Source organism: Burkholderia sp. HI2500 (assembly GCF_002223055.1).
Lineage (GTDB): Bacteria > Pseudomonadota > Gammaproteobacteria > Burkholderiales > Burkholderiaceae > Burkholderia.
In genome coordinates this window covers 560,753-616,434 of sequence record NZ_NKFL01000005.1, presented here as the reverse complement: position 1 = coordinate 616,434, position 55,682 = coordinate 560,753, and the positions used below count along the sequence as shown (strand labels likewise).

The 55,682-nt window shown below is 68.4% G+C and carries 54 protein-coding genes and 1 pseudogene (2 of these 55 running past the window's edge); 27 read left to right on the top strand and 28 right to left on the bottom strand.

What is annotated here, in order from left to right:
• On the top strand, positions 1-1,095 hold the 3' portion of the coding sequence (gene mutY, locus CFB45_RS15755; protein ID WP_089426353.1) for an A/G-specific adenine glycosylase. 9 nt of this gene lie to the left of the window's left edge; only the last 1,095 of its 1,104 coding nucleotides appear in the window; the start codon falls outside the window, past its left edge; it ends in the stop codon at positions 1,093-1,095.
• Positions 1,096-1,309: 214 nt separating this feature from the next.
• On the opposite strand, the gene CFB45_RS15750 is transcribed toward mutY, so the two are convergent.
• The 11 genes from CFB45_RS15750 to kdsD form a co-directional block, all read right to left on the bottom strand.
• Positions 1,310-1,945 (bottom strand): LON peptidase substrate-binding domain-containing protein, encoded by a 636-nt coding sequence (locus CFB45_RS15750; protein WP_089426352.1) that lies wholly within the window; start codon positions 1,943-1,945, stop codon positions 1,310-1,312.
• 27 nt (positions 1,946-1,972) lie between these two features.
• Positions 1,973-2,881 carry an RNase adapter RapZ gene (gene rapZ / locus CFB45_RS15745; protein WP_089426351.1) on the bottom strand — a complete coding sequence of 303 codons (909 nt, stop codon included), beginning with the start codon at positions 2,879-2,881 and terminating at the stop codon, positions 1,973-1,975.
• Positions 2,882-2,955: 74 nt separating this feature from the next.
• Positions 2,956-3,924 (bottom strand): HPr(Ser) kinase/phosphatase, encoded by a 969-nt coding sequence (gene hprK / locus CFB45_RS15740; protein WP_011353227.1) that lies wholly within the window; start codon positions 3,922-3,924, stop codon positions 2,956-2,958.
• Positions 3,925-4,053: 129 nt separating this feature from the next.
• Positions 4,054-4,593, bottom strand: a complete 540-nt coding sequence (locus CFB45_RS15735) for a PTS sugar transporter subunit IIA (protein WP_089426657.1) — start codon at positions 4,591-4,593, stop codon at positions 4,054-4,056.
• A gap of 168 nt (positions 4,594-4,761) precedes the next feature.
• Positions 4,762-5,121, bottom strand: coding sequence for a ribosome hibernation-promoting factor, HPF/YfiA family (hpf, locus tag CFB45_RS15730; RefSeq protein WP_006477786.1), 360 nt, complete (start codon positions 5,119-5,121; stop codon positions 4,762-4,764).
• Between the two features lie 159 nt (positions 5,122-5,280).
• Positions 5,281-6,786: an RNA polymerase factor sigma-54 gene (locus CFB45_RS15725; protein WP_089426350.1), complete on the bottom strand. Its 1,506-nt coding sequence runs from the start codon at positions 6,784-6,786 to the stop codon at positions 5,281-5,283.
• A 159-nt stretch (positions 6,787-6,945) separates the two neighbouring features.
• Entirely contained in the window at positions 6,946-7,722 is a 777-nt protein-coding gene (lptB, locus tag CFB45_RS15720) for an LPS export ABC transporter ATP-binding protein (protein ID WP_011353224.1), read from the bottom strand.
• A complete protein-coding gene (lptA, locus tag CFB45_RS15715; protein ID WP_089426349.1) occupies positions 7,719-8,384 on the bottom strand; it encodes a lipopolysaccharide transport periplasmic protein LptA in 666 nt (221 codons plus the stop codon). Before lptA ends, lptB begins: the two co-directional genes overlap by 4 nt.
• 20 nt (positions 8,385-8,404) lie before the next feature.
• Entirely contained in the window at positions 8,405-9,019 is a 615-nt protein-coding gene (gene lptC, locus CFB45_RS15710) for an LPS export ABC transporter periplasmic protein LptC (RefSeq protein ID WP_089426348.1), read from the bottom strand.
• A 3-nt stretch (positions 9,020-9,022) separates the two neighbouring features.
• Positions 9,023-9,559, bottom strand: a complete 537-nt coding sequence (locus CFB45_RS15705; protein ID WP_089426347.1) for a KdsC family phosphatase — start codon at positions 9,557-9,559, stop codon at positions 9,023-9,025.
• Complete coding sequence (gene kdsD / locus CFB45_RS15700) at positions 9,559-10,542, bottom strand: arabinose 5-phosphate isomerase KdsD (RefSeq protein ID WP_039345999.1); 984 nt, start codon at positions 10,540-10,542, stop codon at positions 9,559-9,561. Before kdsD ends, CFB45_RS15705 begins: the two co-directional genes overlap by 1 nt.
• Positions 10,543-10,667: 125 nt before the next feature.
• Here kdsD and CFB45_RS15695 point away from each other — a divergent pair, with 125 nt between their 5' ends.
• The 5 genes from CFB45_RS15695 to purU all read left to right on the top strand — a co-directional run bounded on the left by CFB45_RS15695 (position 10,668) and on the right by purU (position 15,812).
• Entirely contained in the window at positions 10,668-12,674 is a 2,007-nt protein-coding gene (locus tag CFB45_RS15695; RefSeq protein WP_089426656.1) for a monovalent cation:proton antiporter family protein, read from the top strand.
• Positions 12,675-12,756: 82 nt separating this feature from the next.
• A complete protein-coding gene (locus CFB45_RS15690) occupies positions 12,757-13,323 on the top strand; it encodes an adenine phosphoribosyltransferase (protein ID WP_089426346.1) in 567 nt (188 codons plus the stop codon).
• Between the two features lie 43 nt (positions 13,324-13,366).
• Positions 13,367-13,981 (top strand): LysE family translocator, encoded by a 615-nt coding sequence (locus tag CFB45_RS15685; RefSeq protein WP_059233178.1) that lies wholly within the window; start codon positions 13,367-13,369, stop codon positions 13,979-13,981.
• 6 nt (positions 13,982-13,987) lie between these two features.
• Positions 13,988-14,854 carry an NUDIX hydrolase gene (locus CFB45_RS15680; protein WP_089426345.1) on the top strand — a complete coding sequence of 289 codons (867 nt, stop codon included), beginning with the start codon at positions 13,988-13,990 and terminating at the stop codon, positions 14,852-14,854.
• A gap of 73 nt (positions 14,855-14,927) precedes the next feature.
• Positions 14,928-15,812, top strand: a complete 885-nt coding sequence (purU, locus tag CFB45_RS15675) for a formyltetrahydrofolate deformylase (protein WP_089426344.1) — start codon at positions 14,928-14,930, stop codon at positions 15,810-15,812.
• A 110-nt stretch (positions 15,813-15,922) separates the two neighbouring features.
• Here purU and CFB45_RS15670 read toward each other — a convergent pair whose 3' ends face one another.
• Positions 15,923-17,008, bottom strand: a complete 1,086-nt coding sequence (locus CFB45_RS15670) for an AI-2E family transporter (protein ID WP_174973068.1) — start codon at positions 17,006-17,008, stop codon at positions 15,923-15,925.
• A 246-nt stretch (positions 17,009-17,254) separates the two neighbouring features.
• Positions 17,255-20,140 (bottom strand): excinuclease ABC subunit UvrA, encoded by a 2,886-nt coding sequence (gene uvrA, locus CFB45_RS15665; RefSeq protein WP_089426343.1) that lies wholly within the window; start codon positions 20,138-20,140, stop codon positions 17,255-17,257.
• A gap of 274 nt (positions 20,141-20,414) precedes the next feature.
• Between uvrA and CFB45_RS15655 the strand changes: the two genes are divergently transcribed.
• From CFB45_RS15655 to CFB45_RS15615, 9 genes are all read left to right on the top strand, one after another.
• Complete coding sequence (locus CFB45_RS15655) at positions 20,415-21,602, top strand: MFS transporter (RefSeq protein WP_089426342.1); 1,188 nt, start codon at positions 20,415-20,417, stop codon at positions 21,600-21,602.
• 101 nt (positions 21,603-21,703) lie between these two features.
• Positions 21,704-22,261, top strand: coding sequence for a single-stranded DNA-binding protein (locus CFB45_RS15650; protein WP_059233184.1), 558 nt, complete (start codon positions 21,704-21,706; stop codon positions 22,259-22,261).
• A 120-nt stretch (positions 22,262-22,381) separates the two neighbouring features.
• Positions 22,382-22,930, top strand: a complete 549-nt coding sequence (gene mug / locus CFB45_RS15645; protein ID WP_089426341.1) for a G/U mismatch-specific DNA glycosylase — start codon at positions 22,382-22,384, stop codon at positions 22,928-22,930.
• Positions 22,917-23,540 (top strand): DNA-3-methyladenine glycosylase, encoded by a 624-nt coding sequence (locus CFB45_RS15640; RefSeq protein WP_089426340.1) that lies wholly within the window; start codon positions 22,917-22,919, stop codon positions 23,538-23,540. Before mug ends, CFB45_RS15640 begins: the two co-directional genes overlap by 14 nt.
• Positions 23,541-23,642: 102 nt before the next feature.
• The gene (locus CFB45_RS15635; protein WP_039345972.1) at positions 23,643-24,407 is read left to right on the top strand and encodes a ParA family protein; all 765 of its coding nucleotides are present in this window, start codon (positions 23,643-23,645) and stop codon (positions 24,405-24,407) included.
• A gap of 502 nt (positions 24,408-24,909) precedes the next feature.
• Complete coding sequence (gene phaP / locus CFB45_RS15630) at positions 24,910-25,494, top strand: TIGR01841 family phasin (RefSeq protein ID WP_089426339.1); 585 nt, start codon at positions 24,910-24,912, stop codon at positions 25,492-25,494.
• A 293-nt stretch (positions 25,495-25,787) separates the two neighbouring features.
• Complete coding sequence (locus CFB45_RS15625) at positions 25,788-26,969, top strand: acetyl-CoA C-acetyltransferase (protein WP_089426654.1); 1,182 nt, start codon at positions 25,788-25,790, stop codon at positions 26,967-26,969.
• Between the two features lie 217 nt (positions 26,970-27,186).
• On the top strand, positions 27,187-27,930 hold the full coding sequence (gene phbB / locus CFB45_RS15620; RefSeq protein ID WP_041492959.1) for an acetoacetyl-CoA reductase: 744 nt from the start codon (positions 27,187-27,189) through the stop codon (positions 27,928-27,930).
• A 108-nt stretch (positions 27,931-28,038) separates the two neighbouring features.
• Positions 28,039-28,245 carry a hypothetical protein gene (locus CFB45_RS15615; RefSeq protein WP_089426338.1) on the top strand — a complete coding sequence of 69 codons (207 nt, stop codon included), beginning with the start codon at positions 28,039-28,041 and terminating at the stop codon, positions 28,243-28,245.
• Positions 28,246-28,332: 87 nt separating this feature from the next.
• Here CFB45_RS15615 and CFB45_RS15610 read toward each other — a convergent pair whose 3' ends face one another.
• The 10 genes from CFB45_RS15610 to CFB45_RS15565 all read right to left on the bottom strand — a co-directional run bounded on the left by CFB45_RS15610 (position 28,333) and on the right by CFB45_RS15565 (position 38,703).
• Positions 28,333-28,680, bottom strand: a complete 348-nt coding sequence (locus CFB45_RS15610) for a hypothetical protein (protein WP_089426337.1) — start codon at positions 28,678-28,680, stop codon at positions 28,333-28,335.
• The gene (locus tag CFB45_RS15605; protein ID WP_089426336.1) at positions 28,664-29,143 is read right to left on the bottom strand and encodes a hotdog family protein; all 480 of its coding nucleotides are present in this window, start codon (positions 29,141-29,143) and stop codon (positions 28,664-28,666) included. The genes CFB45_RS15610 and CFB45_RS15605 overlap by 17 nt, the downstream gene beginning before the upstream one ends.
• Complete coding sequence (locus CFB45_RS15600) at positions 29,143-29,958, bottom strand: beta-ketoacyl synthase chain length factor (RefSeq protein WP_089426335.1); 816 nt, start codon at positions 29,956-29,958, stop codon at positions 29,143-29,145. The genes CFB45_RS15605 and CFB45_RS15600 overlap by 1 nt, the downstream gene beginning before the upstream one ends.
• A gap of 8 nt (positions 29,959-29,966) precedes the next feature.
• On the bottom strand, positions 29,967-31,178 hold the full coding sequence (locus CFB45_RS15595) for a beta-ketoacyl-[acyl-carrier-protein] synthase family protein (RefSeq protein ID WP_089426334.1): 1,212 nt from the start codon (positions 31,176-31,178) through the stop codon (positions 29,967-29,969).
• A gap of 63 nt (positions 31,179-31,241) precedes the next feature.
• Positions 31,242-32,135: a polysaccharide deacetylase family protein gene (locus CFB45_RS15590; RefSeq protein WP_089426333.1), complete on the bottom strand. Its 894-nt coding sequence runs from the start codon at positions 32,133-32,135 to the stop codon at positions 31,242-31,244.
• Complete coding sequence (locus tag CFB45_RS15585; protein WP_089426332.1) at positions 32,132-34,609, bottom strand: MMPL family transporter; 2,478 nt, start codon at positions 34,607-34,609, stop codon at positions 32,132-32,134. The genes CFB45_RS15590 and CFB45_RS15585 overlap by 4 nt, the downstream gene beginning before the upstream one ends.
• Positions 34,609-35,265: an outer membrane lipoprotein carrier protein LolA gene (locus tag CFB45_RS15580; protein ID WP_089426331.1), complete on the bottom strand. Its 657-nt coding sequence runs from the start codon at positions 35,263-35,265 to the stop codon at positions 34,609-34,611. The genes CFB45_RS15585 and CFB45_RS15580 overlap by 1 nt, the downstream gene beginning before the upstream one ends.
• Complete coding sequence (locus CFB45_RS15575; RefSeq protein ID WP_089426330.1) at positions 35,262-36,245, bottom strand: LpxL/LpxP family acyltransferase; 984 nt, start codon at positions 36,243-36,245, stop codon at positions 35,262-35,264. The genes CFB45_RS15580 and CFB45_RS15575 overlap by 4 nt, the downstream gene beginning before the upstream one ends.
• Positions 36,242-37,990 carry an acyl-CoA synthetase family protein gene (locus tag CFB45_RS15570; protein ID WP_089426329.1) on the bottom strand — a complete coding sequence of 583 codons (1,749 nt, stop codon included), beginning with the start codon at positions 37,988-37,990 and terminating at the stop codon, positions 36,242-36,244. The genes CFB45_RS15575 and CFB45_RS15570 overlap by 4 nt, the downstream gene beginning before the upstream one ends.
• Positions 37,991-38,040: 50 nt before the next feature.
• Positions 38,041-38,703, bottom strand: coding sequence for a hypothetical protein (locus tag CFB45_RS15565; protein WP_089426653.1), 663 nt, complete (start codon positions 38,701-38,703; stop codon positions 38,041-38,043).
• Between the two features lie 572 nt (positions 38,704-39,275).
• Between CFB45_RS15565 and CFB45_RS15560 the strand changes: the two genes are divergently transcribed.
• The 5 genes from CFB45_RS15560 to CFB45_RS15540 all read left to right on the top strand — a co-directional run bounded on the left by CFB45_RS15560 (position 39,276) and on the right by CFB45_RS15540 (position 43,616).
• Positions 39,276-39,536: a phosphopantetheine-binding protein gene (locus CFB45_RS15560; protein WP_039360173.1), complete on the top strand. Its 261-nt coding sequence runs from the start codon at positions 39,276-39,278 to the stop codon at positions 39,534-39,536.
• 111 nt (positions 39,537-39,647) lie between these two features.
• A complete protein-coding gene (gene fabG / locus CFB45_RS15555; protein ID WP_089426328.1) occupies positions 39,648-40,364 on the top strand; it encodes a 3-oxoacyl-ACP reductase FabG in 717 nt (238 codons plus the stop codon).
• Positions 40,365-40,451: 87 nt separating this feature from the next.
• A complete protein-coding gene (locus tag CFB45_RS15550; protein ID WP_089426327.1) occupies positions 40,452-41,750 on the top strand; it encodes a chorismate transformation enzyme, FkbO/Hyg5 family in 1,299 nt (432 codons plus the stop codon).
• A 125-nt stretch (positions 41,751-41,875) separates the two neighbouring features.
• The gene (locus CFB45_RS15545; RefSeq protein ID WP_069248854.1) at positions 41,876-42,658 is read left to right on the top strand and encodes a glycosyltransferase family 2 protein; all 783 of its coding nucleotides are present in this window, start codon (positions 41,876-41,878) and stop codon (positions 42,656-42,658) included.
• A gap of 196 nt (positions 42,659-42,854) precedes the next feature.
• Positions 42,855-43,616, top strand: coding sequence for a M48 family metallopeptidase (locus tag CFB45_RS15540; protein ID WP_089426326.1), 762 nt, complete (start codon positions 42,855-42,857; stop codon positions 43,614-43,616).
• Positions 43,617-43,716: 100 nt separating this feature from the next.
• Here the strand turns inward: CFB45_RS15540 and CFB45_RS15535 are convergent, their stop codons facing one another.
• The 4 genes from CFB45_RS15535 to CFB45_RS15520 are packed head-to-tail and all read right to left on the bottom strand — an operon-like array spanning position 43,717 to position 48,450.
• Positions 43,717-45,429 carry a lactate permease LctP family transporter gene (locus CFB45_RS15535; protein WP_089426325.1) on the bottom strand — a complete coding sequence of 571 codons (1,713 nt, stop codon included), beginning with the start codon at positions 45,427-45,429 and terminating at the stop codon, positions 43,717-43,719.
• A gap of 50 nt (positions 45,430-45,479) precedes the next feature.
• Positions 45,480-46,925, bottom strand: a complete 1,446-nt coding sequence (locus CFB45_RS15530) for a LutB/LldF family L-lactate oxidation iron-sulfur protein (RefSeq protein WP_089426324.1) — start codon at positions 46,923-46,925, stop codon at positions 45,480-45,482.
• Entirely contained in the window at positions 46,922-47,656 is a 735-nt protein-coding gene (locus CFB45_RS15525; RefSeq protein ID WP_089426323.1) for a LutC/YkgG family protein, read from the bottom strand. The genes CFB45_RS15530 and CFB45_RS15525 overlap by 4 nt, the downstream gene beginning before the upstream one ends.
• Positions 47,653-48,450 (bottom strand): (Fe-S)-binding protein, encoded by a 798-nt coding sequence (locus CFB45_RS15520; RefSeq protein ID WP_089426322.1) that lies wholly within the window; start codon positions 48,448-48,450, stop codon positions 47,653-47,655. The genes CFB45_RS15525 and CFB45_RS15520 overlap by 4 nt, the downstream gene beginning before the upstream one ends.
• Before the next feature lie 134 nt (positions 48,451-48,584).
• Between CFB45_RS15520 and CFB45_RS15515 the strand changes: the two genes are divergently transcribed.
• The 6 genes and pseudogenes from CFB45_RS15515 (at position 48,585) to CFB45_RS15490 (ending at position 54,223) form a co-directional block, all read left to right on the top strand.
• Positions 48,585-49,301, top strand: coding sequence for a FadR/GntR family transcriptional regulator (locus CFB45_RS15515; RefSeq protein WP_069248848.1), 717 nt, complete (start codon positions 48,585-48,587; stop codon positions 49,299-49,301).
• Positions 49,302-49,526: 225 nt separating this feature from the next.
• On the top strand, positions 49,527-51,152 hold the full coding sequence (locus CFB45_RS15510) for a phospholipase D family protein (protein ID WP_089426321.1): 1,626 nt from the start codon (positions 49,527-49,529) through the stop codon (positions 51,150-51,152).
• A gap of 198 nt (positions 51,153-51,350) precedes the next feature.
• The gene (locus CFB45_RS15505) at positions 51,351-52,124 is read left to right on the top strand and encodes a class II aldolase/adducin family protein (protein WP_089426320.1); all 774 of its coding nucleotides are present in this window, start codon (positions 51,351-51,353) and stop codon (positions 52,122-52,124) included.
• A gap of 367 nt (positions 52,125-52,491) precedes the next feature.
• Positions 52,492-52,926 carry a CHRD domain-containing protein gene (locus CFB45_RS15500; RefSeq protein WP_046544429.1) on the top strand — a complete coding sequence of 145 codons (435 nt, stop codon included), beginning with the start codon at positions 52,492-52,494 and terminating at the stop codon, positions 52,924-52,926.
• A gap of 17 nt (positions 52,927-52,943) precedes the next feature.
• Positions 52,944-53,123 (top strand): annotated as a pseudogene (locus CFB45_RS15495) (zinc ribbon domain-containing protein); the annotation flags it as partial.
• Positions 53,124-53,260: 137 nt separating this feature from the next.
• On the top strand, positions 53,261-54,223 hold the full coding sequence (locus tag CFB45_RS15490) for an alpha/beta hydrolase (RefSeq protein WP_089426319.1): 963 nt from the start codon (positions 53,261-53,263) through the stop codon (positions 54,221-54,223).
• Here CFB45_RS15490 and CFB45_RS15485 read toward each other — a convergent pair.
• Positions 54,193-55,035, bottom strand: a complete 843-nt coding sequence (locus CFB45_RS15485) for an EcsC family protein (RefSeq protein ID WP_089426318.1) — start codon at positions 55,033-55,035, stop codon at positions 54,193-54,195. The genes CFB45_RS15490 and CFB45_RS15485 overlap by 31 nt on opposite strands.
• 107 nt (positions 55,036-55,142) lie before the next feature.
• On the opposite strand from CFB45_RS15485, the gene CFB45_RS15480 reads away from it, so the two are divergent.
• Positions 55,143-55,682, top strand: partial view of an MDR family MFS transporter gene (locus CFB45_RS15480; RefSeq protein WP_089426317.1) — the 5' end (the start) only. 1,056 nt of this gene lie beyond the right edge of the window; 540 of the gene's 1,596 nt are visible here — the first part of the coding sequence; it begins with the start codon at positions 55,143-55,145; its stop codon lies beyond the right edge, outside the window.

Here is a 55,682-nt window from a genome sequence, read left to right as displayed (position 1 = left end):
CCCCGCATCGCCCCCGCTCCGTTCCCCGTCACGCCGCTGCATCGCACGTTCGCCACGCGCCTGGTCGCCTGGCAGCGCGAGCATGGCCGCCACGACCTGCCGTGGCAGAACACCCGTGATCCGTACCGGATCTGGCTGTCGGAAATCATGCTGCAGCAGACGCAGGTATCGACCGTCATCCCGTATTACACGCGCTTTCTCGAACGCTACCCCGACGTCGCCGCGCTCGCGGCCGCGCCGACCGACGACGTGATGGCGCTCTGGGCGGGGCTCGGCTACTACTCGCGCGCGCGCAACCTGCATCGCTGCGCGCAGGTCGTCGTCGCCGAGCACGGTGGTGCGTTCCCGGCGACGCCCGACGCGCTGGCCGAATTGCCGGGCATCGGCCGTTCGACGGCCGCGGCGATCGCGTCGTTCGCGTACGGCGCGCGCGCGACGATCCTCGACGGCAACGTGAAGCGCGTGCTTGCGCGGGTGTTCGGCGTCGAGGGCTTCCCGGGCGAGAAGCGTGTCGAGAACGACATGTGGGCGCTCGCCGAATCGCTGTTGCCCGACGCCGCGAACGCGGCCGACGTCAGCGCGTACACGCAGGGGCTGATGGATCTCGGCGCGACGCTGTGCGTGCGCGGCAAGCCCGATTGCGCGCGCTGCCCGTTCGCGGGCGACTGCGTCGCGCAATCGACGGGCCGCCAGCGCGAACTGCCGGCCGCCCGGCCGAAGAAGGCCGTGCCGACCCGCAAGACCTGGATGCTCGTGCTGCGCGACGGTGACGCCGTGCTGCTCGAGCGGCGGCCGCCGACCGGCATCTGGGGCGGGCTGTGGAGCCTGCCGCAGGCGGACGGCGACGCCGCGCTCGCGGAACTCGCACGCGGCTTCGGCGGCGGCGGCACGGTGCCGCTCGCGCCGCTCACGCACACGTTCACGCATTTCCGGCTCGAGATCGAGCCGCGGCTGAGCGACATGGCCGACGGCGGCCTGCCTGCCGGCGCGCGGGACGCGGACACCGCCTGGGTGCCGCTGAGCCGGCTCGACGCGTACGGCGTGCCGGCGCCCGTGCGCAAGCTGCTCGATGCGCTGAGCGGGCCGCTGCTGTAACGAAGGGGAGAGGCGCGGCGCATGCCGCGTTTTCAGGGAGACGTCGGACGCTCGTGGTTTTTCGTGCCGACGGAAGTCGCCTTGGGTTGGCTGGCGCGAAATGGCTGTCTGGGGTGATTCGGGAAACGCCGGCCCGGCTTTTCGCCCGGACGGAAGCCCCTCGTGGGATGCCCTCTCCCGGATAGCTCAGGCAAAGCGACAGGTCCCGGGCACGCTATAACCAGCCATGCCGGTCGAGCACGTGGTGCACGGCATCGATGCGCGCGCCGACGTCCGGAAACTCCATCAGCTTCTGCCGCGCGCGCAGGTCGAGCGGCAGCAGTTCCGCGAGACGGTTCGATACCCAGCTCGGATCATCGAGGCGGAACGGTTCGCCGAACGGCATCTTCTCCGGATCGGACTTCTTCAGCGCGTCGATGATGCGCTCGAGCACCTCGGCGCACGAGCCGAACTGCGCGAGTGACTGCTCGCCTTCGAGCGGGATGTCGTCGGGCAGCGGCTCCGCGATGCCGACCAGCAGCCCGTTGCCTTCGACGCGGTACGACAGCAGCTCGAAACGCTGCGTGCCGACCGCCTGCAGGTACAGCATGCCGAATTCACCGGTATCGCATTCGGTGATGCGCGCCATGCAGCCGATGGTCTCGGGCACCGATACGGCGCCGTCCTGCGCGACTTCCGGCCCGCTCTTCAGCAGGCACACGCCGAACGGTGCGTCGTCGCGCAGGCACGCGCGGGCCATGTCGAGATAGCGCGCCTCGAACACCTTGAGCGGGAGCAGGCCCCCCGGAAACAGCACCGTGTGCAGCGGAAACAGCGGCAGGTCGATCAGGGTGGTCGATAGGGAGGACATGGCGCGCGGGCGTTGGGGCGGGCGTCGCTAGGGTCGGTCGACCTCGGAGACGAGCCGCGACGACGCGTCGACATCCACTGGCGCGTCACGATGCCGCACGATCACGTTCGCGTCGTGCGCAAGGCGCGCGGCGAGCGTTTCCGCGATGAACACCGACCGATGCTGCCCACCGGTGCAGCCAATGGCGACGGTCAGGTAGCTGCGGTTGTCATCGCGGAAGTGCGGCAGCCATTTCATCAGGAACGCATGGATGTCGTCGATCATCTGGTGGACGATCGGCAGTGCGTCGAGAAAGGCGATGACCGGCTGGTCGAGCCCGGTGAGCGGGCGCAACTGGTGGTCGTAGTACGGATTCGGCAGCGCGCGCACGTCGAACATCAGGTCGGCGTCGAGCGGCACGCCGCGCTTGAAGCCGAACGATTCGAACATCACCATCAGGTCGTTGTTCTTCTGCTCGATGAAGCGCTTGACCCACGTCCGCAGCGCGTTCGCGCGCAGCGTGCTGGTGTCGATCTGGTGGCCGAATTCGGCGAGCGGCGCGACGAGGTGGCGTTCGCGCTCGATCGCTTCCTCGAGCGACGACAGCAGGCCGACGTCCGCATCGTGCGACAGCGAGCCGGACAGCGGATGGCGGCGGCGCGTCTCGGAGAAGCGCTGGATCAGCGCCTGGGTGCTCGCGTTGAGGAACAGCACGCGCACGTCGTGCTCGCGCGACAGGTCGCGGATCAGGCCGGGCATTTCGTCGAGCGACGCGCTCGAGCGCGCGTCGATCGCGACCGCGAGCCGGTGCTGGCCATCCTCGGCGAGGTAGCGGGCGAGTTCGGGAAGCACGTGCGGCGGCAGGTTGTCGACGCAGTAATAGCCTGCGTCTTCGAGCGCGTTCAGCGCGACGGACTTGCCTGAGCCGGAGATGCCGGTGATGAGGACGATGCGCATGGGAAGCAGAGAATCCTGACGTTTCATCATAGCACCGGCTCGACGCGTCGGCGTTGCGTGGCCGGCGCGTGCGGTTACACCAGTTTGCCGGGGAACTGACTGTCGGGATCTTGCATCGCGAGTCGTTGCCGATCCATGAAATCGCGCAACGTGTCGATTCCGCGCAACTGCAGGATCGTGTTCCGGACAGCAGCCTCGACGAGCACCGCGAGGTTGCGGCCGGCCGCGACCTGGATCGTGACCTTGCTGATCGGCAGGCCGAGCACGTCGACCGTCTGGCTTTCGAGCGGCAGGCGCTGGAATTCGCCGTCGGGGCGCCGCACGAGCTGGACGATCAGCTTCAGCTTCATTTTCCGCCGCACGGCGGTTTCGCCGAAGATCGTCTTGATGTCGAGCAGGCCCAGACCGCGCACTTCGAGCAGGTTCTGCAGCAGCGGCGGGCAGCGCCCTTCGACGAAATCGGGGCCAAGTCGAACGAAATCGACCGCGTCGTCGGCGACGAGGCCGTGGCCGCGGCTGATCAGCTCGAGGCCGAGCTCGCTCTTGCCGAGGCCCGAATCGCCGGTCAGCAGCACGCCCATCCCGAGGATGTCGATGAACACGCCGTGCAGCGTCGCGCGCGGCGCGAGGATGCGCGACATGTAGAGCCGCAGGCTGTCGATCACCGCGGCGGCCGACATCGGCGTGGTGAACAGCGGGGTCGACGAGCGCGTGCAGCGCAGCACGAGTTCGGGCGGCGCCGCGGCGCCGCCGGCGACGACGAGGAACGGCGGCTCGAGCGCGATCAGCTCGGCCATGTGGCGCGAGCGGTCTTCGTCGGTTTGCCGCTGGTAGTAGTCGATTTCCGCTTCGCCGAGCACCTGGATCCGGTTCGGGTGGATCAGGTTCAGGTGGCCGACCAGGTCGGCGCTCGAGGTTGCATTGCCGACGGTGTCGGCCGAAAAACCGCGCTCCCAGCCTTCATGCCCCGTCAGCCAGCTCAGTTTCAGCGTGGCCGCGTTGTCGTCGAAGATGCTCTGGGCGTTGATGCTGGACGTATCCATGACTCTCGTCACTCCAATGGGCCGGTGCGTGCGCGCGGCGACGGACGTCGCCATGCCGGGCCGGCGCCGGGCGGCCCTGAACGGCGGCGTGTGCCGCCGCGTACGGGAAAATATTCCGCCCGGATCAACTCAAGGTTGCCACTGAGTGAGCAGGCGATGCAACTCGGCGATATCCGTTTCGTTGTGCAGACGCTCGCGCGCGTCGCGATCGGACAGCAGTTGCGCGATTTCCGACAGGATCTCGAGGTGCTGCTGGGTGGCTTGCTCGGGCACGAGCAGGAAGATCAGGAGACCGACCGGCTGGCCGTCGGGGGCTTCGAACGGGATCGCATCGGCGAGCCGGACGAACGCGGCGAGCGGGTGCTTGAGCCCCTTGATGCGCCCGTGCGGAATCGCGACGCCTTCGCCGAGCCCGGTCGAGCCGAGGCGCTCGCGCGCGAACAGGTTGTCCGTGACGGTGCTGCGGGCGATGCCGTTCTGATTCTCGAACATCAGCCCGGCTTGTTCGAACACGCGTTTCTTGCTGGTGACTGAGAGGTCGATGACGACGTTCTCTATGGGCAGGATTTTGGCTAGGCGATTCATGTTGGCAGGCGATTGGGCGGCCTGGGGTCTCCTTGCGGCGGCAGACTGACTATCCATGTTCGGCGATATCAAGGCGTTCGGCATCGGCAACCTGCAAGGCAGCTACCGCATCCAGCGCCCCCCGGCGATAACCGGAACATTATAGAGCACAGCCGCGTGCGTGGCGCAGCGCGGACGGACCGGTTGCACCCCTGCGCGGAGTCGCAAAAAAAACGCCCGGCGAACCGGGCGACGTGTGTGTTGCGGTGAAGGTTATTGCGGCGGCAGTTCGATCTGGTCGATCGACGGTTGAAGCTTGATCGGGTCGTGCGCGTGCGTTTGCAGACGCTCCATGTGCTTGACGACCTGGCGATCCAGCTTGTCGATCAGCAGGTCGATCGCTGCATACAGGTTACCGTTCGCGCTTTCGACGAAGATGTCCTTGCCCTTCAGGTGCAGGTTGATTTCCGCGCGCTGCTGCTTGTCCTTTTCCTTGTGGTTGTCGACCGAGAGGATCACAGTGCCATCGATCACCTGATCGCTATGCCGTAGCACCCGGTCCAGCTTGGTGATCACGTATTCGCGAATTGCAGGCGTGACTTCGAGATGATGTCCACTGATCTTCAGGTTCATAGTGCTTCTCCAAGCGAGTGACCACCCGGCCGCATCGAGGCGGCGCTCCGGTCGACTTGCCCGTGCCGCATGAAGGCGGCGTATCGCGGACAGGTCGCCCGGCCTGTTCCCCGTGTGCGCGGTGGTCGGGACACGCCTGCCGCCGGGCAGGCAGCAGGCTTAAAGAGACTTGCGCAGATTCACTGCCGGGATCTTGAGGGCTTCGCGATACTTCGCAACCGTGCGGCGCGCGACCACGAATCCCTGTTCTGCCAGCAGCTCGGCAATGCGGCTGTCCGAAAGTGGCGATTTAGGGTCTTCAGCTCCTATCAGTTGCTTGATGAGGGCTCGGATGGCTGTCGACGAAGCGGCGCCACCGGTGTCGGTCGAGACGTGAGATCCGAAGAAGTACTTAAATTCAAGCGTCCCGAACGGGGTCAGCATGTACTTCCCGGTTGTCACACGGCTGACAGTCGACTCGTGTAGGCCCAGCGTATCAGCAATTTCCCGCAAAACCAAGGGGCGCATGGCAATTTCACCGTGCGCAAAGAAGTTCTTTTGACGCTCGACAATGGCCTGCGCGACACGCAGGATCGTGTCGAAACGCTGCTGGATGTTCTTGATCAGCCAGCGTGCTTCCTGGAGCTGCTGCTTGAGCGAACCGGCCGACGGATCGCCGCGGCTGTTGCGCAGGATGTTCGCGTAAAGGTTGTTGATCCGCAGGCGCGGCACGACCTCCGGATTGAGCTCCGCGAGCCATCCCTGGCCGGCCTTCTTCACGATGATGTCGGGCACGACGTAGTCGGCCTCGGCCTTGCCGTATGCGGCGCCGGGGAACGGCTCCAGCGAGCGGATCAGCGTGTGCGCGTCGCGCAGCGCGTCGTCGCTCGCCTTCAGATGCTTGCGCAGCCGCGTGAAGTCGCGGGCGGCGAGCAGCTCGAGATGCTGCGACACGATCTCGAGCGCGAGCGTGCGTGTCGGGGACGGATCGAGGCGCAGCAACTGCAGCTTCAGGCATTCGGATGCCGAACGGGCACCGACCCCGGCCGGATCGAAGCTGTGCAGCAGCGCGAGCGCCGCGTTCAGTTCGTCGCAGTCGATCTCCAGCTCGGGCGGCAGGTCGGCGAGCACTTCATCGAGCGTGGCGGTCAGGTAGCCGTCGTCGTCGAGCGATTCGATCAGGAACATCACGAGCGCGCGGTCGCGCGGGCCGGCCTGCGTGACGCGCAACTGCGCGGACAGGTGGTCGCGCAGCGACGTCGCCGCTTCCTGCACCTGCAGCGGCGGGAGGTCGTCGTCGTCGGATGCGCCGCTCGAGCGGCCGTATTCGTCGAGGTTCCACTGCGGGCCGTTGTTGCCGTCGCCGGATGCATAACCGTCGTATTCGTCCGCGCCGGCCGGCTCGTCGCGCTCGGCACGATCGCTCGACGAACTGCTGCCGTTGGTCGCTGCGGGCTCGGTGTTCTGCGCGGGAGGCGTCTGCGCGATCAGCGATCCGTCCGCAGCGACACGCAGCGGGCTCGCGATCCATTCATCCTCGTTCTCGAGCAGCGGGTTCTGCGCGACGGCCATCGCGACTTCCTGCTGCAATTCGAGCGTCGACAACTGCAGGAGCCGGATCGACTGCTGTAGCTGGGGCGTCAGCGCCAGATGTTGCGACAGGCGGAGTTGAAGGCTGGCTTTCATGGCAAGGAGGGAGTCATACCGGCAGTTTGCCACGACCCAGGCGCGTTGAGCCATCCGCGATTACGCGCGGCGCGCCGCCCGGCCGCGGGCATGGCCGCGAAGCGGGGCGCGGCCCCGCGCGGCGACGCCGGACGGGGTGCAGCCAGCCACGAGGAGGAGTTACATCCGGAAGTGTTCGCCGAGGTACACGCGGCGTACGCTTTCGTTTTCGATGATTTCGCTTGGCGCGCCGGCGGCGAGCACCGAGCCGTCGCTGATGATGTAGGCGTGGTCGCAGATGCCGAGCGTTTCGCGGACGTTGTGATCGGTAATCAGCACGCCGATGTTACGCTGCTTCAGGAACTTGACGATCTTCTGGATCTCGAGCACCGCGATCGGGTCGACGCCGGCGAACGGTTCGTCAAGCAGGATGAAGTTCGGGTTGGTGGCCAGCGCGCGCGCGATTTCGACCCGGCGCCGTTCGCCGCCCGACAGCGACAGCGCGGGGTTCTCGCGCAGGTGGCCGATCTGCAGCTCGTCGAGCAGCGCTTCGGCGCGCGACGAGATCGCGTCCTTCGACAGCCGCTTGCCGTCTTCGCCGTGCTGCAGTTCGAGCACCGCGCGGATGTTCTCCTCGACGGTCAGCTTGCGGAACACGGACGCTTCCTGCGGCAGGTACGACAGGCCGAGCGACGCGCGCTTGTGGATCGGCAGCAGGCTGATCGAGCTGCCGTTCAGCGAGATCTCGCCCGCGTCGAGCGGCACCAGGCCGACGATCATGTAGAACGACGTGGTCTTGCCGGCGCCGTTCGGGCCGAGCAGGCCGACGACTTCGCCGCTCTTCACGTCGAGCGACACGTCCTTGACGACCGTGCGCGAGCCGTAGCGCTTCTTCAGGTTGCGGACGACGAGCGAGCTCGTCGTGCCGGCCGGCTGGCGGTTCGGTAGCGCGTTCATTGGCCCGGCGCCCCCTGGATCGTGGTCGACGGCGACAGCTTTGCGGGCGCGCCGTTCAGCGGCGCGGGGCCGCCGTTCTTCGGCGACAGCATCGCGCGCACGCGGCCGTTCGGGTTGCCCGGCGCGGCGACGTCCTTGCCGCCCTTCGCGGTGTAGAAGTCGCGCTGGCCGTCGTACGTGATCACGCTGCCGTGCACGGTATCGGCGACGGTCGACGTACCCTGCAGGCGGCGCACGGTCGCGGCGGTGGTCAGCGTGGTCAGGTCCTGCTTGCCGTCGTAGTCGATGCGCTCGGCGTCGCCGTCGATGTACTCGTCGAGGCCTTCGCGCTTCTGGCGGAACGTCGCGTGCTTCTTGCCGCTGCCGAACGAAGTGGCGTACTGATAGCCTTCCGGGTCCTGGCGCACTTCGACGCGATCGCCCTTGATGATGATCGTGCCCTTCGTGATCACGACGTTGCCGGTCGCGACCGTGACCTGCTTCAGGTCGTCATAGGTCAGGTTGTCGGCCTCGACGTTGATCGGCTTGCCTTGGTCGGCCTTCTCGGCATGGGCGAGCGGCGCCAGCCCGACCAGCGGGAGCGCCACGAGCGTCGCGGCAAGCGCGGCGCGGACGGCGCGCGCAGCGCCGCCGGAAATCTGTCGAGGGAACGATTCGTTCATGCAGTCACGTGAGGGATGCGTCACTTGGGTTGAGCTTTCGAGCCGCCGGACGTGTCCTGCGCGGCGATCGTGCCGCGCACGTTGCCGTAAAGCTCGATGACCCGGGTGACGTTGTTGTACTTCATGCCGTCGGTCGCGTTGACGAGCGACAGGCCGCGCTGAAGTTTAACCGGCTTTTCGGTCTGGATCACATCGTCATTGACGAAGATCCGGAAATGCTGGGAATCAGCCTGCATCTGCGGATCGCCGCCGCCGGCCGCGCGCAGGATGCGCGCGTCGTCGTACAAGTCGACGATCGACACGTCGCCGTTGACGGTGCCGCGCTTCGAGGTGGTCGTCACGACCGGCTTGCCGGGCTGGAACGCGCGCATGGCCGGATCGGTCAGATCGCTGTCTTCGGTGTCTTCGTAATGGATCAGCTTCGCGGCCGTCAGCCGGTACTGGGTCGCGCCCGACTGGTCGAGCTCGGTGACCGAGAAGTTGTCGGCGAAATAGTCGGGCGTGTGGCGCTTCGGCTGCACGGTGCCCTCGCCGGGCGGCGGCAGCGTGGCCTGCAGCAGCCACCAGGTGATGCCCGCGAGCGCGGCGACCGCGACGAGCGGCAGCAACTGGGTCCAACGGAAATGCGTGTTCATCCGTCAGGCTCCGCAGGCGGCCGCGAGCAGCGCGTCGTAGCGGCGCTGCGCGCGCAGGATCGCGTCGCAGACTTCGCGGACGGCGCCATGGCCGCCGCGGGCCTCGGCCACCCAGTGCGCGCGGGCGATCACCTCGGGATGCGCGTTCGCGGGGGCCGTCGCGAAGCCGCAGCGCAGCATCACGGGCAGGTCGGGCCAGTCGTCGCCCATGTAGCCGCACTGGTCGGCGGTGAGGCCGAGCGAGGCGATCAGGTCGGTGAACACGGTGAGCTTGTTTTCGACGCCCTGGAACAGGTGCGCGATCTTCATTTCCTTCGCACGCGCCGCGACGATCTCCGAGCGGCGGCCCGTGATGATCGCGGTCGCGATGCCGGCTTCGCCGAGCAGCTTCACGCCGTGGCCGTCGAGCGAATTGAACGACTTCATCGCGTCGCCGGCCGCGGTAAACAGCAGGCCGCCGTCGGTCAGCACACCGTCGACGTCGAAAATCATCAGCTTCACGCGGCTCGCGCGTTCGGCCGCAGTCAGCGCTGCGCTCATCAGATCACCTTCTTCGAAAACAGGTCGTGCATGTTCAGCGCGCCGATCAGCACGCCGTCGGCATCGACCACCAGCATCTGGTTGATCCGATGGCGCTCCATCAGTTCCACGGCCTCGACCGCCAGGTGATCCGGTGCAACCGTGCGCGGGTCGCGCGTCATCACGTCGGTGATCGGCAGCGTGCGGAAGTCGCCGTCACGCGCGAGCACGCGGCGCAGGTCGCCATCGGTGAAGATGCCCGCGACCTTGCCGCCGGCGTCGACCACCGCGGTCATGCCGAGGCGCTTCGCGGTGATCTGGAACAGGGCGTCCGACAGTGTCGCGTCGAGCCCGACGGACGGGACGTCGTCGCCCGAGCGCATCACGTCGCGCACGTAGGTGAGCAGGCGCCGGCCGAGCGCGCCGCCCGGGTGCGAGCGCGCGAAATCTTCCGAGCCGAAGCCGCGCGCGTCGAGCACCGCCACGGCGAGCGCGTCGCCGAGCGCGAGCGCGGCGGTCGTGCTCGCGGTGGGCGCGAGGTTCATCGGGCAGGCCTCTTTCGAGACCGCGGCGTTCAGGTTCACGTCGGCGAGCGTGCCGAGGCTCGATTCCGCGCGGCCCGTGATCGCGATCAGCTTCGCGCCGATCCGCTTCACGAGCGGCAGGATCGCCACGAGTTCTTCGGATTCGCCGGAATAGGAGATGCCGATGAAGACGTCGTCGGAGGTGACCATCCCGAGGTCGCCGTGGCTGGCCTCGGCCGGGTGGACGAAGAAGGCCGGCGTACCGGTGCTGGCCAGCGTGGCCGCGATCTTGCGGGCGATATGCCCCGATTTGCCGATACCGGACACCACCACGCGGCCGCGGCAGCCGAGCAGCAGCGCGACGGCCTGGACGAAGCCGCCGTCGAGCTGGTCGCGCAGCGCGCGCACGGCGTCCGCCTCGATGTCGAGCACGTCGCGGGCGAGCGCGAGCGCCCGGTCATCATTGATTTTCGCTATCATGCGCGGAGTATAGCAAAGGCGTTTGTTCGCCGCGCCGGGCCTTCGGACTCGTCCGAGGTTGCCTGACCACCGCCACCACCCGCGCCCGCATTGCCGTGGCCCCGACGAACGAGGACGCTTCGCCCGTGATTTCCCCGCTCGAAATGACCCTGCTGCTGCTGCTGGCCTCAGTGGTGGGCGTCGTCGTATTCCGCTCGTTGAACCTGCCGCCGATGCTCGGCTACCTGACCGTCGGCATCCTGGTCGGCCCGCATGCGTTCGGCATCGCGGCGGATCTGGAGCGGGCCGAGCATCTCGCGGAATTCGGCGTGGTGTTCCTGATGTTTTCGATCGGCCTCGAGTTCTCGCTGGCGAAGCTGAGGGCGATGCAGCGGCTCGTGTTCGGGCTCGGGCTGCTGCAGGTTGTCGCGACGCTCGTGCTCGCGCTCGTGCTGGGCATGCTGTTCGAGCACTGGGTGCACATCACGTGGCAGGGCAGCATCGCGCTCGGCGGCGCGCTCGCGATGTCGTCGACGGCGATCGTGTCGAAGATGCTCGCCGAGCGGCTCGAGATCGAGACCGAGCACGGCCGCAACATCTTCGGCGTGCTGCTGTTCCAGGATCTCGCGGTGGTGCCGCTGCTGATCGTGATCGCCGCGTTCGGCGCCGAATCGTCGAAGGACCTCGCGATCACGCTCGGCTTCGCGGCCGTCAAGATCGTGATCGCGCTCACGCTGCTGCTGGTCATCGGCCAGCGCTTCATGACGCGCTGGCTCAACGTCGTCGCGCGGCGCCGCTCGCAGGAACTGTTCGTGCTGAACCTGCTGCTCGTCACGCTCGGCGCCGCATTCATCACCGACCGCTTCGGCCTGTCGCTCGCGCTCGGCGCGTTCATCGCGGGGATGCTGATCTCCGAGACGCCGTTCCGCCATCAGGTGGAGGAGGACATCAAGCCGTTCCGCGACGTGCTGCTCGGCCTGTTCTTCGTGACGACCGGGATGCTGCTCGACCCGCGCGTGATCTGGGAGCACCCGTTCCTCGTGCTCGGTTTCTTCGTCGGGCAGATCCTGTTCAAGGGGACGATGATCGCCGGGCTCGCGCGGCTGTTCGGCGCGACACCGGGCGTCGCGATGCGCACCGGCATCGGGCTCGCGCAGGCCGGCGAATTCGGCTTCGTGCTGCTGAACCTGATCCTCGACCGGCATCTCGTCGATTCGACGCTGCTGCAGGCGATTCTCGCGTCGATGCTGCTGTCGATGCTCGCGGCGCCGTTCCTGATCCAGAACGCCGACCGGATCGTGATGCGGCTGTCGTCGACCGAATGGATGCAGCAGTCGCTGCAGATGACGCGGATCGCGACGCAAAGCCTCAAGCAGCGCGGCCACGTGATCATCTGCGGCTACGGCCGTGCAGGGCAGAACCTGGCGCGGATGCTCGAACAGGAAGGCATTTCGTACGTCGCGCTCGACCTCGACCCCGATCGCGTGAGCGCGGCCGCGGCGGCCGGCGAATCGGTCGTGTTCGGCGACGCGGCGCGCCGCGAGTCGCTGCTCGCGGCCGGTATCCACCGTGCGGCGGCGGTGGCGATCACCTATGCGAACACGCCGTCCGCGCTGCGCGTGCTGCATCACGTGCACGAACTCGAGCCGACGCTGCCCGCGATCGTGCGCACCGTCGACGACGCCGATCTCGAGAAGCTGCTTGCGGCCGGTGCGACCGAGGTGATTCCGGAGATCGTCGAGGGCAGCCTGATGCTCGCGTCGCACACGCTGGTGCTGGTCGGCGTGCCGATGCGCAAGGTCGTGCGGCGCGTCGAGGAGATGCGCGACGAACGCTACAGCCTGCTGCGCGGCTATTTCCGCGGCGCGGACGACGCGGACGACGACGACCACGAGCAGGTGCGGCTACAATCGGTGCCGGTCGATGCGCGCGCGGACGCGGTCGGGCGTTCGCTGGAAGAACTGGGGCTGTATGCACTCGGGCTCGAAGTCACGGCGATTCGCCGGCATGGTATCCGCGGCGTCGAACCCGATCCGCAAACCAAGCTGCGCGCGAGCGACATCGTCGTGCTGCGCGGGCTGCCCGAGGCGCTCGCGCTCGCAGAGGAGCGGCTGTCGCGCCATCGGCGCGAACCGCCAGCCGCGGCCGCCTGAGCCGCGCCTGGTTTGATAACCTGACCCGTATTTATTCGAAACGGTGCCCGATCTTCGCGCACCGTTTTTTTCGGAGAGTTTCATGCCGCATTCGTTGTCGGGCGCACCGCTCGATCCGGTCGCCTTCATTCACAGCCAGATCCGCACGGTGCCCGACTGGCCGCAGCCGGGCGTGATGTTCCGCGACATCACGACGCTGCTGCAGAGCCCGAAGGCGCTGCGCATCCTCGTCGACCTGTTCGTCGAGCGCTATGTCGATGCGAAGCTCGACTACGTCGCGGGCCTCGATGCGCGCGGCTTCATCATCGCGCCGATCGTCGCGTACGAACTGAGCGTCGGCTTCGTGCCGATCCGCAAGGTCGGCAAGCTGCCGTACAAGACGCGCTCGGAATCGTACGACCTCGAATACGGCAGCGCGACGGTCGAGATCCATGAAGATGCGTGCCGCCCCGGCGACCGCGTGATCATCATGGACGACCTGATCGCGACCGGCGGCACGATGATGGCGGGGCGCAACCTGCTGCAGCGGCTCGGCGCGGAAGTCGTCGAAGGCGCGGCGATCATCGACCTGCCCGATCTCGGCGGCTCGGCGCTGCTGCGCAATGCGGGACTGCCGGTTTATACCGTCACCGAATTCGCCGGCCACTGAACGCCGGCCTGCCTGAGCTTCCACGTTACGCAGCGAGGTCACGATGCCCAACTTCATGCTGTTTCTCGCCACGTCGATCGCGATCACGTTCGCGCCGGGGCCCGACAACCTGCAGGTACTCGCACGCGGCATCTCGCAAGGCCGCGCGGCCGGCTTCGTCGCCGCGCTCGGCTTCACGGCCGGGATCCTGTTCCACACGACGCTCGCGGCGCTCGGCGTCGCGGCCGTGCTGCGTTCGTCGCCGGTCGCGTTCCAGATCCTGAAGCTCGCGGGCGCCGCATACCTCGTGTGGATCGGCATCAAGGCGCTGCGCAGCCAGGGGCTCTCGAATGCGCATGCGCGCCCGCCGCAGCCGCTCGGCACGATCTTCCGGCAGAGCGTGATCGGCAACCTGATGAACCCGAAGGTCACGCTGTTCTTCGTCGTGTTCCTGCCGCAGTTCGTCGATCCGCACGGCGCGCAGAGCGTCACGCTGCAGATGTTCGAACTCGGCGCGCTGTTCATGCTGCAGACGGCCGCGGTCTTCTCGCTGTTCGGCGTCGGCGCGGGCATGATCGGCGCGTGGCTGAAGCGCCGCCCGAAGGCCGGCGTGTGGCTCGACCGGATCGCCGGCGCGACGTTCATCGCGATCGGCATCCGCGTGGCGCTGAAGGACTGACAGACGATGACGTTTCCGTGCATTGCGGCCGCGCGCCGCTTCGATCCCGCTGCGCACCTGCGCTTCGAGATTGCCGGCCAGGCAGTCGGCTGGGTGCGCCGCCAGGACGTCGCGATGCTGGCGCGCTGGCCCGACGTGTTCGAGCTGGCCGATGAGCGCGTCGTGCTGTCGGCGCGCTACGATTCGGTCGACGCACGCAGCATGGCGCTGGCGAGCGCGATCGGCGCGCTCGCGGCCGAAGGCGCGATTCCCGGCTGGCGCGACGAGATCTACGCGATCCGTAACCGCTTCGACGATCCGCCGCTCGCGTACATCGAGCGCGCCGCATCGCGCTTCTTCGGCACGCAGACTTACGCGGTGCATCTGAACGGCATCGTAGAATATGCGGTTGCGCCGGGCGAGCCGTCCGCCGCGGCCGTCCCGCAAATGTGGCTCGGCCGCCGCAGCGAGACCAAGGCAACCGACCCCGGCATGCTCGACAACGTCGTCGCCGGCGGAATCGGCTGGGGCCTGGGCGTTCACGAGACGCTCGCGAAGGAATGCTGGGAAGAGGCCGGCATTCCGGCCGAACTGGCCGCGCGCGCGATCGCGGGCCGCGCGGTGCAGGTGCTGTGCTCGCTGCCGGAAGGCACGCAGTCCGAACTGATCTTCGTGTACGACCTGCCGTTGCCGCGCGACTTCGCGCCGCGCAACCAGGACGGCGAAGTGGCCGAGCACCTGCTGGCCGGCGTGCCCGAGGTGATCGGCTGGCTGCGCGCCGGCCGCGCGACGATGGATGCGAGCCTCGCGACGCTCGACACGCTGCTGCGCCACCGCTGGATCCCGGCGGCCGACGCGGCGGGCATCGACGCCCTGTTCGCACCGGCCGCGTGACGCGTGCCGCGCACGCAGCCTGGCGGCGCGAACGGGCAATTTGACGAATACGGAAACGAAGGGAGTAGCGGTCATGCCGACCGATCACAGCTTTATCTTGAAACTGTCGTGCCCTGACCGGCACGGCATCGTCCATGCGGTCTCGGGCTTCCTGTTCGAGCGCAGCAACAACATCCTCGATTCGGCGCAGTTCGGCGACAGCCGCACCAGCGAGTTCTTCATGCGCGTGCACTTCGAGCAGGACGGCGGCGGCGCGGATGCCGCGACGGCGCTCGACACGCTTCGCAAGGAATTCGCGCCGCTCGCCGAGCAGTTCTCGATGCGCTGGGAAATGCATGACGCGGCCGTGAAGCCGCGCGTCGTGATCATGGTGTCGAAGATCGGCCATTGCCTGAACGACCTGCTGTTCCGCTATCGCACCGGCCAGCTGCCGATCGAGATCCCGGCGATCGTGTCGAACCACAAGGAGTTCTACCAGCTCGCCGCGAGCTACAACATCCCGTTCCATCACTTTCCTCTGATCGGCGGCTCGTCCGATGCCGCGAAGGCCGCGCAGGAAGCGCGCGTGCTGGAAGTGATCGACGAGCACCAGGCCGATCTCGTCGTGCTCGCGCGCTACATGCAGATCCTGTCGCCGAACCTGTGCAAGCAGCTCGCCGGCCGCGCGATCAACATCCACCATTCGTTCCTGCCGAGCTTCAAGGGCGCGAAGCCGTACTACCAGGCGTTCGATCGCGGCGTGAAGCTGATCGGCGCGACCGCGCACTACGTGACGACCGATCTCGACGAAGGCCCGATCATCGAGCAGGAAGTCGAGCGCGTCGACCACAGCATGACGCCCGACCAGCTGACCGCGATCGGCCGCGACGTCGAATGCGTGACGCTCGCGCGTGCGGTGAAGTGGCACGTCGAGCACCGGATCGTGCTGAACGGGACGAAGACGGTCGTGTTCCGCTGATGTGTTGAATGCCGATTGCCGGCCGTCGGCTGGCGGGCAATCACAGACAAAAACGCCGCGCCCTTCACGGGGCGCGGCGTTTTTTTATCGCTGTTGGCGGGCGGGCTGCTTCAGATCAGCCGCAGCAGGTACAGCTCGCGCTTGAGATACGCGTAGAAGATCGGCGCGGCGATCACGCCCGGCAGCCCGAACGCGGCCTCCATGATCAGCATCGCGAGCAGCAGCTCCCATGCGCGCGACTCGATCTGGCCGCCGATGATCTTCGCGTTCAGGAAGTATTCGAGCTTGTGGATGACCACGAGGAACGCCAGCGACGCGATCGCGGTGCCCATGCTGACCGACAGCGACACGGCGACGATCAGCGTGTTCGAGATCAGGTTGCCGATCACGGGCAGCAGGCCGACGATGAACGTGACGAGCACGAGCGTTTTCGACAGCGGCAGCCGCTGGTGGAAGATCGGCAGCGCGACGAGCAGGTAGATGCCCGTGAACACCGCGTTGATCGCCGAGATCTTGATCTGCGCGAACACGATCCGGCGGAATGCGTCGGCGAAGCGCGACACGCGCGTGACGAGCGCGGTGGACAGCGGCCGGCGTACCTTGCCGTGCTCGACGCCGATCGCGATCATCGCGCCGATGATCATCCCGAACAGCACGTGGCCGAAGCCGCGCGCGACGCTCTTGCCGCTTTGCTGGAGCTGGTCCATGTGCGAGTGCATCAGCACGGCGGCCTTCGTCTTCATCTGCTCGACGTCGACCGGCAGCAGGTTCGCGATCCAGGCCGGCGTGCGGGCGCGGGTCTGCTCGACGATCTGCATCAGCTGGTCGAGCAGGCTTTGCAGGTTCGGCACCGTGCGCTCGAAGTGTTCGATGATGCCGATCGTCAGTCCCGTCAACGCGCCGACGATCGCGATCGACAGCAGCACGACGGCGACCCAGCGCGCGCGCATGCTCGTGGTGTGGCGTTCGATGACGGGGGCGATCGTATGGATCAGCTGGTAGACCAGCAGGCCGGCCAGCAGCCCGCCGAGCAGCTTGAGTTCGATCACGAGCCACATCGCGAGGATCGCGAACGCATAGCTGCCGATCTCGAGCGCCGACAGCTTCGGCAGGCTGAAGTCGCTCGTCAGCCGCACGCTGCGCAGGTGCGGTTCGCGATTCTGCGCATCGCGCGACGAGTCTGGTTGCTTCTCCATCGTGGATTCCTGTCGTTCGTGTGTCATGCCGCGGAATGCGCGGCAGAGCCGTGTTCGCCCGACGCCGCACCGGATTGGTGCGTACGGCGAACCTTACGACCGTAAAGTATAGCTGCCATTATGGTCCGCAACGGGGCCGTTTGGCGCATGGTGTAAACGCCGGAGGGAAAACGAGAAGGGGCCGGTTCGGCGGGGCGCAAGGGCGCGCGGCCGGGCGGCCGCGCGGGAGGGGAGGCAGGCGACGCGTCAGCCGGCCGCGACCTTGCGGGCCGTGCGCTTGAGCAGCGGCGCGAGGTATTTGCCGGTAAAGCTCGCCTTCGTTTTCGCGACCTGCTCGGGCGTGCCCTGCGCGATGATCTGGCCGCCGCCGGCACCGCCTTCGGGGCCGAGGTCGATCACCCAGTCGGCCGTCTTGATCACGTCGAGGTTGTGCTCGATGATCACGACCGTGTTGCCCTGGTCGCGCAGCCGGTGGATCACTTCCAGCAGCAGGGCGATGTCGTGGAAGTGCAGGCCGGTGGTCGGCTCGTCGAGGATGTACAGCGTGCGGCCGGTGTCGCGCTTGGAGAGTTCGAGCGACAGCTTCACGCGCTGCGCCTCGCCGCCCGACAGCGTCGTGGCCGACTGGCCGAGGCGGATGTAGCCGAGGCCGACGTCGAGCAGCGTCTTCAGCTTGCGCGCGATGACCGGCACCGCGCTGAAGAATTCGTACGCGTGCTCGACCGTCATGTCGAGCACTTCGCTGATGTTCTTGCCCTTGTACTGCACTTCGAGCGTTTCGCGGTTGTAGCGCTTGCCGTGGCACACGTCGCACGGCACGTAGACGTCCGGCAGGAAGTGCATTTCCACCTTCAGCACGCCGTCGCCCTGGCACGATTCGCAGCGGCCGCCCTTCACGTTGAACGAGAAACGGCCCGGATCGTAGCCGCGCTCCTTCGAGGTCGGCACGCCCGAGAACAGCTCGCGGATCGGCGTGAACAGGCCCGTATACGTGGCCGGGTTCGAGCGCGGCGTGCGGCCGATCGGCGACTGGTCGACGTTGATCACCTTGTCGAAGTGCTCGAGGCCCTCGATCGCCTCGTGCGGCGCCGGCTCGGCCGATGAGCCGTACAGGTGGCGCGCGACCGCGTGATACAGCGTGTCGTTGATCAGCGTCGACTTGCCGGAGCCCGACACGCCGGTGATGCAGGTCAGCAGGCCGACCGGCAGCTCCAGATCGACGTGCTTCAGGTTGTTGCCGTGCGCGTCGACGATGCGCAGCATCCGCTCCGGATCGGGCGCGAGCCGCTCGTCCGGGTACTCGATCACGCGTTTGCCGAGCAGGTACTGGCCGGTGAGCGACTGCGGATTCGACTGCACCTGCTTCGGCGTGCCCTCGGCCACGATCACGCCGCCGTGCTCGCCGGCGCCCGGGCCCATGTCGACGACGTAGTCGGCGGTGCGGATCATGTCCTCGTCGTGCTCGACGACGATCACCGAGTTGCCGAGGTCGCGCAGGTGCTTGAGGGTCGCGATCAGGCGGTCGTTGTCGCGCTGGTGCAGGCCGATCGACGGCTCGTCGAGCACGTACATCACGCCCGTGAGGCCCGAGCCGATCTGCGACGCGAGCCGGATGCGCTGCGCCTCGCCGCCCGACAGGGTTTCCGCGCTGCGCTCGAGCGACAGGTAGTCGAGGCCGACGTTGTTCAGGAAGGTGAGGCGCGCGACGATTTCCTTGATGACCTTGTCGGCGATCTCGCGCTTCGCGCCGTCGAGCGACAGCCCGTCGAAATAGCCGAGCGCGTCGCGCAGCGGCCAGCCGCTGATTTCGAAGATGCCGCGCGCGTAGTCGCCCGTGCCGATCCGCACGTGGCGCGCTTCGCGGCGCAGGCGCGTGCCGTCGCACGACGGGCACGGCTGATTGTTCTGGTACTTCGACAGCTCTTCGCGCACCGCGACCGAATCGGTCTCGCGGTAGCGGCGTTCGAGGTTCGGGATGATCCCTTCGAACACGTGCTCGCGGATCGTCGTGCGGCCGCGCTCGTTGATGTACGAGAACGGGATCGTCTGCTTGCCCGAGCCGAACAGCAGCACCTTCCGGATCTTTTCCGGCAGATCCTCGAACGCGGCGTCGATGTCGAATTCGTAGAACGCCGCGAGGCTCTGCAGCATCTGGAAGTAGAACTGGTTGCGGCGGTCCCAGCCTTTCACGGCGCCGGCGGCGAGCGACAGCGACGGGTGCGCGACGACCCGCTTCGGGTCGAAGAACGTAATCTGGCCGAGGCCGTCGCATTCCGGGCACGCGCCCATCGGGTTGTTGAACGAGAACAGGCGCGGCTCGAGCTCCTGCAGCGAGTACGAGCAGATCGGGCACGCGAACTTCGAGCTGAACAGGTACTCGCGGTCGGTGTCCATCTCGAGCGCGATCGCGCGGCCGTCGGCGAGGCGCAGCGCCGTCTCGAACGATTCGGCGAGGCGCTGCTTCATGTCCGGGCGCACCTTGAGACGATCGACGACGACGTCGATCGTGTGCTTGTCGTTCTTCTTCAGCTTCGGCAGCGACTCGACCTCGTAGATCTTCGCGACGCCTTCGTTCGCGGCGCCGCCGCCCGAGCGCACGCGAAAGCGCACGAAACCCTGCGCCTGCATGTCCTCGAACAGCTCGGCATGCTCGCCCTTGCGATCCGCGACGACGGGCGCGAGGATCATCAGCTTGGTTTCCTCGGGCAACGCGAGCGCCGCGTCGACCATCTGCGACACGCTTTGCGCTTCCAGCGGGATGTCGTGGTCGGGACAGTACGGCGTGCCGACACGTGCGAACAAAAGTCGCAGGTAGTCGTGGATTTCCGTGACCGTGCCGACGGTCGAACGCGGGTTGTGGGACGTCGCCTTCTGCTCGATCGAGATCGCCGGCGACAGGCCTTCGATCAGGTCGACGTCGGGTTTCTCCATCAGCTGCAGGAACTGGCGGGCATACGCGGACAGGCTTTCGACGTAGCGGCGCTGGCCTTCGGCATAAAGGGTATCGAACGCGAGCGACGACTTGCCCGATCCGGACAACCCGGTAATCACGACCAGCTTGTGGCGCGGCAGGTCGAGATTGACGTTTTTCAGGTTGTGGGTACGCGCCCCACGGATGCGGATCTGTTCCATGAACCTGGCGAAAATGGAGGGAACCAAACCTGCTACTATAACGGCTTTTCGAGGCCGTCGTTTGGGGTCCCCAGCCTTAGCAGCAGGTGGCAGCAAGATGGCGCCTGCGCCGGGAAAAGTGGCCGCAGCGGCCGCGCCGCGCGGTTCCGGGCGGCCTGCGGGCTGCCTGAATCCTGCCCCGACGTGTTGCCGGCCAAGCCTCCCGGGCCGCTGGTCCTGATCTTCCGCCGCCCGGTGTCGGGCGGACATTCCGATCATTCGAAATTCATTCCCGATGTCCAATCCGTCTGCCACGTCTTCCCGCATGACCGCGCCCGAATTGCGCGCGACCACGTCGCTCGCGGCGATCTTCGCGCTGCGCATGCTCGGCCTGTTCATGATCATGCCGGTGTTCTCGGTCTACGCGAAAACCATCCCGGGCGGCGACAACGTGCTGCTCGTCGGCATCGCGCTCGGGGCCTACGGCGTCACGCAGTCGCTGTTCTATATCTTCTACGGCTGGGCGTCCGACAAGTTCGGCCGCAAGCCGGTGATCGCGACCGGCCTCGTGATCTTCGCGATCGGCAGCTTCGTCGCCGCGTCCGCGCACGACATCACGTGGATCATCGTCGGCCGCGTGATCCAGGGGATGGGCGCGGTGTCGTCCGCGGTGCTCGCGTTCATCGCCGACCTGACCTCCGAGCAGAACCGCACGAAGGCGATGGCGATGGTCGGCGGCTCGATCGGCGTGTCGTTCGCGGTCGCGATCGTCGGTGCGCCGATCGTGTTCCACTGGGTCGGGATGAGCGGGCTGTTCGCGATCGTCGGCGTGCTGTCGATCCTCGCGATCGGCGTCGTGCTGTGGATCGTGCCCGATGCGGCCAAGCCCGTGCACGTGCCCGCGCCGTTCGCCGAGGTGCTGCACAACGTCGAGCTGCTGCGCCTGAACTTCGGCGTGCTGGTGCTGCACGCGACGCAGACGGCGCTGTTCCTCGTCGTGCCGCGCCTGCTCGTCGACGGCGGCCTGCCGGTCGCCTCGCACTGGAAGGTCTATCTGCCGGTGATGGGGCTCGCGTTCGTGATGATGGTTCCGGCGATCATCGTCGCGGAAAAACGGGGCAAGATGAAACCGGTGCTGCTCGGCGGCATCCTGGCTATCCTGATCGGCCAATTGCTGCTGGGCAGCGCGCCGCATACCATCCTGATTGTGGCGGCGGTTCTTTTCGTCTACTTCCTCGGCTTCAACATCCTGGAAGCGTCGCAGCCGTCGCTCGTGTCGAAGCTCGCGCCCGGTTCGCGCAAGGGCGCGGCCACGGGTGTTTACAACACCACGCAGTCGGTCGGGCTCGCGCTCGGCGGTATCGTGGGCGGCTGGCTGCTGAAGCACGGTGGGGCCAATACGGTCTTCTACACGTGTTCGGGGCTCGTTGCCGCGTGGCTTATAATCGCGGCCAGCATGAAAGCGCCGCCGCGCAAGGCCTGAACTCATTTCGGGCAGGCCCCGGCGACTTTCGCCGGCTTGCCCGGCGGGCCGCACCGACAGCATGAGCGGGCGGCCCGGCATCGAATTTACTGGAGAAACACATGGCATCCGTCAACAAGGTCATCCTCGTCGGCAATCTCGGCGCCGATCCTGAAGTCCGTTACCTGCCGAGCGGCGACGCGGTTGCGAACATCCGTCTCGCGACGACCGACCGCTACAAGGACAAGGCTAGCGGCGATTTCAAGGAAATGACCGAGTGGCATCGCGTCGCGTTCTTCGGTCGTCTGGCGGAAATCGTCAGCGAGTACCTGAAGAAAGGTTCGTCGGTCTATATCGAAGGCCGCATCCGCACGCGCAAGTGGCAGGGTCAGGACGGCCAGGATCGTTACTCGACCGAAATCGTCGCCGACCAGATGCAGATGCTCGGCGGCCGCGGTGCGGGCGGCGGCGGCGGTGGTGGCGGTGACGAAGGCGGTTACGGCGGCGGCTACGGTGGTGGCGGCGGCGGTGGCCGTGGCGAGCAGATGGAGCGCGGCGGTGGCGGCGGCGGTCGTGCCGGCGGCGCAGCGCGTGGCGGTGCAGGCGGCGGCGCGCAAAGCCGTCCGAGCGCACCGGCAGGCGGCGGCTTCGACGAGATGGACGACGATATTCCGTTCTGATCGGCAAGTCGGCATCCCGCATCACGATGGGCCCGAACGTCCGAGTCAAGCCAGTTGCTTGGCCCGGGCCTTCGGGCCTTGTTTCGTTTACGTCGATGTTCCTTGCGCGCCAGGCAAACCGTGGCTGACGAACTTCCCGACCTCATCGCACCGCATCTCGACGTGCTGTTTTGCGGGATCAACCCCGGCTTGACCGCGGCCGCGACCGGGCATCACTTCGCCGGGAGAGGCAACCGCTTCTGGCGCGTGATCCATCTCGCGGGCTTCACGGCGGCGGAAATCTCGCCGCAGGACGATCATGCGATTCTTCAATATGGCTGCGGCCTGACCGCGGTGGTGAAGCGGCCGACCGCGAGCGCCGATCAGCTTTCGCGCGCGGAATTCATTGCCGCGGCTGCCGAGTTCGACCAGAAGCTGGCGCGCTACGCGCCGCGCTTCGTCGCCTTTCTCGGCAAGGCGGCGTACTCCGCGCTTTCCGGGCAGCGAGAAATCGAGTGGGGGCTGCAACCGGCCCGGATGCAGGGGGCGAGCGTCTGGGTGCTGCCCAATCCGAGCGGGCGAAACCTCGCGTTCAGTCTCGACGATCTGGTCGACGCATACCGTCAGCTTCGTCTGCAGGCGAGGGCCGTTTCCGGTCTCCAACTGGAGGGGCAGGATGCGGCGCGGTGAACCCTCGCCCCTGTGGCCGGGCACCGTGCTGCCCCGCGCATTCTTCGACCGAGTCGCCACCGACGTCGCGCCGCAACTGCTGAACAAGATCCTCGCGGCCGCGGACGGCCGTGCCGGGCGGATCGTCGAAGTGGAAGCCTATGCCGGTGCGATCGACCCGGCTGCGCATACCTACCGCGGCAAGACGCCGCGCAATGCGACGATGTTCGGGCCGCCGGGGCACCTGTATGTCTATTTCACGTATGGCATGCATTGGTGCTGCAACTGCGTGTGCGGCCCGGATGGCACGGGAACGGGCGTGCTGATCCGTGCGCTCGAGCCGCTGCACGGGCTCGAGCAAATGCGTGCGGCACGGCCGCCGCGGACGCGCGATCGCGACCTGTGCCGGGGGCCGGCGCGGCTGACTCAGGCGATGGGGATCGGCGGTGCGCAGGACGGTGTCGACCTGATCGGTGCGCACGAAGGGTTCGCGATCGTCGACGATGGCATCGCGCCGCCCGCCGATCTGGCGGGCGGCCCGCGCATCGGCATTCGTGTCGGCACGGAACTGCCGTGGCGCTGGAGCGTCCCGGGCAACCAGTACGTCTCGGGGCCGGTGACGCGCCGCTGAGACACCCCGTGCCAGAATGCGCACAATTCGACCTGCGTCACGCGACCGCCATTATTGACCGGCTAAGCTTGCCTTTTCGACGTATTCGATCGAGGAGACACAATGCGGCGGGTCGTATTCAACCAGAAGGGCGGCGTGGGAAAATCGACGATCGTCTGCAACCTGGCGGCGATCAGCGCGAGCGAAGGGCTGCGCACGCTCGTCATCGATCTCGATGCGCAGGCGAACTCGACGCGCTACCTGCTCGGCGACGCCGCAGCCGACGCGCAGCCGGGTGTCGCCGATTTCTTCGAAACCGCGCTGACCTTCAACTTCCGCCCGGTCGACGTCGCGTCGTTCATTCATCCGACCCCGTTCGAAGGGCTCGACGTGATGCCCGCGCATCCGGAACTCGACACGCTGCACGGCAAGCTCGAGTCGCGCTACAAGATCTACAAGCTGCGTGATGCGCTGAACGAGCTCGACACCTACGACGCCGTGTACATCGACACGCCGCCCGCGCTGAATTTCTATACGCGCTCGGCGCTGATTGCGGTCGAGCGCTGCCTGATCCCGTTCGACTGCGACGATTTCTCGCGTCGCGCGCTGTACACGCTGCTCGAGAACGTGAAGGAAATCCAGCAGGACCACAACGCGGCGCTCGAGGTGGAAGGGATCGTGATCAACCAGTTCCAGCCGCGGGCGAGCCTGCCGCAGCGGCTGGTCGACGAACTCGTCGAGGAGGGGCTGCCGGTGCTCGCGTCGAGGTTGTCGGCGTCGGTGAAGATTCGCGAGTCGCATCAGCAGTCCAAGCCGGTGATCCATCTGGAACCCGGGCACAAGCTCGCGCAGGAGTTCCTCGCGCTGCATCGCGAACTGGCCGGCTGATTCCGCACCTGCCTGACGAATCCGCGGCCGCATCATGCGGCCGTTTTTTTATTGCGACCGTAATTCATCCGATCATTGATTTCGTCATTAATAATCCCGAAAACGATTTCATAATAAATCCAGAAAAAACGATTACATAAGTGACCGCTACATTTTCAATGCGTCCCGGTTTTCTAATAAACGGAATAATGGATTGGTAAATGTTGCGCGACGTCATGATCCGTTATCCTGTAAAAAGGTAAAAATGCATTGCGGGACCGAGTGAGGTGCGGGCATCGTCTGCGATGTCGGCGCATCACGGGTTCCAGCGGCCGCCTGGATGGAAATAAGGGTTTACACCTAGCATTAATGCCATTTAATTGACAATTAATCGATCTAGAATGGGCTCCTTCAACTTCCCGCACTCAAATAAGTGCCGGGTTGTCAATAAGGAAGCCTGCTGTCGATCCGGCTTCCAATTTTCTTTACGTCGTCTCTCGCATTGCTAACAGGAGCGTGCCCGATGTCCGTATTTGCCCCCGAAAAAATCAACGCCGAATATCAATCCGGTATTGCAGCGTGGTTCGCAATTGCCCGTCCGGCGATCCAAGGTTTCGAGGCTGTCGTCGAACTCAACCTGCAAGCGGCCCGGACGGCGCTCGAGGAATACGAGGACAAGCTGAAGAACGCATTCAACAGCAGCAACCCGGCCGTGGGCTTCGCGCAGCAGGTCGCCGCACCGCAGGAAGCGGCCGGCAAGGCCGTGTCGTACGGCCGCCATCTGTTCGACATCGCGGTGTCGACGCAGTCCGAATGGGCGAAGGTCGCGCAAGCGCAATACGAACAGAACGACAAGCGCCTGAAGGACGTGCTCGGCGAACTGTCGAAGCATGCGCCGGCCGGCTCGGCACCGGTGGTGGCCGCGCTGAACTCGGCGCTGTCGGCGGCGACCGCCGCAGCCGATTCGGTGCGCGCCGCGACCGGCCAGGCGATCGAAGCCGCGCAAAGCGGCTTCGATGCGGTCAGCGAAACGGCCACGCGTGGCGCGAAGCAAACGGCTGCCGTCGCACGCAAGGACGCCGCGGCCGCACGCGAATCGGCTGCGTAATCGCGTAGCCACGCAAGCACGTGTCGCGCACGGGCGCGACACGAATTGATCGGCGCCGGATGGTGCCGGACGCCGCGTGTGCCGCGTGGCGTCCGGCAAGTGTCCGGTTTGCCGCAAGACGCCGGTGAACCGGCGAGCCGTACCGGTGTGCCGCCCGTTCGAACGGGCGCCGCGCGCCCTACGGCGGCGTGCGAGCGCTATCGCGCCGAATGGCCCGGGATGCGCGATCGCCAGCCGAGGCCGGCACGCGCCGGCGTCAAAACGACGAACTGATTTCGATGCAGGAACTGGACATGACGGATGTAGTGATCGTATCGGCCGCGCGGACCGCGGTCGGCAAATTCGGCGGTTCGCTTGCGAAGATTGCGGCGCCCGAGCTGGGCGCGACGGTGATCCGCGCGGTGCTGGAGCGTGCGGGCGTGAAGCCCGAGCAGGTCAGCGAAGTGATCATGGGCCAGGTGCTGACGGCCGGTTCCGGGCAGAACCCGGCGCGGCAGTCGCTGATCAAGGCCGGGCTGCCGACGGCAGTGCCGGGGATGACGATCAACAAGGTGTGCGGCTCGGGCCTGAAGGCCGTGATGCTGGCCGCGAACGCGATCGTCGCGGGCGATGCGGAGATCGTGATCGCGGGCGGCCAGGAGAACATGAGCGCGTCGCCGCACGTGCTGCCGGGCTCGCGCGACGGGTTCCGGATGGGGGACGCGAAGCTGGTTGACACGATGATCGTCGACGGCCTGTGGGACGTGTACAACCAGTACCACATGGGCATCACGGCGGAGAACGTCGCGAAGGAATACGGGATCACGCGCGAAGAGCAGGACGCGTTCGCGGCGCTGTCGCAGAACAAGGCGGAAGCGGCGCAGAAGGCCGGCCGCTTCGACGATGAAATCGTGCCGGTGGCGATTCCGCAACGCAAGGGTGAGCCGCTGCAGTTCGCCACCGATGAATTCGTGCGTCACGGCGTGACGGCGGAATCGCTGGCCGGGCTGAAGCCGGCGTTCTCGAAGGACGGCTCGGTGACGGCGGCGAACGCGTCGGGGCTGAACGACGGCGCGGCGGCGGTGCTGGTGATGTCGGCGCAGAAGGCGGCGGCACTCGGCCTGACGCCGCTGGCGCGGATCAAGGCATACGCGAACGCGGGCGTGGATCCGAGCGTGATGGGGATGGGCCCGGTGCCGGCATCGCGCCGGTGCCTGGAGCGCGCGGGCTGGACGCCGGGCGACCTGGATCTGATGGAGATCAACGAGGCATTCGCGGCGCAGGCGCTGGCGGTGCACAAGCAGATGGGCTGGGACACGTCGAAGGTGAACGTGAACGGCGGAGCGATCGCGATCGGCCACCCGATCGGCGCGTCGGGTTGCCGGATCCTGGTGACGCTGCTGCACGAGATGGCCAAGCGCGATGCGAAGCGCGGGCTGGCGTCGCTGTGCATCGGCGGCGGGATGGGTGTCGCGCTCGCGGTCCAGCGCGCCTGAGCAGGGTCTGACGACTCGTCCCGCGGGCGGCAGCGGCCAGCACCGCACGCGGGCGAAGCGGTTTTCGCGCACGACAAGCAGTCAACAACAAGCGCGAGGTGCCGGTGCGTGCCGCACCCGCGACGCGGGCGGCTGCGCATCGAAGCGGTGGGGCGGCAGCGTGAGCGACGCCGCCGCTCCGCCTTGATCGATTACTTTTTTGTCGGTAATTAATAGGATGACTAAGCGAATTGCAGTAGTGACTGGTGGAATGGGCGGCCTCGGCGAAGCGGTCAGCATCAGGTTGAACGACGCGGGCCACCGGGTAGTCGTCACGTATTCGCCGAACAACACCGGCGCGGACCGCTGGCTGACCGAGATGCATGCGGCCGGCCGTGAGTTCCACGCGTACCCGGTGGACGTGGCCGATCACGATTCGTGCCAGCAATGCATCGAGAAGATCGCTCGGGACGTCGGCCCGGTCGACATTCTCGTGAACAACGCGGGCATCACGCGCGACATGACGCTGCGCAAGCTCGACAAGGTCAACTGGGATGCGGTGATCCGCACCAACCTCGATTCCGTGTTCAACATGACGAAGCCGGTGTGCGAAAGCATGGTCGAGCGCGGCTGGGGCCGCATCGTCAACATCTCGTCGGTGAACGGTTCGAAGGGTTCGGTCGGCCAGACCAACTATGCGGCCGCGAAGGCCGGCATGCACGGCTTCACGAAATCGCTCGCGCTCGAGATCGCGCGCAAGGGCGTGACGGTGAACACGGTGTCGCCGGGCTACCTCGCGACGAAGATGGTCACGGCGATCCCGCAGGATATCCTCGACTCGAAGATCCTCCCGCAGATTCCGGCGGGCCGGCTCGGCAAGCCCGAGGAAGTCGCCGCGCTGGTGGCTTACCTGTGCTCGGAGGAGGCCGGCTTCGTGACGGGCTCCAACATCGCGATCAACGGCGGCCAGCACATGCATTGACGCGTGGCGGCCCGGCGGCGTGCGCGCACCTGCCGGGCTGCGTTCCGCACTATCCAGTGCCAGGGCGGCGGCAGGCGCGCCGCTTCGGCTTCGCATTCCGGAGAAGGCATGGGCGATACCTGGATGGGACTTGTGATCGGCGGCACGGCACTGGCCGTCGCGCTGACGATGACAGTCTCGCTCTACTGGCTCGAGCGGCGCCGTGCGCGGCTGCTGCGGAACTTCGATCATCGCGATTGCTCGCTCGTCGCGTACGGCAGGTGCTTCGCACGCGGGCGGGCCCGGCCGGCACGCCGCCTGCGCGGCGCGCGTTGACGGCGGCATCGAGGCAGTGACGCGTCACGCTTGACGAGCGGTCGTGCATCGCGCGCATGCCTCCGGCGATGCGCGCGATGCCCTTGATCAATCGTTCTTTTCGCTCTTCCCGCCCGACTCGCCCGAGTCGTTCTTGTGGAAGATCCGCTTCGTCGTGCGCTTGGTGGCATCCCAGCCTTCGCGCGACGCGTGTGCGACCCCGTGCCCGACCGCCTTCGCGGCGCTCGCGGTCGCGTGGCCGAAGCTGCGGGCCGCCTCGCCGGTCTTGTGCGCGGCTTCCTTCGAATCGCGCTTGATGTCCTGCTTCACTTCCGACATGTCCGCGTGCGCGATCGGGCTGATCAGCGCCAGAACGAGCGCGGTGCCAATGAACTGACGAACTTTCACGACCTGGTTTCCTTCTCTTGAGTAAGCGGCTTCATCGAGGATTCGCATCGCCGGCTGCCAACGCGTCGAGCATCACCGCGGCGCGGCCGGACAGCAGCACGCGATCGCCGCAGCGCAGTGCGAAGCCGTACAGCACCGAGCGGGCGTCGCCGCTCACGCGTTCCGCTTCGACGACGAGCGGCTGCGCGAACGTGTCGAGCCGGTCGACGAATGCGTCGACGTTGCGCACGCTCGCCAGATAGCCGACGCGCGGGCGCGCTTCGTGCGCACCGAGCAGCGCGCCGTGCACGGCCATCGCCTGCGCCGCGTATTCGATCCCGCAGACGGAGGCAAGCCGTCCGTGCGAGCGCAGCGGGTTGTGCGGATCACGGTGGCTCGTCGCGGTGCAGCGGATTTGGGCGGCATCCCAGGCATCGACCGTATCGAGCACGCACATCGCGCCGCCGTGCGGAATGTGCGCGGCGATCCATGCATGGTCGAGCGGCGGCGCGAGCGGGATCGTCGCGGTCATCACGCGCGCTCCGCGAACGTATCCGGCATCGCGACGTCGACCTGCACGCGCGTATCGGCCAGGTAGTCGAGCACGACGCGCGTCGAACGTCGCGCGGCGATGGCGCCGAGCAGCGGCAGCACGCGCGCGGCCGGATTGCCGGCGCGCAGTGCGTCGAGTTCGGCACGCGCGAGCGGCGTGGCGGGCGCGTCGGCGAGCTGCACGTCGATGCGGGCGAGCGCGCGCTCGCTTGCTTCGGGCGCGAGCACGAGTGCCACGCCGAACGCGTCATCGATCGGGCGTACCGCGTGCAGCGGTTCCGGATAGTCGGTGTCGTACGCGATCAGCAGGGTCGGCACGCGATCGACCACGACCTGGCACAGGCTTTCCAGCAGGCCCGCGGCAAAGCTGCCGTCGTGCGCGCACAGCACGTTCGACGTCGCCATCGCGCGGGTCGCGATGCTCCAGTAGCCGGCAGGCGCGTTGTGCACGGAGTTGTGGAAGCGCGTCGGCGACAGCTGGCGATCGTCGCCCGCCAGCGTCTCGCAGATCGCGTGGCAATTCTGGCCGTCACCGCCCGACGCACTGAATACGGTTGCGAGCGTCGCGGCGTCGCGTCCGCTCGCGGCCACCGCTTCGTGGCCGACCGCGAGCGCCACGCGCACGACGGGGCCGGTGCGGCGGCGCTCGGCCGACGGCAGGCCGGCCGGCGGCGGCAGCTCGGTGCGGGCGGGCGCATACGGCACGCGGCCCGCGAGCACGTCGGCCGCGTGCGGCCAGTCGTTCAATCCGGGCCCGATGAGGCCGATGCTTTCGATGAAGGCGGTGAGTGTCATGGCGGGCCTCAACGGCGGGCGTGGTCGGCGCGGCCGAGGATCAGGCTGCAATTCGTGCCGCCGAAGCCGAACGAATTGGACAGGACGGCGCGCACGCGGGTATCGCGGCTCGCGAGCACGTAGTCGGCGGCGAGTGCCGGGTCGGGCTGTGTCGTGTTGACGCCGGCCGGCACGAACTGCTCGCGCAGCGCGAGCGCGGCGACGACGGCCTCGAGCGCACCCGCCGCGCCGAGCGTATGGCCGGTCGCGCCCTTCGTCGAGCTGCACGGCGTGCTGGCGAACAGCGCGCCGATCGCGCGGCTTTCGGCCGCGTCGTTGCTCGGCGTCGCGGTGCCGTGCAGGTTCACGTAGTCGATGTCGGTTGCGCCCAGGCCGGCGGATGCAAGCGCCTGCTCGATCGCGACGCGTGCGCCGAGCCCGTCCGGATGCGGCGACGACATGTGATGCGCGTCGCTCGATTCGCCGATGCCGAGCAGCAGGATCGCATCGGCGTCGAGTGCGACGGGCGGGTCGGGCATGCGTTCGACGAGCGCGAACGCGGCGGCTTCGCCAATCGAGATGCCGTCGCGCGCGACGTCGAACGGCCGGCACGGCTGGCGCGACAGCAGCTCGAGCGAATTGAAGCCGTACAGCGTCGTCAGGCACAGCGAATCGACGCCGCCGACGACGGCCGCGTCGATCAAGCCCGCCTCGATCATGCGGCGCGCGGAGCCGAACACTTTCGCGCCGGACGAGCACGCGGACGAGATCGCCATCGCCGGCCCGCGCAGCGCGAAAAACGCGCGCACGAACGCGGCCGGCGAATACGGGTTGTGCGTCTGTGCGTAGCGGAAGTCGGCGGGCAGCGCGCCGCTCGCCGGATCGCGGCGCTGGTATGCGTGCTCGGTTTCGAGGATGCCGGCCGTGCTCGTGCCGATGAACACGCCGACGCGTGCCGCCCCATAGCGCGCGACGGCCGCCGCGACGCGTGCGTCGAAGCCGTCCTGCGTGAGGCCGAGTTGCGCGAGGCGGTTGTTGCGGCACGCGAAGTCGGCGAGGTCGGCCCGCACGGGCTGCGCATCGACGCCGTCCACCGCGCCGATCCACGTGTCGAGATCCACACCTTCGAAGTGGCAGGGTGTAAGCCCGCCGCGCGCGTCGCGCAGCGCATCGAGGGTCGCATCGAGGCCGCGGCCGATGCAGCTGGTGGCGGTGAAGTGCGAGAGCAGGAGAGGTTTCACGAGGGTCGCATCCGGTGGCCGGAACGGGCGCCGCAGCAGGGCTGGCAGGCGCGCCGTTCGAGGTCAGATTTTATCAAACGGGGGTGCCGAATTGGCCGGCTCACCCGGCCCGCCGGGCGGCTGCGGCGCGAGCGCCGCGCGCAGCGTGGTCCAGTGCAATTGCGCATCGGCGGCCGCGCGCAGCACCGCTTGCAGCACGTCGAGCACGACCGGTTCGCCGCGCGCATCGCGCGCCGCGTGGCCGTCGTGCACGAGCAGGATGTCGCGCGCCGCGAGGCCGTGCAGCAGGCGGCGCGTGACGGTCGCCGCATCGCGCGTGCGTGTGTCGAAGCCGCGCCGCGTCCAGCTCGCCAGCTGCAGGCCGAGTTCGCACAGCACCGGCTCGAGAAACGGGTTGCGCAGGCCGGCCGGCGCACGGAAGAACAGCGGGCGCGTGCCGGCGATCTCGGTCAGCGTCTGCTGCGCGGCCGCGATCTCGCGTCGCAGCGCGGCGGGCCCCGACAGCGAGAACGTATGGCGGTGCCGCTGGCTGTGGTTCTCGACCGCGTGACCGCGCGCGACGATCGCCTCGATCCAGCGCGGATGACGGCGCGCGAGATCGCCGATGCAGAAGAACGTCGCGCGCGCGTCGTAACGGTCGAGCAGGTCGAGCACGCGCGGCGTGACGTCCGGATCCGGGCCGTCGTCGATCGTCAGCGCGATGCGGCGGCCCGCGTTGGCAGGCAGGCGCGTCCAGTTCGGGCCGAGCAGCGTGCTGCGCGGCCACAGGCCGGCGGCGGTCAGCGCGAGATGCGACGCGACCACGCCGCCGACCGCCCACGGCCATGCGGCCGGCTGAGCGACGACGGCCGCCGCCGCGCCCGCATGCAGCGCGGCCGTGCCCGCGATCAGCGGCGTCGGCTTCCAGCGGCGCGTATCGCCGGGCTGTCGCGACGGGGCGGACGACGGCGCGTTCATGCGCGGCCTCCTCGATGACGGTTGATGGCCATACCGTCAGCCGCGCGCGGCGCGAGAATCGCCGCGAACGCGAGCGCGAGCATCGCGCCCGGGCCGACGGTCAGCCCGAAGGTTTCGAGCAGCGGCACGCGTGACAGCGCCAGCAGCCCGAAGCCGGCGACCGTCGCGAGGTTCGCGATCAGCAGCGACACGAGCGTGTACGGCGTGACGGGCTGCGCGTCGTCGCGCTTGCAGAAGAACAGCGCGTAGTTCGACCCGACCGCGACGATCAGCAGCATCCCGACGAGATGCAGGATCGTCAGCTGCACGCCGGCGAGCGCGAATCCGGCCGTCACGACCAGCACGGCCGCGACGAGCGGCGCGAGCGCGTGCACGACGCGGCGCGGCGAGCGCAGTGCGATCAGCAGCAGCACGGCGATCGCGGCAAAACCCGCGAGCGACAGCCGGAGGTCCTCGTGCACATAGCTCACGTACAGGCGATCGGCTTCCGCCTTCATGTCGACGAACAGCGCATCGGGCACGCCCGCGCGGGCGACGGCTTCGCGAATCGGCGTGGCATCGAGGCTCGATGCCGGTTGCGCGGTGCGGGCGGCGTCCGGCGCGCGCAGCGGCAGCATCGCGCTCCAGCGGCCGTCGCGTTCGGTCAGCAGCGCATCGACGGCAAGCGCCATCGACGTGCCGCGCAAGTCCGCGCGCGTCAGCAGCGGTGCGTGGCGCGCGGCCCCGACATCGGTGATGAACGGTGCGAACAGGTCGGGCTTGACCGCGATCGGCTGGTTCGCGACGGCGTCGCGCATCCGCGCGGCGAGCACCCCGGCATCCGGCAGGCTCGCCTGGCGCGCGCGCTGTGCGGCCTCGCTCGGCAGGTAGCGCGCAGGGCTTTCGAAGCCGGCGAGTGCGCCCCGGTCGACCAGCGGCTGCAATTGCGCGGCCACCTTTTCGGCGCCTTCGAGCGCGGCCTGTTCGGTCGATGCAGAAATCACGACGAGATAGCGCACATCGGGTGCGCCGACATCGGCGCGCAGCCGCGCGTCGAGCGCTTGCGCTTGCGCCGGAACGGGGCTGAGCGCGGCGAGTTCGCGGCTCCACAAACCGTCGCGATGCAGCACGAGCGTCGCGACGGCGGCGATCACCAGCACGGCGAGCGGCCAGCGCAGCCGCGGCGCGGCGTCGGCCGCACGCGCGAGCACGGCGCCGACGCGCGACACGTCGCGGATCGCGACATGCTCGCCGCGCAGGTGCGGCAACACGAAGCGCGTGACGAGCGCGGCGGCCGCCAGCCCGACGATCGAATACAGCCCGAGCTGCACGAGGCCCGGGAATCCGGAGAACAGCATCGACGCGAACCCGCACACGGACGTCAGCACGCCGAGCCGGATCGTCGGCCAGTACGCGGCGACCCATGCGCGCGTCGCGTCGGCCGGGCGCGCCGTGCCGCGCGTGCCGGCCTGCGCCGATTGCACGAACAGGTAGATCGAATAGTCGACGGCTTCGCCGATCAGCGTCGTGCCGAAGCCGAGCGTCAGCCCGTGAACCGTGCCGAACGCGAGGCTGACCGCCGCGATGCCCGCAGCGACACCCGTCAGCACCGGCAGCAAGCCGAGCGCGAGCGTGCGCGGCGAACGGTACAGCGTCAGCAGCAGCGCGACGATCAGCACGACGCTCGCCGTCGACAGCCGCTCGACGTCGTGCCGGATCGTGTCGCGCGTGTCGACCGAGAACACGCCGGGGCCCGTCATCGCGAGCGTGGTCGCGGCGGCGTTCGGCACGGCCTGCTGCGCGGCGGCGAACGCGCGGCGCACGGAGTCGATCGCGCGGGCCTGCGCGTCGGTATCGGAACCGGCGGCGGCCGTCTGCACGACGAGCACCGCGCGCGTGCCGTCGCGCGACGCCCACACGCCGTCGCGGCTCGCCGGTTCCGCCGCGCTGTCGAACTGGTCGACGAGCGTGGCAACTTCGCCGGTCGGGTCGCGCGGCAGCATCGCCTTGGCCACGAGGCCGGCCGACGAACTCAGCAGGTCGAGGCTGTCGCCGAGCGCCTGATGCAGGCCGGCGGCGCTGAAGCGCTGCGGCGTGACGGCGGGGCTCAGCAGGTAGCGGTGATCGAAGATGAGCTGGCGATCGCGCGCGTCGTTCGCGGCTTCGCCGTTGTGAACGGCCGCGAATTGCGGATCGGTGCGCAGCGCGCCGGCGACGCGTCGCGACAGCGCGGCGCGCGTCGTGGCATCGCCGCCGTCGATCGCGACCAGGATCAGCCGCGACACGACGCCGTCGCGCAACTGGTCGACGAGCACGCGCTGCCCGGCGCTCGGCGCGCTCGGCAGGAACGCGGACAGGTCGGCCGTGAAGTGCGCGCGCCCGATCGCGATGCCGCACGCGATGAGCGCGAGCAGCCACACGAGCACCGCGCGCTGCCGCAGCGCATGCAGGCGGCGTGCGACCGGTGACGCGAGGGGGCGGGTGCGTTCGTCCATCAGTTCGGGTTCGCCGGAACGGGCTGCAGCCGCATCACCGAACGGTCGCCGTCGGCCTGCCGGATCGCGACGCTGCGCAACACGTCGCGCGTGCCGTCGAGCGTGATCGTGCTGACGACCTTCAGCATCCGCGAGTCGAGCGGCGTGAGCGTCAGCGTCCAGTCGTCGCCGCGCCCGGCGAGCGCGACCTTGTACACCTGTTCGAGCGCGAAGCGGTTGCCGGCGAGCGTCGCGCGGATGCTGTCGATGAACGCGCCGAGTTCCGGATAGCGTGCGAGCGCGAGCGTGAACTTGCGGTTGTTGCGCTCGACGGTGAGCATGTCGCCATCGACGACGAGGTGTTCGGGCTTCGGGCTCAGCGTGTGCTTCTCGAGATGGTCGGGCGCGACGAATACGAGTTCGCCGGATGATTCGACCGGCTGCGTCGCGATCGACAGGTACTTTGTCTCGGTGAACGTCGCGCGCCCTGACTTGTGTTGCGCAAGCGTCGACATCAACCGGTCGAGGTTCCACGCCGGTGCCGTGTCGGCCGCCTGCGCGGGCGCGGCAGCCAGCGCGGTCATGGCGGCGGTTGCCGCGACGGTGACGGCCAGCGTGCGGACGGCGCGGCGCAGCGCGGACGGAAGCGTGGGCAGGCAGCGGCGAACGGCGGTCATGCGTCGGAATCCCTCGTGGCGGACAGGCCGGCACCGGCGCACGCAGTGTCGCTGCGAACGGTCACGGTCGCGGCATCGCCGCCTTGCCAGAAGTCGAAATAGTTGAACCAGTTGTACGGCGCCGCGCGGCAGTACCGGTCGAGCAGCGCGACGTAGCGCGCGAGTGCCGCGTCGACGGCCGCCGCGCGCGCGTCGCGCCGCACGTCGGAGAAATCGGCGAGCGTCTCGAAGTGCACATCGTAGCGGTTGCCGTCGCGATAGAGGCCCGTCATGAAGATCACCGGGCGCTTCAACATCGCGGCCATGTAGAGCGGCCCGAGCGGGAACGCGGCCGGCGCGCCGAGCAGCGGCAGCCGGCGCAGCGACGCGGCCGCGTCGTCGAGCAGCGTGCGGTCGGCGAGCATGCCGACCATGCAGTTCGCGTCGAGGCGCTCGCGCACCTTCAGCATCGAGTCGACCTGCCCGAGCGGAATCACTTCCGGCTGCGCGGCGGGATTCACCGCCGCTAGCGTCGCGTTGATCTTGCGCGCGTTCTTCTCGTACATCGTCACGACCACGCGCAGGTCCGGGTGCGTGCGGCCGATCGCGCGCACGACCTCGAAGCTGCCGAGATGGGCGCCCATCAGGAACGCGCCGCGTCCGCCCGCGAGCGCGTCGTCGACGAGCGTTTCACCGTGCAGCCGGATGTCGAACAGGTCGAAGCGTCCGTTCATCAGGTAGATGCGGTCGTGGATCGTTGCCGCGAACGTGAACACGTGCCGGTACACGTCGCGCCAGCGCGCGGGGCGGCCGAGCACGCGGCGCAGGTAGTCGCGCGACGCCGCGCACGCGACCGGCGAGAACAGCACGAAATACGTCGCGATCAGGTGCAGCACGACGCGCGCGCGCTGCCGGCCGAAGCGCAGCGAGATCCACGTCATCGCGCGCAGCAAGCCTGCGTTGCTGCGCTCCTGGCGTTCGGCCCACGCGGTGCGCTTCATGGCTGCGCGCCATCCTGCGCGGTCGGCGGCGCGGACAGCACGCCGCTTGCGACCTCGCGCGCCCCGGCGCGCAGCGTGAAGCGGATCGCACCGCTCGCCGCGGCGTCGTACGCGAGATCGAGCGGTTCGCCGGGTGCGACCGGGCTCAGGAATTTCGCGGACCCGAGCCGCCACGTGTGCAGCGGACGGTCGAGCGCCGCACCGATCGCATGGATTGCGTGATCGAGCAGCACGACGCCCGGCACGACCGGATGGCCGGGGAAGTGGCCGGGCAGTGCCGGGTGATCGGCGGGGATCGTGAACCCGAGCGCCGGCGCGGGCGTGCCGGCCGGGTTGCGGATGGGCGTCGGCGCGGCTGCGGTGCGCGCATGTTGCGCAACGAGCGCGGCGAGCACGTCGCGCGGCAGCTTGCCGGTTTCGTTGCGCGGCAGCGCGTCGACGAACACGAGCGGGCGCGGCATGAACGCGGGATCGATCCGCTCGCGCAGCGCGCGCTGCAGATCGGCGGCCGCGAGCGTCGGCGCGACGACCAGCGCGACGAGGCGCGTGACCGGTTCGAGGCCCGCACCGGCGTGGGCGGGCGCGGCTTCGTCGGGCATGAAGAACACGCCGTCGATCACCTGCGCAATCGCATTGAGCTGATGGTTCAGGTACGCGAGCGACGTGCGCTTGCCGGCGATGTTGACGAGGTCGGCCTTGCGGCCGTGCAGCAGGAACCGGCCGTCGCCGAGCAGTTCGAGCGCATCGCCCATCGGCACGGGCGCCTCGACGTGCCCGCCCGACACCCAGATCGTCGGCTCGCCGTCGTCGCTCGCCGGTTCGTCGCGCGCGTCGAGCCGGATGCCCGGGAACAACGCCCAGGTCGCGCCTTGCGACGTGCGGCGGGTCGCGATCTGGCCGGTCTCGGTGCTGCCGTAGATCTCGACGAGCGGCGCGTCGAGTGCGGCTTCGGCTTCGCAAGCGAGCTTTTCCGACAGCGGCGCCGTGGCCGACAGCACGAGCGCCGCGGGCGGCAGCGCCTGGCCGGCCGCCAGCAGCGCACGTAGATGGATCGGCGACGTGACGAGCACGCGCGGCTGCGGGATCGCAGCGAGTTCGTCGCGAATGTCGACCGGGTAGAACGGCTGGCGATTGCTGAACGCGAGGCCGCCGATCAGCGCGAGCAGCACCGTCGACTCGAAGCCGTACATGTGCTGCGCGGGCACCGTGCCGATCAGCGTGGCCGCGCGGCCATCGAGCAGCCCGAGGCGGTCGGCTGCCGCGCGCACGCAGCCGACCAGGAAGCCCCAGGTCTTGCGGTGCGGCACCGGCGCGCCGGTCGAGCCGGACGTGAACACGTAGGCCATGATCCGCGCCGCATCGATCTGCGGCACGACGAACGGCGCATCGCTCGCGAGCGCGCCGGGGGCGGCATCGGGGTACGCGAAGCGCGGCAGGTCGATCGCGCAGTCGGGTGCGTCGTGCAGGCAGAACGCGTCGGGCGCGAACGATGCGAGCTGGCGCACCATTTCCGGCGTGTGCGTCGACGGCAGCAGGCTGATCTTGCCGGCAACGAGTGCCGCGCACAGGCTGACCGCGAAGCGGTAACGGTCGCGGCACACGTTGAACACGTGGCCGCCGGCGGGCAGCGCGGCGGCCACGCGCGCGACGTCGGCGACGAATGCGCGCACGGTGACGGGCGCGCCGTCGCGCCAGGCGATCGTCTGGTCCGGCGACGAATGGAAAACCAGCGGGTGAGTCGGCATAAATCGGTCGAAACGGGAGCGAAGGCCGGCGCGGCGCGCCGGCCGTGAATTCATCGTGACGGCTGCGATGCGTGCGTCGTCGCGCGATACGCGCGCACGGCATCGACCATGCGCGGCCGCGGTTCGTGCGGCAGTGCGAAGCGCCGGCACGCATGCTCGGCGGCGAACATCACGGCAACGAGCGGCAGCGACAGGTAGTTCGCGAACGTCGACCACGTGACGATCGGCGCGGTCGCGAACAGCAGCGTCGACACGGCGGCGATCGCGACGAAGAACAGCGTCCACGCAAGCGTGATCTGCCGGGTGTAGCGCGCGACGGCCGGCGTGATCGCGCCGTGGATCATCGTCGCGAAGCGCGTGCAAAGCGGCACCTGGCCGGCGGCGAGCGTGCGGCCGAACAGCAGCGCCATCGCGAGGTTGAAACTCGCGTGTTCCAGATACAGGCCCCATTCGAAATGCCGGGCGAGCGGCACGCGTGTGGCCCACAGCACGGTGGCGGCAAGCAGCCACGCCGGCACGAGCCATGCGCGATGCGGCGAGCGCAGCGCCGCGCCGAGCGCAAGCAGCAGCGGCGGCACCAGCGCCATCGCGAGGCCGAAGCCGTGCGCGCCGGGTGTCGCGGTCGCGTAGTGCGCGCCGGCCTGGTACGCCGCGACGGCGCCGACCGCGGCGATGCCGCGCGCGACAGGCGCGACGGGCAGCAGCCGGCTCATCGGCGGCCTCCGCGCACACGGCGCGCGAACGCATGCCCGGCGGCCGGGCGGCAGCGGGCGGACGGGCGAACCGGAACGGAGCGGAAGGACGGGCGCGGCATGACTGGCGACATCGGGCGGATCGTGGCCGGACGCGGTGGTCGGGCCGTCAAACATCATATGAATGGCGGCCGGGACGCAGGTCCGGGCCGGTGGTCGGGCACGCTCATTTTAGGGCCGCGGCACCGCGTGTTCGGGGCGGGCGCGAACGGGTTTTGTAACCGATTGTATGGCGCGGGACGAACGGTTTCGCGGGGTCGGTCCATTTCCATCCAAAGCGGCTCAAGCGTCTCATGCATTCAGGTCCTGAAACGGGCTGCGGAGCCGGCTCGCCAGTCTGTAACCATTGGCGGTATACGGCCCGATACCCGTTCGTCTAGAATCCGCGTAACTTTTACAAACAATCCCCCAATAAAGCAGGCGGGGAAGCCGGCAGACGCCGGAGGGACGGAGATTCGCACGCGCCGGGCGTGCACGGCGACAGCCGTTTCCGGGCGCCTTCCGCTGCCACGGGCCGCCTGCCCGCACGCATGATGAACGCACTGGAACAAGAGCTCGCCACGCTGATCATCGGCGAACTGAATCTCGAAGACGTCACGCTCGAAACCGTGACGGCCGAGACCCCGCTGTATGGCGAGGGTTTCGGGCTCGACTCCATCGACATCCTGGAAATCGCACTGCTGATCTCGAAGAAATACGGCTTCGAGCTGCGTTCGGACAATCCGGACAACCAGAAGATCTTTGCGACGCTCGGTGCACTGGCGGCGTACGTCGCCGCGCACCGCACGAAGTGACGGTGTCGCGCCACGGGCGCGACGCGCAGATGATGACGGCAGGCGGCCGCAATCGGCAGACGATACGCGGCCGCGTCGATCGAGGGGGAACGCGATGAACGGAGCAATTCGATGCGGGCTCTCGTGACGGGCGGCAGCGGCGCACTCGGGCAGGCGATCTGCACGGCGCTCGCGCAGGCCGGCCATGAAGTGTGGGTGCATGCGAACCGTCATCTCGCGCAGGCGGAGGCGGTCGCGCAGCAGATCGTCGCGGCCGGCGGCACCGCGCACGCGATCGCGTTCGACGTGACCGACGCCGATGCGACGCTCGCCGCGCTGCAGCCGTTCATCGACGATGCGCCGGTGCAGATCCTCGTCAACAACGCGGGCATTCACGACGATGCGCCGCTGGCCGGCATGTCGCGCCGGCAATGGCACAGCGTGCTCGACGTGACGCTCAACGGCTTCTTCAACGTCACGCAGCCGCTGCTGTTGCCGATGATCCGCACGCGGCGCGGCCGGATCGTCAACATCGCGTCGGTGGCCGGCGTGACCGGCAATCGCGGGCAGGTCAACTACGCGGCCGCGAAGGCGGGGCTGATCGGCGCGACGAAGTCGCTGTCGCTGGAGCTCGCGTCGCGCGGCATCACCGTGAACGCGGTCGCGCCCGGCATCATCGAATCGCCGATGGCCGGGCACGCGTTTCCCGCGGAACGCATCAAGCAGCTCGTGCCCGCGCAGCGCGCGGGCCGGCCCGACGAAGTCGCGGCGATGGTCGCGTACCTGGTGTCCGACGCCGCGGCCTATGTGACGGGGCAGGTGCTGTCCGTCAACGGCGGGCTCGCCTGACGAAGCGCGCAGCGTCGGCGTGACGTAACGCAACGCGGCGCAGGCCGCGAGGTTGCGCGGCCTGCGCCGCATAGTGAGGAAATCGAAGTGTCCGTGCATCCAGTCGACGCCGAACGGCGCCCGTGTTCCCTGTCGTCCTCTGCCGCGCCCGTCGTGCGCGGGCAGACAGCGGCCGGGCCGGCCGCATCGCGATCGGGCTTGCCGCCCGCGCACGACAGCGAGGGTGCACTGCGGCTCGTCCGGATGAGCCATGCGCGGCTCGCTGCGTTGCTGCACGATGCGCGTGGTCGTGGCGATGGATTCGAGCGCGCGTTTCCCGGCGCGTTGGGTGCGGTGTGCATTGGCGCGGACACGGCATCGCACGCCGAATCACGAGCGGACGCGGCAGCACGGATGCTGGCCGATGTCGTGCCCGACTTGCCGGTCGCCCCGGTGCCGATGACGCTGCTCGGCGCCGGCATCGCGCCGGACGACGCCGTCTGCGAAATCTGGCAATGCCATGCGCGCGACCTGCGCAGCGAACGGCGCGGCGCGCTGCACTATCGGTACAGCGAAACGGCGGGCCTCGTGTTCGGCAGCATCGTCGTGCACGAAGCAGCACTCGAGGCGAATGAATCGCACGACATCGGCACCCCGCTCGAACGCGCGACCCACGACGCATACCGCACGCTGTTCGACGTGCTCGATTCGCTCGGCATGCCGCATCCGCTGCGCATCTGGAATACGGTGCCGGCGATCAATGCGGTGCAGTTCGGGATCGAGCGCTATCGTCAGTTCAATATCGGCCGCCAGCACGCGTTCGATGCGTGCCGCCGCGCACTGACGGGCGGCGTGCCGGCCGCATGCGCGCTCGGCTCGGTCGTGCCGGTCGCGGGCGATGCATCGCCGGCCGCGCCGCTCGCGATCCATTTCCTCGCGAGCCGCACGCCGGCCGATCCGGTCGAGAACCCGCGCCAGGTCAGCGCGTATCACTATCCGGCGGAGTACGGCCCGCGTGCGCCGACGTTCGCGCGTGCCGCCGCGTGGTCGCAACGCGATGCCGCGCCGGTGCTGTTCGTGTCGGGCACCGCGAGCATCGTCGGGCACCGCACCGTGCATCACGGCGACGTCGTCGCGCAAACGCGCGAGACGGTCGCGAACCTCGCCGCCGTGCTCGAGCAGGCCGCGCGCCAGGGGCACGGCCCGTTCTCGCTCGCCGACCTGAGCTATCGCGTCTACGTGCGCGACGCCGGCGATGCCGCGGCGCTGGCCGCGATCGAGCGCGTGTTGCGCGAGGCGGCCGGCCCCGGCGTGCGGCCGCTCGTCGTTCATGCGGACGTGTGCCGCGACGACCTGCTGGTCGAGATCGAGGCCAGCGCGGGTCATGAGGAGGCATGGTTGTCATGAAGCGGGAAAACCTCACGATCGAGCCACCGGCCCCGCACGCGGGCGACGTCGACGAAGCCTGCCGACGGTCGCCGGCAAGTCATAAACTTTTGTCAGGATCCTCGTCTTCGCAATCGGCCGTTTCCATGTCCAAGCTGCACGCCTCGTCCACCCATCTCGTCCTGATTCCGAGCTACAACCCGGGTGCCAAGGTCGACACGACCGTGCGCAATGCCCGCGCGCAGTGGAATCCGGTGTGGGTCGTCGTCGACGGCAGCACCGACGGCAGCGCCGAACGGTTGCAGGCGATGGCCGAGCGCGACCCGGGGCTGCGCGTGATCGTGCTGCCGGAGAACCGCGGCAAGGGCGCCGCGGTGCTCGCCGGGCTCGACGCGGCGGCCGCGAGCGGCTTCACGCATGTGTTGACGATGGATTCCGACGGCCAGCATCCGGCCGACCTGATTCCCGCGTTCATGGCCGCGTCGCAGGCCGCGCCCGACGCGATGGTGCTGGGCGTGCCGAAGTTCGACGCGAGCGCGCCGCAGTTGCGCGTGCAGGGGCGCCGCCTGTCGAACGCGTGGGCGGACCTCGAGACGCTGTGGGCCGGGATCGGCGATTCGCTGTACGGGTTTCGCGTGTATCCGGTTGCGCCGCTGGCCGCGATCATGCGCCGCCAGCCGTGGATGCGCGGCTTCGACTTCGATCCCGAGGCGGCCGTGCGGCTGTGCTGGGCCGGCGTGCGGCCGATCCGCATCGACGCGCCGGTGCGCTATTTCGGCCGCCACGAGGGCGGCGTCTCGCACTTTCATTACGGTCGCGACAACGCGCTGCTCGCGTGGATGCACCTGCGCCTGTTCACCGGCTTCGCGGTGCGGCTGCCGATGCTGGTCGCGCGGCGGCTGACGCGACGCCACGACCAGACGGCCTGAGCCTGCCCGTTTCCCGTTCCGGTCGTCGCCTGGTTGCGGCGATTGCTCCGTTTTCCGTCGTCAATCCCGTGCCGACGCGCCGCTTCGTTCCTGTTCGTTGAGTAATCAACGTGTCATCTGATGTAAACATCTGGTAATTTTCTGCCGGATTATGCAAAATCGCCGCTCCCAAATACAACTATCGAGGGATTCCGGGATGCAACTCAAGAAAGCGGTGGCAGCGTGTGGCGTGGCGTTTCTGTTGAGCGCGTGCGGCGGGGTACAGAGCCTTGACGCGAACAGCCTGACGTCGGCGGGGACCAGCCTGTACAAGGCAGCGACGCTGTCGGACAGCGACATCGCCGCACTGTCGAACGACTCGTGCAAGGCGAGCGATGCCGAATCGAAGATCGCGCCGGCGAACAGCGCGTACGCGAAGCGCCTGACGAAGGTGATGAAGGGCTTCGGCGACATGACGCTGAACAGCCAGAAGATCAACTACAAGGTCTACATGACCAAGGACGTCAACGCGTGGGCGATGGGCAACGGCTGCGTGCGCGTGTACAGCGGCCTGATGGACATGATGAACGACGACGAGCTGCGCGGCGTGATCGGCCATGAAATGGGCCACGTCGCCCTCGGCCACTCGAAGAAGGCGATGCAGACGGCCTACGCGGTCAGCGCGGCGCGCACCGCGGCCGGCGCGGCATCGCCGGGCGTGGCGGCGCTGACGAGCTCGCAGCTCGGCGACATCACCGAGAAGTTCATCAATGCGCAGTTCTCGCAGTCGCAGGAAAGCGCGGCCGACGACTACTCGTTCGACCTGCTCAAGCAGAAGGGCATGAACCAGAAGGGTCTGGTCACGTCGTTCCAGAAGCTCGCGAAGCTGGACGGCGGCAAGAGCTCGATGTTGGATTCGCACCCGTCGTCGGCGAGCCGCGCGCAGCACATCGAGGATCGCATCGCGAAGGGCAGCTGATCGCGCAACCGGTCGCCTGCCGCGGCGGGCGATCAACCGGCGACATGAAAAACCCCACGCTCTTCCGGGCGTGGGGTTTTGTTTTTGGGGCGGGCGCCGCTTACGGCACCATCCCCGGCAGCACGTACGCCTGCGCGAGCGTGATCAACCCGACGATCACCGCGAACAGCAGGCTGTGCCGCACCGTGAAGCGGAACAGCTCCGACTCCTTGCCGACGAGGCCCGTCGCCGCGCAGGCGACCGCGATCGACTGCGGCGAGATCATCTTCGCGGTCACGCCGCCCGTCGTGTTCGCGGCCACCGCGAGCGTCTCGGGCACGCCGAGCTGATGGGCCGTGGCCTGCTGCAACGAACAGAACAGCGCGTTCGACGACGTGTCCGAGCCCGTCAGGAACACGCCGAGCCAGCCGAGGAACGGCGAGAAGAACGGGAACGCGGCGCCGGTCGCGGCCAGCATCAACGCGAGCGTCGACGACATCCCCGAATAGTTCGCGACGAACGCGAACGCCAGCACGAGGCCGATCGACAGGATCGGGCGCGTCAGTTCCTTCAGCGTCTCGCCGAACGTGACGAGCGCGTCGCGCGGCTTCATCCGCAGCAGTGCCATCGAGATCAGCGCGGTCACGAGGATCGCGCTGCCCACCGCCGACACGAGATCGATCTTCAGCACCGCGTCGAGCGCCTTCGGCGTCGCGGCGATCGGCGCGGTCTTCACCACGAGCTGGTCGAGCCCCGCCACATGGAACTTCAGCACGGTCGACGCGAGCGCGCCGTGCGCGGCGAACAGCGCCTTGAACGGCGCGATGCTCCATACCGTGACGACGGCCGTCAGGATCAGGAACGGCGACCATGCGCGCACGGTCTGCGCGAGCGTGTACGGCGACGCCTGCCGGCTCGTGCCGGTGCCGAAGCCGTTGCGCGAGCCCGCGCCGCCGAAGCCCGCGAGCGCAGCGCCGCCGCCCGACGCGACGAGGCCGCCGGCCGTCTGCTGCGCGGTGCGCGGCTGCCAGACCTTCAGGAACGCGGCGAGCGCGACGAGGCTGACGAGCGACGACGTGATGTCCGGCAGCTCGGGCCCGATGTGGTTCGACGTGAAGTATTGCGTCACCGCGAAGCTGCCGCCCGCGACCAGCGCCGCCGGCCAGGTCTGCCGCACGCCGCGCAGCCCGTCCATCATGAACACGAGCCAGAACGGCACCGCGAGCGACAGCAGCGGCAGCTGGCGGCCGGCCATCGCGCCGATATGGAACGGATCGATGCCCGTCACCTGCCCGGCGACGATGATCGGAATGCCCATCGCGCCGAACGCGACCGGTGCGGTGTTTGCAATCAGGCACAGTCCTGCCGCGTGCAGCGGCTTGAAGCCGAGCCCGACGAGCAGCGCCGCCGTGATCGCGACGGGCGCGCCGAAGCCGGCCGCGCCTTCGAGGAATGCGCCGAACGAGAAGCCGATCAGCAGCATCTGCAGGCGCTGGTCGTCGGTGATCGACAGCACGGACGCGCGAATGATGTCGAACTGGCCGGTCTTCACGACGATCTTGTACAGGAACACGGCCGCGACGATGATCCACGCGATCGGCCAGATGCCGTACGCGAAGCCGAAGCCGGCCGCCGCGAGCGCCTGCGGCACGGGCATCCCGTACGCGAGGATCGCAACGCCGAGCGACAGCAGCAGCGTGATCGCCGCGGCGACGTGGCCCTTGAGCCGCAGCGCGGCCAGCGCGACGAAAAAGAAGATGATCGGGATTGCGGCGACGGACGCCGACAGCCCGAGGCTGCCGAGCGGCGTGTAGATCTGATGCCAGGCTTGCATGGATGTCTCCTCCATAGGTTTTTGTCGATACGGCTTGAGAAACGAAACGGCTATTCGGGCTGGCCGCGTGCGCGCAACAGGTCGGACAGGCTGCGCGGCGCCGGTTCGAGCGGCGTGCGGTGCTGTGTCCAGCCCATCTGTTTTGCCGGCGTCAGCGCACGCAGCCGCGTCGCGGTCCAGCGGAACGCGCGGTACGCGCGCGGGTGCGCGAACGCCCCCGACCAGAAGCGCCACACGAGGTCTTCCGCGCGGTTGTAGTTCGCGCCCTGGCCGCGCAGCGGATGCGCGACGGGCTCGTCGGGCTTGCGGTTCGCTTCGGTGCGCAGCCGCACGAGCAGTTGCGGGATCGGGATCCGTACCGGGCACACCTCGCCGCAGGCGCCGCACAGCGTCGATGCGGTCGGCAGGTCGGCCGTCGCGTCGAGGCCGAGCAGGTGCGGCGAGATGATCTTGCCGATCGGGCCCGGGTAGGTCGTGCCGTAGGCGTGGCCGCCGATGCGCGTATAGACGGGGCAGTGGTTCATGCACGCGCCGCAGCGGATGCACTGCAGCGTCGCGCGCAGTTGCTCGTCCGCGTAGGCCTGCGTGCGGCCGTTGTCGAGCAGCACGAGATGCAGCTCGCGCGGGCCGTCGCGTTCGCCGTCGCGGCGCGGGCCCGAGATCAGGTTGAAGTAGGTCGTGATCGCCTGGCCGGTGGCCGAGCGCGTGAGCAGGCTCGACAGCGGCACGATGTGCTCGAGCTTCTCGACGACCTTCTCGATCCCCATGATCGCGACGTGCGTGTCGGGCACCGTCGTCGACAGGCGGCCGTTGCCTTCGTTCTCGACCAGCCACAGCGTGCCCGTGTCGGCCGCCGCGAAGTTCACGCCGGACAGGCCGATGTCCGCCTCGGCGAACGCGCGGCGCAGCGCGCGCCGGCCGGTCTGGATCAGCTCGTCGACGTCCTCGGTGTAGCGCGTGCCGGGGATGTGTGCCTCGAACAGCTCGGCGATGTCGCCGCGCGTCTTGTGGATCGCCGGCATCACGATATGCGATGGCTTCTCGCCCGCGAGCTGCACGATGAATTCGCCCATGTCGGATTCGATGCAGTCGACGCCGTGCTCCGCGAGGGCGTGGTTCAGCTCGATTTCCTCGCTCGCCATCGACTTGCCCTTGATCACGCGGCGCGCCTTTTTCGCCTGCGCGATGCCGAGCACGATCGCGTTCGCGTCGGCGGCCGTTTCGGCCCAGTGCACGTGCACGCCGGCTTCGGTGAGCTTCGTTTCCAGCCGTTCGAGCAGTGCGGGCAATTGCGCGAGCGCGTGCTGCCGCACGGCTTCGCCGAGGTCGCGCAGCTGTTGCAGCTCGGTGTCGTCGGGGAACTGCGTCGCGCGCTTGCCTTGCAGGAAGTCCATCGCGCCGCGAAAGCTCTTGCGCAGCGCGGGATCGTCGAGCGCGGCGCGCGCGCGGGCCTTGAAGTCGCCGGGGGCAACGAATTGCACGGTGTGGTCGCTCATTGGGGGAGGTCCTCGCTGGCGGTGGCGGCCGGGCCGGCGGCGGCCGTATCAGTGACGATCACGACCCACAGGCGGCGCGGGCCGTGCGCGCCATAGGCGAGCGTCTGCTGGATGTCGGACGTTTTCGACGGGCCCGATACCAGCACGAGGTTGGTTGGCATGCCGGCGTGCCAGCGCTCCGCGTGCACGGCCGCATGCAGGTCAGGATGCAGCGTGCTCGCGTGAACGAGCGCGACGTGCAGTGGCGGCACCAGCGACACCGTGCGCGGCGTGCCGGCATCGGGTGCGAGCACGACGGTGCCGGTGGCCGCGATGCCCGAGCGCGCAACGGTGAAGCCAGCATCGATCGTGTCGAACAGTTCGGTCTTCCACGCGTCGATCGGCCGGTCGAACGGCACCGGCACGACCGTGTCGGGCAGCGCGTGGGCGAGCGCAGCGGATTCGGCGCGGGCCGGGTCGAGCAGCAGGCTGCGCACGCCAGCCTCGGCGAGCCGCACGGCGAGCTGCGCGGGCCATGCGTCGCCGGTCGCGCGCCAGACGTCCGCGTGCGACGCGGCGAGCGCGGCCTGCATCGTGAGGGCAAGTGCGTGCGGATCGTGTGCCGCTTCGGTTTGCATGCGGCGCATGTCGTAATGCGTGTCGATGCGAGCGTCGAGCGCGGCGGCGGCCTCGGCGGCGACACCCGGGGCGGCGGCGCGCAGCCGCTGGAGGATGGCGTCGCGCGCGCTCATGGCTTGTCTCCGCGCAGCGATGCGGCGCCGGCCGTGCGCCGCCACAGGAAGCTGGCGAGGTGCTCGACCGGCAGCGGCGCGCCGGATTGGTCGGCCGCATGGCCGATGTTCAGCAGGCAGCCGCAGTCGGCGGACACGAGCCGATCGCAGCCCGTCGCGCAGGCCGATGCGACCTTGTCGCGCACCATCGCGCCGGAGATGTCGGGGTGCTTCAGCGAGAACGTGCCGCCGAAGCCGCAGCATTCGGATTCGCGTTCGTGTTCGATGCGCGTCACGCCGGGCAGCGCGTCGACGAGCGCGACGCCGTGCACACGCGTGCCCATCTCGCGGCGGGCCGCGCACGACGTGTGCAGCACCACGCGCTCGTTGGCGCCGGCCGGCGCGGTGAGTGCATCGAGCCGCACGTCGAGCACGTGGACGAGGAATTCGGTGAGTTCGTAGGTGCGTTCCGCGATCGCCCGCGCCTTGAGGCCGTGGACGGGATCGTCGGCGAACAGCGCCGGCCAATGGTGCCGGATCATGCCGCCGCACGAGCCGGAGGGCACGATCACGGGCCACGGTTCGGCGAACAGGTCGAGCTGCGCGGCCGCGACGCGGCGTGCCTCGTCGGGATTGCCGCTGCTGTAGGCCGGCTGCCCGCAGCAGCTCTGGCCGCGCGGATAGTGGACGGTCAGGCCCTCGCGTTCCAGCAGGCGGACCGCGTCGAGCCCGGCTTCGGGGACGAACAGGTCGACCAGGCAGGTCGCGAACAGGTAGACGTGCGCGGGGGCGGCGGGGTACTGCCGTTGGTTCATGTCTCGCTCCAGAGGCGACGGCCCGGCATGCGGATGCGGGACGACGATTTCGCTGCATAATTCCCGCGACGGCGCCGCAGCTCAAGTTGGTTGGGCCAATCGGCGCGGAAGGCATGGCGCAGGGAGACGCGACGATGGCAGCGATGACGGCACGGGGCCGGACCGAAGTGGTGATGCGCAAGATCGAGACGGCGCTGCTCGACGGCACCTGGCCGGCCGGCGCGCGCCTGCCGGCCGAGCGCGTGCTTGCGCAGGAATACGGCGTGGCGCGCAATACGGTGCGCGAGGCGACCCAGCGGCTCGTCGCGCGCGGGCTGCTGCAGAGCCGGCGCGGCGCGGGTGTCTACGTGACGGACCAGTTGCGTGCCGGGATCGCGTCGCCGTGGGGCCAGCTGGTCGCCGATCATCCGGCGCTGCGCGACGACATCCTCGAGTTCCGCCGCGTGCTCGAAGGCGCGACCGCCTATTTCGCCGCGCTGCGCGCCGATGCGAACGACCGGCGCCGGATCCGGGCGCTGCTGCGCGAGCTCGAAACCGCGCACGCGAACGGCGCCGCGGCCGTCGAAGCCGCGACCGACGCGAAGCTGCACGAGGCGATTGCGCTCGCGTCGCACAACACGATGTTCCTGCACCTGCATACCAGCGTGATCGGGATGCTGCGCGAGCATATCTCGATCAACGTGGCGGGCATGACGACGCACGACGAGCAGGCGTCCGAGCTGCTGTTGCTGCAGCACCGCGTCGTGTGCGACGCGATCTGCGCGCAACGGCCCGAGGAGGCGCGCACCGCGATGCAGACGCATATCGACTATGTGCGCAGCCATTTCGAGCGCAGCGGCGATGGAGCATGAAATTGGTTGGGCCGCTTTGGCGCGTGACCCGTCCGGCGGCCGCTTCCGGCGCGGCGGGGCAGCGACGCCCGGCAGTCGGGGGCACGCTTGCTGCTCGAAGCTGCCGGCGCCGACCCGCGCGATTGACCGGTTCATCGGGCGCCCACTAGAATCGGCCGGAACCGCGCGCCAGCCGCGCGCCGCGGCGCATGCGGGCCTTTTGTTCCGCCAGTCGAGGAAGTTTCCGTGTTCACCTCTTTGATCCGGCGCGCACCGGCCGCGCTGTCGTGGCGCGCCGCATGCCGCCCGGCCCGCGCACTGGCCGTCGGTGTGCTGTTGTCGCTCGTCGCCGCCTGCGCGACGCATCCGCCCGCCACCACGCTCGATCGCCCGGTCTCCCACGCGTTGTCGGCCGATACCGCGACACCGTTGCGCGATGCGCTGGTCGCGCCGGAGGCCGCGCATCCGGGGCAGTCGGGCTTCCGGCTGCTGGCCGATGGCGCCACCGCGCTGCAGATGCGCATCGCGCTCGCGCGGGCGGCGACGAAGACGCTCGACATGCAGTACTACATCGCGACCGAGGACACGACCGGCAAGCTGCTGCTCGCCGCAGCGCTGTACGCGGCCGATCGCGGCGTGCGCGTGCGGATGCTGGTCGACGACCTGAACTTCCACGATATCGACCGCGTGATGGCCGCGCTCAACACGCACCAGAACATCGAGATCCGCGTGTTCAACCCGTTCGGCGCATCGCAGCGCGGCATGGTCGAGCGCACGGCCAACTTCTTCACGCGGATCGACAGCTTCACGCGCCGGATGCACAACAAGGCGATGATCGCGGACAACCAGCTCGCGATCGTCGGCGGCCGCAATCTCGGCGACGAATACTTCAGTGCGAGCCCGACACTGCAGTTCCGCGATCTCGACGTGCTGGCCGCCGGCCCCGTGACGAGCGACATCTCGAAGAGCTTCGACGACTACTGGGCGAGCGCGAGCAGCTATCCGTTGCGCGTGCTGAATCAGCAGACGTTCGATCCGAAGGATCTCGACGCGATGCGCGACGAGTTGCGCGACCACTGGAGAAAGAATGCCGATCCGTACAACGCGAAGCCGCTGAACGCGACGCCGCTCGCACGGCAGATCGCGCGCGACGAACTCGAACTCGTGTGGGCGCCGGCCGAATTCAAGGTCGATGCGCCGGACAAGGTCGCGCGGCCGACCGGCACGTACGTGAGCCCGCCGATGCAGCGCCTGGCCGAGCTGACGCGCGGCGCGCAAAAGGAATTCCTCGCGTTTTCGCCGTACTTCGTGCCGCACGACGCCGGCGTGAAGATCCTCGGCGACACGGTCGCGCGCGGCGTGCGCGTCGCGATCGTCACGAATTCGCTCGCGGCGACCGACGCGGTCGCGGTGCAGGCCGGCTATGCGCCGTACCGCGTGCCGTTGCTGCAGCGCGGCGTCGAGCTGTACGAATTCAAGTCGCAGCCGGACCAGCAGCCCGCGCGGCTGTTCGGCTCGCGCTCGCGTGCGAGCCTGCATGCGAAGGCGTACGTGATCGACCGGCAAATCGTCGTGATCGGTTCGCTGAACCTCGACCCGCGTTCCGCGTACCTGAACACCGAGCTCGCGCTCGTGGTCCATAGCCCGGTGCTCGCGCAGCAGGCCGCGGCGATCTTCGCGCGCGTGACGCAGCCGGACGAAAGCTACCGCGTCACGCTCGCGAAGCGGACCGACGGCAGCCCGCCCGCGCTCGAATGGACGGGCACCGAAGGCGGTCAGGCCGCCACCTATCACGTCGACCCGCATGCGGGGCTGCTGCGCAACGTGATGACGGGCATCTTCACGCTGCTGCCGGTCGACGACCAGTTGTAAGGGCGGCAACGGCTCCGGCAAAACCCGCGATACCGGTGCGCGGGGAAAGGTGATAAGGTTGTGCGCGCAACCATATATGAATCGTGAAGGGCGCCGCCGGGCCGCTCGCACAATGCGGGTCGGAACGGCGCCGGCAGACGATGGACATGCGCGCCGCCGCTCGCCGTGGCCGCGCGCACCCGCAACCGGAGTTCCCCCATGCAACGTGTACCGAACCAGCCGTTCATGCGTCCCGCCCGTTTCTCCGAAGCCGAATGGCAGGCGCGCGTGCAGCTCGCGGCGGCTTACCGCATCTTCGATCACCTCGGCTGGACCGAGCTGATCTACAACCATATCTCGCTGCGCGTGCCGGGCGAGGACGGGCATTTCCTGATCAACCCGTTCGGGCTCCATTACCGCGAGGTGTGCGCGTCGAACCTCGTGAAGATCGACATAGACGGCAACGTGATCGGTCATTCCGACTGGCCGATCAACCCGGCCGGCTTCACGTTCCACAGCGCGATCCATGCGGCGCTGCCCGATGCGCACTGCGTGATGCACGTGCACACGACGCCGACGATGGCCGTGTGCTGTTCGCGCGACGGGCTGTCGTTCTCCAATTTCTATTCGGCGCAGCTGTACGGGAAGATCGCGTATCACGACTTCGAGGGCATCACCGTACATCTCGAAGAGGGGCGGCGCATCGTCGAAAGTGCAGGCGGGCGGCCGGTGCTGCTGCTGCGCAACCATGGGCCCGTGACGATCGGCGCGACGCTCGCGCAGACGTTCTCGCTGATGTGGCTGCTCAATCGTGCATGCGAGGTGCAGGTCGCCACGCATGCGATCGGCGACGCGTTGCCGATTGCGCCGCCGGTGCTCGAAGGGTGCGTGCGCGATTCGCTGAATTTCGATCCGAAGCATGGCGCGGGGCAGGACGCGTTCGACGCGCTGCAGCGGATCGTCGATCGCGTCGATCCGGGCTATCGCGCGTGACGTGAAGCGGTGCGCTCGCATCGCCATGCCTGATACGGGGTGAACCGGATCCGACGGCGGCGTGCGCAAAAAAAACGCGGCCGGGCGGCCGCGTGAATACTCGCAGACTCCTTCGGACGAAGGAAACAAGCAACTGTGAGACGAAGTGTAGCGAAAGGCCGCGCGCCGATTCAGTCATCCGGCTGCAAAGGTCCATTCCAGGTTGATGCAGACTGACGCGCCGTGCGCCGCGCGAGCGGGCCGGCCGGGTGCGGTGCGGCGATTCGCTGCATGGCCGTTCGGTCGACTCCCGGACCGGCGGCGATCGACTACCATCCTATCTGGCGCCCCCGCTCGGGCGGCGTACAACGTCGTACAAGGAGAGTCCATGCTCAAGCTGCGTTTGCTCCAGGTCGCGTTACTTGCGGGCGTGCTGGCCGCCGGCAGCGCCGCCGCCGAAACGGTGCGCCTGTCCGCCAATCTCCAGCCGTCGAGTGAAGTGCCGCCCACGGCGACCAAGGGCTCGGGCGACGTCGAGGCCACCTACGACACGGCCACGCACATGCTGCAGTGGAAGGTCACTTACGAACACCTCACGGGGCCGGCCACCGCCGCGCACTTCCACGGGCCGGCGCCGGTCGGCCAGAACGCGGGCGTGCAGGTGCCGATTCCGAAGGAGGAGCTGGCGAGCCCGATCAAGGGCTCGAAGGAACTCACCGACGCGCAGGTCACCGACCTGATGGGCGGCAAGTGGTATTTCAACGTCCATACGAAGGAGCACCCGGCCGGCGAGATCCGCGGCCAGGTGATGCCGGCGAACTGAGTGCCGGCGTTTGATCCGTGAGCGCCGGAAACCGGCAGACGCAGGCGGCATTCCGCTGTGTCGGGTGCGGGCATGAGGGCCATGCCGATGTGGTTGGTGCGATCAACATACTGGCGCGGGGGCACCGCGTTGCAGCCTGTGGAGAGCCGGTGCAGTCGGGCAGCTCCGTGAAGCAGGAACCCGCCGAGGCGATCTGAGACAAGCATCATCGTTTCAAACGCGGTAGGAATCCCGAGCCTTCAGGCGCGGGAGGATGTCAAGTAGAGGCACCTGTCGAGCGGTGCGGGAGCGATCGCACGTACCATCGTCACACTGTGATTACGGAGTGCGTCCGATGAGTTGGCAAAGCAAGTTCGCCTGCTGGCTGCTGCGCTGGCAGTTTCGTCCCGAGACCACGCGTGAGGTACTCGATCCCGCTCGCGCACGGCGCTTTACCGACTTGCGAATGTATGTGCCGCGCCGTGCGCCGTCGGGCTACCGGCTGCGCCAGTGCCATGGCCCGGGCGACGCGCCGCTGCGCGGCGAATGGCTCGAACGCACCGACTCGGTGGCGGGCCGCGGGCCCGGCCGCACGTTGCTGTACTTCCATGGCGGCGGCTATTACTTCTGTTCGACGAAGACCCACCGTCCGCTCGTGTTCGGCCTGACGAAGCGCGCGGGCGTGCGCTCGTTCTCGCTCGACTACCGGCTGGCGCCCGAGCACCGCTTCCCGGCCGCGCTCGACGATGCGCTGGCCGCGTACCGGCAACTGCTGGCGCTCGGCACGCCGCCCGAGTCGATCGTGCTCGGCGGCGATTCGGCGGGCGGCGGCCTCGCGCTCGCGACGCTCGTCGCGCTGCGCGACCGCGGCGAGCCGCTGCCGGCCGGCGCGATCCTGTTCTCGCCGTGGACCGACCTGGCCGCCACCGGCGCGACGCTGCGCACGAACGACGGCGCCGATCCGATGTTCGCGGGCGCGGCGCTGCCGAAGGCCGCGAAGCTGTATCTGGGCGACGAGCCGGGCACGAATCCGTACGCATCGCCGCTCTATGCGGATTTCGCGGGCCTGCCGCCGCTGTATATCCAGGTCGGCAGCACCGAGGTGCTGCTCGACGATTCCCGCCGCGTCGCCGAGAAGGCGAAGGCGGCCGGGGTCGCGGTGGAGATCGAGGTGTGGCCGGACATGCCGCACGTGTGGCAGCTGTACGCGCCGATGGTGCCGGAAGCGCGTGACGCGCTCGACCGCGCGGCCGCGTTCCTGCGCCGCGTCGCGGTCGAGCGTGCGGTTCAGCGTGCCGGCGAGGCGTCGATCGCCTGATAGGCGGCCTTGACGGCCACCGAGCCGTACTTGCGCTCGAGCCGGCGCACGGTGAAGTGGCCGTGCGCCATCTGCTGGAAGTGGTCGATGAACAGCGTATTGACGGTCGCGCCGAGCACGGCGCCGATCGCCGGAATCGACTTCGCGGCCATTTGCTCGGTCACCTGCACCGAGAAGCGCGACGCCACCGTCTGCACGAGCTTGAACACGGCCGCCGAGCTGTGCGCGGCGATGCCCTTCGTCGTGATGTCGGACGACGCCTTCGAAATCGCCTGCGCGAGCGCGCCGCGCAGCACGAAATAGCCGAGATCGGCGTCCTCTTCCTGCTTGTCCGGGTTGCCGCCCATGCCGAGCACGGCCAGGCATTGCAGCTGCGTGTCGACCGAGCCCAGGTCTTCACCCTCGCTGCGCGCGATGTCGCACACCGAGCGGAAGATCAGCGTCGTCGTCACCGGCAGCTCGACCGGCAGCGCGAGAAAGCCGAATGCGCCGCCCGCGGCGCCGGTCGTCGCCACCGCGAGCTTGTGCAGCAGGTTGCTCGGCTTGTCGGGCTCGGCGTCCGGCCCGGGCGGCTTGCCGAGCGTGCGCAGCGCGATGTTCAGACACTTGCGCAGCGCGAGCTGCGTCGCGTCGTTGATCTTGCCGGTCGCGAAATCCGGCAGCCGGGCGATCATTTTCTCGACCGGGGCGCCGAGCATGCCCGTCAGCTTCATCGTCAGCGACGGGCTTTCCAGCACCTGCTTCGCGCGCCACAGCGCGTCCCGATCCTCCTGGGACAGCGAGGTCGCGGGGGTGATTGAAATCGGTTCCATCTTTCTCCTTGGCGGTCTGAGCCAGTTTGACCGTCGCCAGCCTAGATTACTCCGGCATGCTAGAATTTTGAGATTGTTTGACTCGTCAAAAGTTGCGCCGACAAAAAATGGCCGTCCATACTGCCGCCCACCATTCGAGCGGGCAAGTCCTGCCGTTCCGCGAATCGCTGCTGGCGATGATCGGGATCTCATTTGTCACCATGCTGGTCGCGCTCGACCAGACCGTCGTCGGCACCGCGTTGCCGACCATCGTCGCCGAGCTTCGCGGTTTCGACCTGTACGCGTGGGTCGCGACCTCGTACCTGCTCAGTTCCGTGATCACGGTGCCGATCTTCGGCCGGCTCGGCGATTATTACGGCCGCAAGCCGTTCGTCATTGCGTCGATCGTCGTGTTCACCGGCGCGTCCGTGCTGTGCGGGATGGCGAACGACATGCTGATGCTCGTGCTCGCGCGCGGGCTGCAGGGGATCGGCGGCGGGATGCTGGTCGGCACCGCGTTCGCGTGCATTCCCGACCTGTTCCCCGATTCCGTCGTGCGCCTGCGCTGGCAAGTGCTGATGAGCTCCGCGTTCGGCATCGCGAACGCGGTCGGCCCGTCGCTCGGCGGCGTGCTGACCCAGTCGTTCGGCTGGCGCTCGGTGTTCTAC

Coding starts and splice junctions, on each gene's coding strand:
- CFB45_RS15570 (WP_089426329.1), bottom strand. CDS start 37,990: ATGCCGACTCACCCGCTGGTTTTCCATTCGTCGCCGGACCAGACGATC.
- CFB45_RS15690 (WP_089426346.1), top strand. CDS start 12,757: ATGCCGCATTCGTTGTCGGGCGCACCGCTCGATCCGGTCGCCTTCATT.
- kdsD (WP_039345999.1), bottom strand. CDS start 10,542: ATGATAGCGAAAATCAATGATGACCGGGCGCTCGCGCTCGCCCGCGAC.
- CFB45_RS15515 (WP_069248848.1), top strand. CDS start 48,585: ATGGCAGCGATGACGGCACGGGGCCGGACCGAAGTGGTGATGCGCAAG.
- CFB45_RS15485 (WP_089426318.1), bottom strand. CDS start 55,035: ATGGAACCGATTTCAATCACCCCCGCGACCTCGCTGTCCCAGGAGGAT.
- CFB45_RS15680 (WP_089426345.1), top strand. CDS start 13,988: ATGACGTTTCCGTGCATTGCGGCCGCGCGCCGCTTCGATCCCGCTGCG.
- phaP (WP_089426339.1), top strand. CDS start 24,910: ATGTCCGTATTTGCCCCCGAAAAAATCAACGCCGAATATCAATCCGGT.
- CFB45_RS15735 (WP_089426657.1), bottom strand. CDS start 4,593: ATGCCGAACGCCTTGATATCGCCGAACATGGATAGTCAGTCTGCCGCC.
- CFB45_RS15615 (WP_089426338.1), top strand. CDS start 28,039: ATGGGCGATACCTGGATGGGACTTGTGATCGGCGGCACGGCACTGGCC.
- uvrA (WP_089426343.1), bottom strand. CDS start 20,140: ATGGAACAGATCCGCATCCGTGGGGCGCGTACCCACAACCTGAAAAAC.
- CFB45_RS15580 (WP_089426331.1), bottom strand. CDS start 35,265: ATGACCGCCGTTCGCCGCTGCCTGCCCACGCTTCCGTCCGCGCTGCGC.
- CFB45_RS15530 (WP_089426324.1), bottom strand. CDS start 46,925: ATGAGCGACCACACCGTGCAATTCGTTGCCCCCGGCGACTTCAAGGCC.
- CFB45_RS15490 (WP_089426319.1), top strand. CDS start 53,261: ATGAGTTGGCAAAGCAAGTTCGCCTGCTGGCTGCTGCGCTGGCAGTTT.
- lptB (WP_011353224.1), bottom strand. CDS start 7,722: ATGAACGCGCTACCGAACCGCCAGCCGGCCGGCACGACGAGCTCGCTC.
- CFB45_RS15590 (WP_089426333.1), bottom strand. CDS start 32,135: ATGAACGCGCCGTCGTCCGCCCCGTCGCGACAGCCCGGCGATACGCGC.
- CFB45_RS15705 (WP_089426347.1), bottom strand. CDS start 9,559: ATGAGCGCAGCGCTGACTGCGGCCGAACGCGCGAGCCGCGTGAAGCTG.
- purU (WP_089426344.1), top strand. CDS start 14,928: ATGCCGACCGATCACAGCTTTATCTTGAAACTGTCGTGCCCTGACCGG.
- phbB (WP_041492959.1), top strand. CDS start 27,187: ATGACTAAGCGAATTGCAGTAGTGACTGGTGGAATGGGCGGCCTCGGC.
- CFB45_RS15545 (WP_069248854.1), top strand. CDS start 41,876: ATGTCCAAGCTGCACGCCTCGTCCACCCATCTCGTCCTGATTCCGAGC.
- CFB45_RS15560 (WP_039360173.1), top strand. CDS start 39,276: ATGAACGCACTGGAACAAGAGCTCGCCACGCTGATCATCGGCGAACTG.
- CFB45_RS15585 (WP_089426332.1), bottom strand. CDS start 34,609: ATGGACGAACGCACCCGCCCCCTCGCGTCACCGGTCGCACGCCGCCTG.
- CFB45_RS15640 (WP_089426340.1), top strand. CDS start 22,917: ATGCGGCGCGGTGAACCCTCGCCCCTGTGGCCGGGCACCGTGCTGCCC.
- CFB45_RS15535 (WP_089426325.1), bottom strand. CDS start 45,429: ATGCAAGCCTGGCATCAGATCTACACGCCGCTCGGCAGCCTCGGGCTG.
- hpf (WP_006477786.1), bottom strand. CDS start 5,121: ATGAACCTGAAGATCAGTGGACATCATCTCGAAGTCACGCCTGCAATT.
- CFB45_RS15605 (WP_089426336.1), bottom strand. CDS start 29,143: ATGACCGCGACGATCCCGCTCGCGCCGCCGCTCGACCATGCATGGATC.
- CFB45_RS15575 (WP_089426330.1), bottom strand. CDS start 36,245: ATGAAGCGCACCGCGTGGGCCGAACGCCAGGAGCGCAGCAACGCAGGC.
- CFB45_RS15600 (WP_089426335.1), bottom strand. CDS start 29,958: ATGACACTCACCGCCTTCATCGAAAGCATCGGCCTCATCGGGCCCGGA.
- CFB45_RS15505 (WP_089426320.1), top strand. CDS start 51,351: ATGCAACGTGTACCGAACCAGCCGTTCATGCGTCCCGCCCGTTTCTCC.
- lptC (WP_089426348.1), bottom strand. CDS start 9,019: ATGAACACGCATTTCCGTTGGACCCAGTTGCTGCCGCTCGTCGCGGTC.
- CFB45_RS15565 (WP_089426653.1), bottom strand. CDS start 38,703: ATGAGCCGGCTGCTGCCCGTCGCGCCTGTCGCGCGCGGCATCGCCGCG.
- CFB45_RS15525 (WP_089426323.1), bottom strand. CDS start 47,656: ATGAGCGCGCGCGACGCCATCCTCCAGCGGCTGCGCGCCGCCGCCCCG.
- CFB45_RS15655 (WP_089426342.1), top strand. CDS start 20,415: ATGTCCAATCCGTCTGCCACGTCTTCCCGCATGACCGCGCCCGAATTG.
- CFB45_RS15625 (WP_089426654.1), top strand. CDS start 25,788: ATGACGGATGTAGTGATCGTATCGGCCGCGCGGACCGCGGTCGGCAAA.
- fabG (WP_089426328.1), top strand. CDS start 39,648: ATGCGGGCTCTCGTGACGGGCGGCAGCGGCGCACTCGGGCAGGCGATC.
- rapZ (WP_089426351.1), bottom strand. CDS start 2,881: ATGCGCATCGTCCTCATCACCGGCATCTCCGGCTCAGGCAAGTCCGTC.
- CFB45_RS15500 (WP_046544429.1), top strand. CDS start 52,492: ATGCTCAAGCTGCGTTTGCTCCAGGTCGCGTTACTTGCGGGCGTGCTG.
- CFB45_RS15725 (WP_089426350.1), bottom strand. CDS start 6,786: ATGAAAGCCAGCCTTCAACTCCGCCTGTCGCAACATCTGGCGCTGACG.
- CFB45_RS15635 (WP_039345972.1), top strand. CDS start 23,643: ATGCGGCGGGTCGTATTCAACCAGAAGGGCGGCGTGGGAAAATCGACG.
- CFB45_RS15670 (WP_174973068.1), bottom strand. CDS start 17,008: ATGGAGAAGCAACCAGACTCGTCGCGCGATGCGCAGAATCGCGAACCG.
- CFB45_RS15650 (WP_059233184.1), top strand. CDS start 21,704: ATGGCATCCGTCAACAAGGTCATCCTCGTCGGCAATCTCGGCGCCGAT.
- hprK (WP_011353227.1), bottom strand. CDS start 3,924: ATGGATACGTCCAGCATCAACGCCCAGAGCATCTTCGACGACAACGCG.
- CFB45_RS15750 (WP_089426352.1), bottom strand. CDS start 1,945: ATGTCCTCCCTATCGACCACCCTGATCGACCTGCCGCTGTTTCCGCTG.
- lptA (WP_089426349.1), bottom strand. CDS start 8,384: ATGAACGAATCGTTCCCTCGACAGATTTCCGGCGGCGCTGCGCGCGCC.
- CFB45_RS15540 (WP_089426326.1), top strand. CDS start 42,855: ATGCAACTCAAGAAAGCGGTGGCAGCGTGTGGCGTGGCGTTTCTGTTG.
- CFB45_RS15685 (WP_059233178.1), top strand. CDS start 13,367: ATGCCCAACTTCATGCTGTTTCTCGCCACGTCGATCGCGATCACGTTC.
- CFB45_RS15520 (WP_089426322.1), bottom strand. CDS start 48,450: ATGAACCAACGGCAGTACCCCGCCGCCCCCGCGCACGTCTACCTGTTC.
- CFB45_RS15610 (WP_089426337.1), bottom strand. CDS start 28,680: ATGCGAATCCTCGATGAAGCCGCTTACTCAAGAGAAGGAAACCAGGTC.